The sequence below is a fragment of the Ensifer sp. Root127 genome (assembly GCF_001425225.1).
Classification (GTDB): domain Bacteria; phylum Pseudomonadota; class Alphaproteobacteria; order Rhizobiales; family Rhizobiaceae; genus Ensifer; species Ensifer canadensis.
In genome coordinates, this window is the sequence record NZ_LMDX01000016.1 from 1 (window position 1) to 55,243 (window position 55,243).

61 protein-coding genes and 3 pseudogenes (1 of these 64 cut by a window edge) are annotated in these 55,243 nt (G+C 60.8%); 36 read left to right on the forward strand and 28 right to left on the reverse strand.

Annotated elements, in window-relative coordinates; all coding sequences use genetic code 11:
* A pseudogene (locus ASD03_RS18300) lies at window positions 1-335 on the reverse strand (molybdate ABC transporter permease subunit); the annotation flags it as partial.
* 42 nt (window positions 336-377) lie between these two features.
* Between ASD03_RS18300 and ASD03_RS18305 the strand changes: the two are divergent.
* The 3 genes from ASD03_RS18305 to ASD03_RS18315 all read left to right on the forward strand — a co-directional run bounded on the left by ASD03_RS18305 (window position 378) and on the right by ASD03_RS18315 (window position 3,244).
* The gene (locus ASD03_RS18305) at window positions 378-620 is read left to right on the forward strand and encodes a hypothetical protein (protein WP_057208070.1); all 243 of its coding nucleotides are present in this window, start codon (window positions 378-380) and stop codon (window positions 618-620) included.
* Window positions 621-884: 264 nt separating this feature from the next.
* Window positions 885-1,493, forward strand: coding sequence for an alpha/beta hydrolase (locus ASD03_RS18310; protein WP_057214690.1), 609 nt, complete (start codon window positions 885-887; stop codon window positions 1,491-1,493).
* A 344-nt stretch (window positions 1,494-1,837) separates the two neighbouring features.
* A complete protein-coding gene (locus tag ASD03_RS18315) occupies window positions 1,838-3,244 on the forward strand; it encodes an FAD/NAD(P)-binding protein (RefSeq protein ID WP_057214693.1) in 1,407 nt (468 codons plus the stop codon).
* Between the two features lie 19 nt (window positions 3,245-3,263).
* On the opposite strand, the gene ASD03_RS18320 is transcribed toward ASD03_RS18315, so the two are convergent.
* The 4 genes from ASD03_RS18320 to ASD03_RS18335 form a co-directional block, all read right to left on the reverse strand.
* A complete protein-coding gene (locus tag ASD03_RS18320) occupies window positions 3,264-4,100 on the reverse strand; it encodes an ABC transporter permease subunit (RefSeq protein ID WP_057214696.1) in 837 nt (278 codons plus the stop codon).
* Window positions 4,097-4,894, reverse strand: a complete 798-nt coding sequence (locus ASD03_RS18325; RefSeq protein ID WP_057214858.1) for an ATP-binding cassette domain-containing protein — start codon at window positions 4,892-4,894, stop codon at window positions 4,097-4,099. Before ASD03_RS18325 ends, ASD03_RS18320 begins: the two co-directional genes overlap by 4 nt.
* Window positions 4,895-4,993: 99 nt before the next feature.
* The gene (gene tauA, locus ASD03_RS18330) at window positions 4,994-6,001 is read right to left on the reverse strand and encodes a taurine ABC transporter substrate-binding protein (protein WP_057208062.1); all 1,008 of its coding nucleotides are present in this window, start codon (window positions 5,999-6,001) and stop codon (window positions 4,994-4,996) included.
* A 177-nt stretch (window positions 6,002-6,178) separates the two neighbouring features.
* Entirely contained in the window at window positions 6,179-6,727 is a 549-nt protein-coding gene (locus ASD03_RS18335) for a flavin reductase family protein (protein WP_057208060.1), read from the reverse strand.
* 185 nt (window positions 6,728-6,912) lie between these two features.
* Between ASD03_RS18335 and ssuD the strand changes: the two genes are divergently transcribed.
* Window positions 6,913-8,082, forward strand: coding sequence for an FMNH2-dependent alkanesulfonate monooxygenase (ssuD, locus tag ASD03_RS18345; RefSeq protein WP_057214699.1), 1,170 nt, complete (start codon window positions 6,913-6,915; stop codon window positions 8,080-8,082).
* Entirely contained in the window at window positions 8,079-9,512 is a 1,434-nt protein-coding gene (locus ASD03_RS18350; protein ID WP_244494254.1) for an FAD/NAD(P)-binding protein, read from the forward strand. Before ssuD ends, ASD03_RS18350 begins: the two co-directional genes overlap by 4 nt.
* 49 nt (window positions 9,513-9,561) lie before the next feature.
* Here ASD03_RS18350 and ASD03_RS18355 read toward each other — a convergent pair whose 3' ends face one another.
* The 6 genes and pseudogenes from ASD03_RS18355 to ASD03_RS18375 form a co-directional block, all read right to left on the reverse strand.
* Window positions 9,562-10,272: an MOSC domain-containing protein gene (locus tag ASD03_RS18355; protein WP_057208052.1), complete on the reverse strand. Its 711-nt coding sequence runs from the start codon at window positions 10,270-10,272 to the stop codon at window positions 9,562-9,564.
* The gene (locus ASD03_RS18360) at window positions 10,262-10,969 is read right to left on the reverse strand and encodes a glutamine amidotransferase (protein ID WP_198956849.1); all 708 of its coding nucleotides are present in this window, start codon (window positions 10,967-10,969) and stop codon (window positions 10,262-10,264) included. The genes ASD03_RS18355 and ASD03_RS18360 overlap by 11 nt, the downstream gene beginning before the upstream one ends.
* Window positions 10,970-11,067: 98 nt before the next feature.
* A pseudogene (locus ASD03_RS18365) lies at window positions 11,068-11,541 on the reverse strand (redoxin domain-containing protein); the annotation flags it as partial.
* A 53-nt stretch (window positions 11,542-11,594) separates the two neighbouring features.
* A complete protein-coding gene (locus tag ASD03_RS18370; RefSeq protein WP_057208047.1) occupies window positions 11,595-12,143 on the reverse strand; it encodes a peroxidase-related enzyme in 549 nt (182 codons plus the stop codon).
* A complete protein-coding gene (locus ASD03_RS39040; protein ID WP_156407982.1) occupies window positions 12,130-12,366 on the reverse strand; it encodes a hypothetical protein in 237 nt (78 codons plus the stop codon). The genes ASD03_RS18370 and ASD03_RS39040 overlap by 14 nt, the downstream gene beginning before the upstream one ends.
* 15 nt (window positions 12,367-12,381) lie before the next feature.
* Window positions 12,382-12,963: a MarR family winged helix-turn-helix transcriptional regulator gene (locus ASD03_RS18375; protein WP_234907940.1), complete on the reverse strand. Its 582-nt coding sequence runs from the start codon at window positions 12,961-12,963 to the stop codon at window positions 12,382-12,384.
* 264 nt (window positions 12,964-13,227) lie between these two features.
* Here ASD03_RS18375 and ASD03_RS18380 point away from each other — a divergent pair, with 264 nt between their 5' ends.
* From ASD03_RS18380 to ASD03_RS18400, 5 genes are all read left to right on the forward strand, one after another.
* The gene (locus ASD03_RS18380) at window positions 13,228-13,638 is read left to right on the forward strand and encodes a pseudoazurin (RefSeq protein ID WP_113567729.1); all 411 of its coding nucleotides are present in this window, start codon (window positions 13,228-13,230) and stop codon (window positions 13,636-13,638) included.
* A 115-nt stretch (window positions 13,639-13,753) separates the two neighbouring features.
* Entirely contained in the window at window positions 13,754-14,305 is a 552-nt protein-coding gene (locus ASD03_RS18385) for an MgtC/SapB family protein (protein ID WP_025428731.1), read from the forward strand.
* Window positions 14,306-14,577: 272 nt separating this feature from the next.
* On the forward strand, window positions 14,578-15,129 hold the full coding sequence (locus ASD03_RS18390) for a MaoC family dehydratase (protein WP_025428732.1): 552 nt from the start codon (window positions 14,578-14,580) through the stop codon (window positions 15,127-15,129).
* Between the two features lie 8 nt (window positions 15,130-15,137).
* A complete protein-coding gene (locus tag ASD03_RS18395) occupies window positions 15,138-16,298 on the forward strand; it encodes a CaiB/BaiF CoA-transferase family protein (protein WP_025428733.1) in 1,161 nt (386 codons plus the stop codon).
* Window positions 16,295-17,431: an ABC transporter substrate-binding protein gene (locus ASD03_RS18400; RefSeq protein WP_057214708.1), complete on the forward strand. Its 1,137-nt coding sequence runs from the start codon at window positions 16,295-16,297 to the stop codon at window positions 17,429-17,431. Before ASD03_RS18395 ends, ASD03_RS18400 begins: the two co-directional genes overlap by 4 nt.
* A 118-nt stretch (window positions 17,432-17,549) precedes the next feature.
* Here ASD03_RS18400 and ASD03_RS18405 read toward each other — a convergent pair whose 3' ends face one another.
* Window positions 17,550-18,386, reverse strand: coding sequence for an amidohydrolase (locus tag ASD03_RS18405; RefSeq protein WP_057214711.1), 837 nt, complete (start codon window positions 18,384-18,386; stop codon window positions 17,550-17,552).
* A gap of 117 nt (window positions 18,387-18,503) precedes the next feature.
* Entirely contained in the window at window positions 18,504-19,292 is a 789-nt protein-coding gene (locus tag ASD03_RS18410) for an IclR family transcriptional regulator (protein ID WP_025428736.1), read from the reverse strand.
* Window positions 19,293-19,498: 206 nt separating this feature from the next.
* Between ASD03_RS18410 and ASD03_RS18415 the strand changes: the two genes are divergently transcribed.
* From ASD03_RS18415 to ASD03_RS18480, 14 genes are all read left to right on the forward strand, one after another.
* Window positions 19,499-20,779, forward strand: a complete 1,281-nt coding sequence (locus tag ASD03_RS18415) for a sugar ABC transporter substrate-binding protein (RefSeq protein ID WP_225906524.1) — start codon at window positions 19,499-19,501, stop codon at window positions 20,777-20,779.
* Window positions 20,780-20,959: 180 nt separating this feature from the next.
* Window positions 20,960-21,856 (forward strand): sugar ABC transporter permease, encoded by an 897-nt coding sequence (locus tag ASD03_RS18420; protein ID WP_025428738.1) that lies wholly within the window; start codon window positions 20,960-20,962, stop codon window positions 21,854-21,856.
* The gene (locus ASD03_RS18425; protein WP_025428739.1) at window positions 21,856-22,722 is read left to right on the forward strand and encodes a carbohydrate ABC transporter permease; all 867 of its coding nucleotides are present in this window, start codon (window positions 21,856-21,858) and stop codon (window positions 22,720-22,722) included. The genes ASD03_RS18420 and ASD03_RS18425 overlap by 1 nt, the downstream gene beginning before the upstream one ends.
* A 5-nt stretch (window positions 22,723-22,727) precedes the next feature.
* Window positions 22,728-23,825: a sn-glycerol-3-phosphate ABC transporter ATP-binding protein UgpC gene (ugpC, locus tag ASD03_RS18430; RefSeq protein WP_025428740.1), complete on the forward strand. Its 1,098-nt coding sequence runs from the start codon at window positions 22,728-22,730 to the stop codon at window positions 23,823-23,825.
* 1 nt (window position 23,826) lies between these two features.
* A complete protein-coding gene (locus ASD03_RS18435; RefSeq protein ID WP_025428741.1) occupies window positions 23,827-24,939 on the forward strand; it encodes a mandelate racemase/muconate lactonizing enzyme family protein in 1,113 nt (370 codons plus the stop codon).
* A 10-nt stretch (window positions 24,940-24,949) separates the two neighbouring features.
* Window positions 24,950-25,300: an L-rhamnose mutarotase gene (locus tag ASD03_RS18440; protein WP_057214714.1), complete on the forward strand. Its 351-nt coding sequence runs from the start codon at window positions 24,950-24,952 to the stop codon at window positions 25,298-25,300.
* Entirely contained in the window at window positions 25,293-26,372 is a 1,080-nt protein-coding gene (locus ASD03_RS18445) for a Gfo/Idh/MocA family oxidoreductase (RefSeq protein ID WP_057214719.1), read from the forward strand. Before ASD03_RS18440 ends, ASD03_RS18445 begins: the two co-directional genes overlap by 8 nt.
* 2 nt (window positions 26,373-26,374) lie before the next feature.
* Window positions 26,375-26,821, forward strand: a complete 447-nt coding sequence (locus ASD03_RS18450; protein ID WP_025428744.1) for a MaoC/PaaZ C-terminal domain-containing protein — start codon at window positions 26,375-26,377, stop codon at window positions 26,819-26,821.
* A 10-nt stretch (window positions 26,822-26,831) separates the two neighbouring features.
* Window positions 26,832-27,566: an SDR family oxidoreductase gene (locus tag ASD03_RS18455; RefSeq protein ID WP_057214722.1), complete on the forward strand. Its 735-nt coding sequence runs from the start codon at window positions 26,832-26,834 to the stop codon at window positions 27,564-27,566.
* Window positions 27,567-27,591: 25 nt separating this feature from the next.
* On the forward strand, window positions 27,592-28,437 hold the full coding sequence (locus ASD03_RS18460) for a fumarylacetoacetate hydrolase family protein (protein ID WP_057214725.1): 846 nt from the start codon (window positions 27,592-27,594) through the stop codon (window positions 28,435-28,437).
* 21 nt (window positions 28,438-28,458) lie between these two features.
* Window positions 28,459-29,736: an L-fuconate dehydratase gene (locus tag ASD03_RS18465; protein ID WP_025428747.1), complete on the forward strand. Its 1,278-nt coding sequence runs from the start codon at window positions 28,459-28,461 to the stop codon at window positions 29,734-29,736.
* A gap of 247 nt (window positions 29,737-29,983) precedes the next feature.
* Complete coding sequence (locus ASD03_RS18470; RefSeq protein ID WP_057214728.1) at window positions 29,984-30,961, forward strand: C4-dicarboxylate TRAP transporter substrate-binding protein; 978 nt, start codon at window positions 29,984-29,986, stop codon at window positions 30,959-30,961.
* A 155-nt stretch (window positions 30,962-31,116) separates the two neighbouring features.
* Window positions 31,117-31,629 carry a TRAP transporter small permease gene (locus ASD03_RS18475; protein WP_057214731.1) on the forward strand — a complete coding sequence of 171 codons (513 nt, stop codon included), beginning with the start codon at window positions 31,117-31,119 and terminating at the stop codon, window positions 31,627-31,629.
* Window positions 31,626-32,939, forward strand: a complete 1,314-nt coding sequence (locus ASD03_RS18480; RefSeq protein WP_057214733.1) for a TRAP transporter large permease — start codon at window positions 31,626-31,628, stop codon at window positions 32,937-32,939. The genes ASD03_RS18475 and ASD03_RS18480 overlap by 4 nt, the downstream gene beginning before the upstream one ends.
* A gap of 48 nt (window positions 32,940-32,987) precedes the next feature.
* Here ASD03_RS18480 and ASD03_RS18485 read toward each other — a convergent pair whose 3' ends face one another.
* Together ASD03_RS18485 and ASD03_RS18490 are read right to left on the reverse strand one after the other, a co-directional pair.
* Entirely contained in the window at window positions 32,988-34,283 is a 1,296-nt protein-coding gene (locus ASD03_RS18485) for an MFS transporter (RefSeq protein ID WP_057214736.1), read from the reverse strand.
* 38 nt (window positions 34,284-34,321) lie between these two features.
* Window positions 34,322-34,717, reverse strand: coding sequence for a MarR family winged helix-turn-helix transcriptional regulator (locus tag ASD03_RS18490; RefSeq protein ID WP_057214739.1), 396 nt, complete (start codon window positions 34,715-34,717; stop codon window positions 34,322-34,324).
* A gap of 238 nt (window positions 34,718-34,955) precedes the next feature.
* On the opposite strand from ASD03_RS18490, the gene ASD03_RS18495 reads away from it, so the two are divergent.
* Window positions 34,956-35,192, forward strand: coding sequence for a DUF6500 family protein (locus ASD03_RS18495; protein ID WP_057208094.1), 237 nt, complete (start codon window positions 34,956-34,958; stop codon window positions 35,190-35,192).
* A 127-nt stretch (window positions 35,193-35,319) separates the two neighbouring features.
* Here the strand turns inward: ASD03_RS18495 and ASD03_RS18500 are convergent, their stop codons facing one another.
* The 8 genes from ASD03_RS18500 to ASD03_RS40560 form a co-directional block, all read right to left on the reverse strand.
* Complete coding sequence (locus tag ASD03_RS18500) at window positions 35,320-36,306, reverse strand: TerC family protein (protein WP_057214742.1); 987 nt, start codon at window positions 36,304-36,306, stop codon at window positions 35,320-35,322.
* A 326-nt stretch (window positions 36,307-36,632) separates the two neighbouring features.
* A complete protein-coding gene (locus tag ASD03_RS18505; RefSeq protein ID WP_057214745.1) occupies window positions 36,633-37,526 on the reverse strand; it encodes an SDR family NAD(P)-dependent oxidoreductase in 894 nt (297 codons plus the stop codon).
* Complete coding sequence (locus ASD03_RS18510) at window positions 37,523-38,308, reverse strand: hypothetical protein (protein ID WP_057214863.1); 786 nt, start codon at window positions 38,306-38,308, stop codon at window positions 37,523-37,525. Before ASD03_RS18510 ends, ASD03_RS18505 begins: the two co-directional genes overlap by 4 nt.
* Window positions 38,309-38,318: 10 nt before the next feature.
* Window positions 38,319-38,906, reverse strand: a complete 588-nt coding sequence (locus ASD03_RS18515) for a protein-S-isoprenylcysteine O-methyltransferase (protein ID WP_057214866.1) — start codon at window positions 38,904-38,906, stop codon at window positions 38,319-38,321.
* A 72-nt stretch (window positions 38,907-38,978) separates the two neighbouring features.
* Window positions 38,979-39,563: a hypothetical protein gene (locus ASD03_RS18520; RefSeq protein ID WP_057214748.1), complete on the reverse strand. Its 585-nt coding sequence runs from the start codon at window positions 39,561-39,563 to the stop codon at window positions 38,979-38,981.
* 117 nt (window positions 39,564-39,680) lie between these two features.
* A complete protein-coding gene (locus tag ASD03_RS18525) occupies window positions 39,681-39,815 on the reverse strand; it encodes a hypothetical protein (RefSeq protein ID WP_025428759.1) in 135 nt (44 codons plus the stop codon).
* Between the two features lie 122 nt (window positions 39,816-39,937).
* Window positions 39,938-40,528: a L,D-transpeptidase gene (locus ASD03_RS18530; RefSeq protein WP_025428760.1), complete on the reverse strand. Its 591-nt coding sequence runs from the start codon at window positions 40,526-40,528 to the stop codon at window positions 39,938-39,940.
* A 6-nt stretch (window positions 40,529-40,534) separates the two neighbouring features.
* Window positions 40,535-40,897, reverse strand: a complete 363-nt coding sequence (locus tag ASD03_RS40560) for a hypothetical protein (protein WP_244494256.1) — start codon at window positions 40,895-40,897, stop codon at window positions 40,535-40,537.
* Here ASD03_RS40560 and ASD03_RS18535 point away from each other — a divergent pair.
* A complete protein-coding gene (locus ASD03_RS18535; protein ID WP_244494255.1) occupies window positions 40,817-41,518 on the forward strand; it encodes an SDR family oxidoreductase in 702 nt (233 codons plus the stop codon). The two genes, ASD03_RS40560 and ASD03_RS18535, sit on opposite strands and share 81 nt — an antisense overlap.
* A 175-nt stretch (window positions 41,519-41,693) precedes the next feature.
* On the opposite strand, the gene ASD03_RS18540 is transcribed toward ASD03_RS18535, so the two are convergent.
* On the reverse strand, window positions 41,694-42,866 hold the full coding sequence (locus ASD03_RS18540; protein WP_057214869.1) for an MFS transporter: 1,173 nt from the start codon (window positions 42,864-42,866) through the stop codon (window positions 41,694-41,696).
* Between the two features lie 48 nt (window positions 42,867-42,914).
* Here ASD03_RS18540 and ASD03_RS18545 point away from each other — a divergent pair, with 48 nt between their 5' ends.
* On the forward strand, window positions 42,915-43,487 hold the full coding sequence (locus ASD03_RS18545; protein WP_057214751.1) for an Lrp/AsnC family transcriptional regulator: 573 nt from the start codon (window positions 42,915-42,917) through the stop codon (window positions 43,485-43,487).
* Between the two features lie 336 nt (window positions 43,488-43,823).
* Window positions 43,824-44,246: a DUF4168 domain-containing protein gene (locus ASD03_RS18550; RefSeq protein WP_025428764.1), complete on the forward strand. Its 423-nt coding sequence runs from the start codon at window positions 43,824-43,826 to the stop codon at window positions 44,244-44,246.
* A 228-nt stretch (window positions 44,247-44,474) separates the two neighbouring features.
* On the opposite strand, the pseudogene ASD03_RS37815 reads toward ASD03_RS18550, so the two are convergent.
* A pseudogene (locus ASD03_RS37815) lies at window positions 44,475-44,890 on the reverse strand (SDR family oxidoreductase); the annotation flags it as partial.
* 122 nt (window positions 44,891-45,012) lie between these two features.
* Window positions 45,013-45,966 carry a LysR family transcriptional regulator gene (locus ASD03_RS18560; RefSeq protein ID WP_057214759.1) on the reverse strand — a complete coding sequence of 318 codons (954 nt, stop codon included), beginning with the start codon at window positions 45,964-45,966 and terminating at the stop codon, window positions 45,013-45,015.
* Window positions 45,967-46,071: 105 nt separating this feature from the next.
* On the opposite strand from ASD03_RS18560, the gene ASD03_RS18565 reads away from it, so the two are divergent.
* Window positions 46,072-47,283 carry a cytochrome P450 gene (locus ASD03_RS18565; protein WP_057214763.1) on the forward strand — a complete coding sequence of 404 codons (1,212 nt, stop codon included), beginning with the start codon at window positions 46,072-46,074 and terminating at the stop codon, window positions 47,281-47,283.
* Between the two features lie 57 nt (window positions 47,284-47,340).
* On the opposite strand, the gene ASD03_RS18570 is transcribed toward ASD03_RS18565, so the two are convergent.
* On the reverse strand, window positions 47,341-48,120 hold the full coding sequence (locus tag ASD03_RS18570) for an FkbM family methyltransferase (protein ID WP_057214765.1): 780 nt from the start codon (window positions 48,118-48,120) through the stop codon (window positions 47,341-47,343).
* 744 nt (window positions 48,121-48,864) lie between these two features.
* Here ASD03_RS18570 and ASD03_RS18580 point away from each other — a divergent pair.
* From ASD03_RS18580 to ASD03_RS18610, 7 genes are all read left to right on the forward strand, one after another.
* A complete protein-coding gene (locus ASD03_RS18580; protein ID WP_057214771.1) occupies window positions 48,865-49,365 on the forward strand; it encodes an invasion associated locus B family protein in 501 nt (166 codons plus the stop codon).
* 37 nt (window positions 49,366-49,402) lie between these two features.
* Window positions 49,403-49,738, forward strand: a complete 336-nt coding sequence (locus ASD03_RS18585) for an SH3 domain-containing protein (RefSeq protein ID WP_082555586.1) — start codon at window positions 49,403-49,405, stop codon at window positions 49,736-49,738.
* A 441-nt stretch (window positions 49,739-50,179) separates the two neighbouring features.
* Entirely contained in the window at window positions 50,180-51,412 is a 1,233-nt protein-coding gene (gene proV, locus ASD03_RS18590; protein WP_057214777.1) for a glycine betaine/L-proline ABC transporter ATP-binding protein ProV, read from the forward strand.
* Window positions 51,413-51,438: 26 nt separating this feature from the next.
* Entirely contained in the window at window positions 51,439-52,317 is an 879-nt protein-coding gene (locus ASD03_RS18595) for a proline/glycine betaine ABC transporter permease (RefSeq protein ID WP_057207997.1), read from the forward strand.
* Between the two features lie 65 nt (window positions 52,318-52,382).
* Window positions 52,383-53,249: a glycine betaine ABC transporter substrate-binding protein gene (locus ASD03_RS18600; RefSeq protein WP_057214780.1), complete on the forward strand. Its 867-nt coding sequence runs from the start codon at window positions 52,383-52,385 to the stop codon at window positions 53,247-53,249.
* A gap of 84 nt (window positions 53,250-53,333) precedes the next feature.
* A complete protein-coding gene (locus ASD03_RS18605; protein ID WP_057214783.1) occupies window positions 53,334-53,588 on the forward strand; it encodes a transcriptional regulator in 255 nt (84 codons plus the stop codon).
* Window positions 53,589-53,723: 135 nt separating this feature from the next.
* On the forward strand, window positions 53,724-54,614 hold the full coding sequence (locus tag ASD03_RS18610) for an aldo/keto reductase (RefSeq protein ID WP_057214786.1): 891 nt from the start codon (window positions 53,724-53,726) through the stop codon (window positions 54,612-54,614).
* Between the two features lie 40 nt (window positions 54,615-54,654).
* On the opposite strand, the gene ASD03_RS18615 is transcribed toward ASD03_RS18610, so the two are convergent.
* Window positions 54,655-55,243, reverse strand: the 3' portion of a protein-coding gene (locus tag ASD03_RS18615; protein ID WP_057214872.1) for a glutathione S-transferase. The gene runs 137 nt beyond the window's last position; the window shows 589 of its 726 coding nt (coding positions 138-726); its start codon lies beyond the right edge, outside the window — the gene reads right to left on this strand; its stop codon occupies window positions 54,655-54,657.

Below are 55,243 nucleotides of genomic sequence, written 5' to 3' on the forward strand. Positions count from 1 at the left end.
AGGTCGACCATGGCGTCGATCACCCGCTTGCCGGGGAAACGATAGCGCACCAGCACCCAGGCGAGGATGACGCCGAAGATCAGATTGACGATGGCGGCGACAAAGGCCGTGCCGAAACTGATCCTGAGTGCATTGAGCGTGCGGGTATCGAGCGCCAGCGTCATGAACTGCGACCAGCCGAGGCCGCTCGAGCGCCAGATCAGGCCCGACAGCGGAATGAGGATGATCAAAACCAGCCAGAATAGCGTGACGCCGAGCGCCAGACCGAACCCCGGAAGCACGCTCGGCTGACGAAACCGCCAGCGCCTGTTGTGGCCATGCTCTCTCAAATCCAACTCACCTCTCATGCCCAAGGCAAAAAACCCAAGCGGTCCTCAATGATCGACCCGGCCGTTTCCAACCAGGCGATCGCCATTCCGATCAAGCTCAAACAAACCCGACGCCTTAGCACCGCCGGTCGGGCAAAACCTATCTGGTCCGCCGCCAACCTTGCTGTTCTTTCGCCCGGCTTGTCGAGTTGGCCGAACACAGCACCACTCCTCAAAACTTCGATTGCGCTTGCCGCCGAAGTCCTCGCGTCAAACTATCAATTTCGCAGGCACCAACAACGCAATTTTTGACTGCCGGGGGCCTCAAAACGAAACTGATTTCGCTGAGAAGCGCGACAAAAGAAACACTCTGCCTCAAGCATTGTTCCACAGCCGATACGGCAATTTCAGTGGGCTGAATCAAAGTCGAAGAAAGTTATGCTATAGAGTTTATGGATAAAGGGTATTCCTTGCTTACTTCGTGCCAGTTGCCTTCGCATAATCGCCCCATGAATTGTTTGATAGGAAGACGATCGGCGCACCGTCACTTGGCCCGTGTCGCAAGAGGCTGATACCATGGCAAAAACCTTGATCATCCCCGGTCTTTTCGGCTCGGGCGCGGGGCACTGGCAGCGTCACTGGCTGGACGACCAGCCGCGGGCGACGCTCGTCGAGCAAGATGACTGGGACCATCCGGTGCTCGAGCGGTGGCGTGACGCGCTGGAGCGCGCCATTCTCCGTCACGGTGTTGTGGACGTTGTTGCCCACAGCCTGGGCTGCATCCTCGTTGCCAGCCTGGCGCGAAGACCGCTGGCACGGCAGATCAGAAGCGCGCTTCTGGTGGCACCCTGCGATCTAGACGTGACGGGGCGGCTGCATCCCGGCTCGATCGCGTTCGGCGCCATGCCCGAGCATCCGTTCCCGTTTCCGAGCCTGATCGTCGGCAGCCTCAACGACCCCTATATGTCGTTTGATCGATTGCGGCATATCTCGACCCGCTGGGGCAGCCGGCTCGTCGATCTCGGTCATGCCGGGCACATCAATGTCGCCAGCGGTTTCGGCCGGTGGTCGCGCGGCTATGACCTGCTGACAGTCCTGAATGGCATCGCACGGCGCGAACAGCCCCCGGCGAGCGCTGCACAAATCGCTGAAAACCGGGAGGGTCGCGTCGTCGCTGGCCGATAGATACCGGCGCGGTTTCACCTTCTACGTGCGGTCTCGAAACACAGTGGCGACACAAAGGGCTTGATGTCCGCTGGAAATCGCGTTCTAATAGCGCATAAACTTTATAGAGTATGCCGTATAGGGATGACCATGTGCCGAGGTGCCAGGCCAGCCAGAACAACGGATACCTACTCGCCGGCCCATGCGGCTGGCGGCACCATCCCCGACACTGCAGATTTGAGCCCCGTCAGCGGCCGATCTCGGTGCTGGGCGATACCCCAAGGTCCGATCCGTGTTCGGGATCGGAACAGCCATGCGTTTCAAACTTTGCCGGCTGACCGCAGTCGGGCCACAAGGGAGCTCACATGACTGTCCACGGATTGTTTGCCAAGATTTCGCCCGACAGTGACAGCCCTCGGGAAAAGCCGCGCATTGCCATCATTGGCCGCGGCTTCTCGGGGATCATGATGGCGATCGCGCTGATGAAGTCGGTGCGAACAGCATTTCATGTTCATCTCTTTGACCCGCAACCAACCATCAGTGGCGGGCAGGTCATGGCCGCCGCCCAGAGCGGCGAAATCCTCAATAGCCGCGTGCGCGATCTGTCGGTGGCCGCCGGACAGCCGGAGGATTTCAACGAGTGGCTTTGTGCCAACCAGGATTTTCGCTCCGCCGTCTCTGCCGCCATTCCAGGCTTCCAGCAGATCTTCGTGCCGAAGAGTATCTTCAGCGACTATGTCTACCAGCGCTTTTCCGAAGCGTTGACGCGGCGACCGGATATCTCCATGCAGCTCTCCTGCCAGGCGGTGCTGGGCCTGCGAAAGCTGCCATCCGGGCGTTTTTTGGTTGTGCAGGAAGAAGGCTCGATCGAATGCGACGTTGCGGCACTCGCCACCGGATTCGGTATCCGCACGCTTGAAATGGAGGTTGCGGACGATGAGCGTCCCCTGGTGAGAGCGCGGCGTCTGGTGGTGCCGCGCCATGCGGTGCTGCTCGGCAGCGGGGTGCGTGTCGTCGATCGCCTGCTGCAAATGCGCGACAACGGCTATGCCGGCGAGATCACCATCATTTCGCGGCATGGGTTTCTGCCGCAATCGCACACGCGGCTTTCAGCAGCGCCGACTTTCCCGGTGGATCCGATGCCGACGAGGCTACGCGACATCGTCCGCTTCGTCAGGCAAGCCTGCGCCGAGGCAGAGGCCAACGGTCTGAGCTGGCAGGCCGCCATGAACGGGCTCCGGCGCCGCGCGCGTTCTCTGTGGCAAGCTCTGCCAGAACAGGAGAAGCGTCAGTTCAACCGTCATCTGCGCTCGATCTACGACAGCCATCGCAACCGCCTGCCGGCGCCAATGCACCTGCGACTGCAGCAGGAACTGGCCGACGGCCGCACCGTGGTACGCAAGGGCTGGGCCGGGCGGCGCCGGCCCGACGGGCTCATGGTTCGCTGGGCAGGAGCGCCGCAGGAAGATCTGCTGGTGGCAGATCAGGTCATCGACTGTCGCTGCTCTGCGCCTGACCTCAAGGCCCCGGTCATTCAGAACCTCTTTGCCGGCGGTCTGGCGCAGCCGGACGAGCTCGGGCTCGGCCTCGCCGTCAGCCCGGCCGGCGAGGTGCTTTCGGACAGCCATCCAACGGCCAACCTCTACGCGATCGGCCCCCTGGGTCTCGGCAGCCTGCCCGATATCGATCTGGTGCCCGAGATCGTCACGCAAACCTATGCTGCCGCCCGATTGATCGCCACGCGCCGCCGGGTGACGCAGAAGTCTGCATAGGAAGAGCCGTGGTTGCCCGTCAGCGGTGGTGCGACCACGGCACCAGCCGTCGCTCGATCCGTCGTGCAACGACTTCAAACAGGAAGGCGACGGCAGCGATCACCACGATGCCGGCTATGACGATGTCGGTGACCAGGAACTGGGCCGCCGATTGGATCATGAAACCGAGGCCGCGTGTCGCCGCCACGAGCTCGGCGGCAACTAGGGTCGACCAACCGGCGCCGAGCGCAATGCGTGTGCCGGTGAGAATGGATGGCAGCGCGCCCGGCAGGATCACATGCAGCAGCAATTGCCGTCGCGATGCGCCGAAGGCGCGCGCGGCATTGATGTGGTCGGGCGACGCGGATTTCACGCCCGCAGCCGTCGAGAGAATGATCGGCGGCAGCATTGCGAGCGCAATCACGGCAATCTTCGATGCCTCGCCGATACCAAGCCAGATGATGACGAGGGGCAGATAGGCGAGCGGCGGCAGCGGACGCAGAAACTCGACGATCGGATCGAGGATGCCCTTGCCCCAGCGGCTGGTGCCGATCGCCAGGCCTGCAGGCACGCCGAGGATGAGTGCCACGCCGAGCGCACCGAAGATGCGCGAAAGGCTGGCGGCGATATGCTGGACGAGCGTCGCGTCGACAAAGCCCGTAAGCGTCAGGCCGCTCAGCGCCCGAAGGACGGCGAGCGGCGATGGCAGGAACAGCGGCGGCACCAGGCCATAGGCTGAGACGAGGCTCCAAAGGCCGACCAGCGCGGCGACCGTTGCCGCTGAAATCCAAAGAACGGGCAGCGTGCGTGGCGGCTTGACCTCGATTTCGCCGCTTGGATCGGGGCGGGTGGACGTCGCTTCCAGGGAAAGGGTCATGCTGCCACACCTTCGTCTTCGGAATGAATGAGACCGGTCAAATCATCGTGCAACCGCTTGAATTCGGCAGCGGCGCGCAGCTCGTTTTGAGGTATTCCGGAGAGATAGTCCCGACCGAAGCTGACCGGAATGATCTTGGCGATCCGACCCGGGTTCGCGGTCAAGACGACGATGCGCGTCGCTAGCATCAAGGCTTCATCGATGCTGTGTGTGATGAGCAGTGCACCGGCCCGGCTGGCCCGCCACATGTCCAGGAGAAAGCCTTGCATGCGCACACGCGTCAGCGCATCCAATGCGCCGAGCGGCTCGTCCATCAGCAGGAACCGTGGCTGCGAAGCCAGGGCTCTGGCAATGCCGACACGCTGGCGCATGCCGCCGGAAAGCTCCCAGACCTTGCGCTCTGCCGCATCCGGCAAACCGACGCGCTCCAGCAGCGACTGGGCTTCCTTCAATCGTTGGCCCTTGCCGACACCCCGCAGGCGCAAAGGGAATGCAACATTGTCGATCGCGCTCAGCCATGGGTAAAGCGCATCATCCTGAAAGACGACGGCGCGGCCGGAACCGGGGCCGGACAGCGACCGGCCATCAAGCGAGATCCGGCCGCTGCTTGGCGTCAAGAAGCCGGCCGCCAGATTGAGCAGGCTCGTCTTGCCCGAACCGGATCTGCCGATGACCACGACGAAATCGTCGCCGGCAATCTCCAGATTGATCCGATCCAGAACCAGCGGCGCTTGCGATCGCCCTTCGCCAGGCGCGTATCGTAAAGAGATATTCTCGAGCGCAAGCACGGACATTTTGTCGTCCCCATGATCCATGAAGTGGGCCGGAGGATGGGCTAGCGTTTCACGCCCTCAGTCGTGTCGCCAACCGTTCCCGCGGCAATCCCGCCTTGCTCAGAACGAGAGCTTGGCGGCTTCCTGCGCCCAGCGCGCCGAAACGTAAGGGCCATAATCGGTCAGAACTGCCGGGATCTTTTGCTGCTCGAGCAGGAAGGCCGACGTTTCTGCAATGGCCTTGGCCGTTGCGCCGCCGAGAAGATCGGATGTTGCCTGCTCCTCCAATGATGGGAAGTAATATCCCTTGAGCAGGGCGGGCACGTCCTCCGGCTTGGCGCCGGTCAGGCGGGCGATCTTTTCGGCCTGCTCCGATGTGGCATTCCATGTCTCCGGCTTGGCCCGGTAGTCGGCATAGGCATCACCGGTCACCTTGACGAACCCGGTGACGATATCCGGATGTTCTTCGGCGAATTTCTTGCTGACGATCCAGGCATCGAAGGTCGGGCCACCCCACTGGGCAACGTCGGCAGAGGTGGCCAAGACGGTCGATGTCTTCTTGATCTCGGACAGCACCGGATCCCAGACATAGGCGCCGTCGATGTCGCCACGCTGCCAGGCCGCCGCAATTTCCGGCGGGCGCAGGTTGAGGATCTCCACCGATTTAGGATCGATGTTCCAGTGCTTCAGCGCCGTCAGCAGGCTGTAGTGAGCCGTCGACACGAAGGGTGTTGCGATCTTCTTGCCGGCGAGTTCTTCGGGCTTGCTTACGCCCTTGACGGCCAGGGCTTCCGCGTCGCTGATCAGGCCGACGACGAAGATGGTTTCGAACGGCAGTTCCCGGCTTGCCGCAGCCGCCAGCGGCGACGAGCCGACATAGCCGATATCGATCGAGCCGGATGCAAGCGCAGCGATGACATCGGCGCCGCCGTCGAACTTCTGCCAGTTGATTTTCGCGCCGGTCACCTTCTCATACGTGCCATCGGCCTGCGGCACGCGCGACGGCTCGACGATCGGCTGATAACCGATGGTCAGTGTGGTGTCCGCGGCCTGAGCCGCAAGCAGTCCCTGCGTCGCCAACACCAGCGCTGCGGTTGATACCAGAAGGGTACGTCTTGCTATTGTCATTGCCTGCTCCTCAACGGTTTGCCGATGGCCCCGTCGTGGAGCCTGTATTGATAATCTCAAAACCCATGGATTTTATAGAGATAAAAAATACCCCGTTTGTGCGACGGGGTATGAAGCCATTCCAAACTTCGGTCGATTGGGCATCATCTTTGCCCGCTCGAACGTGGTCCCCTCCAGTTACGGCAGGAAACTGCCGTAACGGCCGCTGTGGTAGAGGACGGGTTCGCCTGAGCCTGCCGCAATCGCCAGGACCCGTCCCAGGATGATGGCGTGGCTATGACGCTCGATGATCTCCTCGACTTCGCAATCGATCGCGGCAAGTGCCCCATTCAGGGCGGAAGCGCCGCTGACGAGGGTCCGCCAGTCTGCGCCGCCGTAGCGTGCCGCGCCTTTGAGACCACCAAAGCCCGCGAAGCGCTCGGCCACGTGCTGCTGCTGGCTTGCGAGAATGTTGACGCAGAAATGCTGGTAACGCTCGATCACCGGCCAGGTGGATGACGTCCGGTTGATGTTGACGATCATCGTCGGTGGATCGACCGAAAGCGCCGTTGCCGACGTTACCGTCGCGCCTGTGCGATCGTCGCCGATACCGGCGGTGATGACCGAGACGCCGCCCGACAGGTTGCGCATGGCGGATTTCAGTTCCGATGGCGTGATGGGGTTAGGGCGATCGATCGCATGACTTGATGTCGTGAATGCACTGGAAGCGGCGAGAGCGATGTTCATGGCAAAATCCTCGAAAAATTTGACCTGCTTCCCGGTCGTGAAGCCGCGATCCGGGAAAAAATTTTTCCTCTACTCAAAAATGATCGCCGGATTTTTCATTGTCAATAAATTTTATAGAGTTTATCTTTTTTGGACTGCCGGCCCTGTCTGGCGCCTGCCGTCGATCGTGTCCGAGGAGAATTCGCATGAGCAACACGCCTGACAAAGTCAACGTTCTCTGGTTCCTGCCCACTCACGGCGACAGCCGCTATCTCGGCACATCACGGGGAGGGCGCAATGTCGACCTCAACTATCTGAAACAGGTCGCCCAGGCTGCCGATGCGCTGGGCTACTACGGTGTGTTGATCCCCACTGGCCGCAGTTGCGAGGACAGCTGGGTGGTGGCGTCAGCCCTGGCACCCTTGACCGAGAAGCTGCGCTTCCTGATTGCGGTGCGGCCTGGACTGCTTTCACCGATGCTGGCAGCCCGGATGACGGCAACGCTCGACCGGCTTTCCGAGGGACGGCTGCTGATCAACGTGGTGACGGGCGGCGACCCGACGGAAAACAAGGGCGATGGCATCCACCTGTCGCATGGCGAGCGCTACGAAGCAACCGAGGAGTTTCTCAACGTCTACAAATCAGTCCTTCGCGGCGAAGACGTTACTTTCAAGGGAAAACATTTCGATATCGAAGGCGGCAAGCTGCTGTTCCAGTCGGTGCAGACGCCGCATCCGCCGCTCTATTTCGGCGGTTCCTCGGGCAAGGGCCAGGAGGTGGCGGCCAGAACGATCGACAAATATCTGACCTGGGGTGAGCCACCGGAAGATGTCGCCAGAAAGATTGCCGAAGTGCGCGCACTGGCTGAGGCCGAGGGCCGGGAAGTTACATTTGGCATCCGGCTGCATGTGATCGTGCGCGAGACCGCAAAGGAAGCATGGCGGGCGGCCGACGACCTGATACAATATGTCGATGACGAGACGATCGCCGCGGCACAAAAGGTGTTCGAGCGTATGGATTCGGTAGGTCAAAGTCGTATGAGCCGGTTGCATGGCGGCCGGCGCGACAAGCTCGAGGTGGCGCCCAACCTCTGGGCCGGCGTCGGGCTTGTGCGCGGCGGTGCGGGCACCGCCCTTGTCGGTGATCCGGATCAGGTCAAGGCGCGGATGGAAGAGTACCGCGAGATCGGCATCGATACGTTCATCATGTCTGGCTACCCGCACCTGGAGGAGGCCTATCGCTTCGGCGAGCTCGTGCTGCCAAACCTGCCGCTTGGTCACGCGGTTCCCGCGCGCGAAACATCGATCAATACCGGTCCGTTCGGCGAGACCATTGCCGGCGACCACAGGCCCAAGCTCAAGGTGTCGCAATCGTGAAGCGTCGACCCCGCCGACCGGTTGTCGCAATCATCGGCGGTGGCTTCACCGGGGCGGCGGTTGCCGCCAACCTAGCCAAGAACACGACCGGTCAGGCGGTCGATATCATCGTCTTCGAGCCTCGGGGGCGCCTGGGTGCCGGTCTTGCCTACGACACCTCCGATCCGGCGCATCGCATCAACGTACCGGCGGCGCGCATGAGCCTGATACCGGATGAGCCGGACGATTTTCTGCACTGGCTGGCCGCTGAAGGTGAGCCGCGCGACGACCAGGATGCGCTGACCGAAGACGGGAATCTCTACCCTCGGCGCGCGGTCTTCGGCCGCTATGTCGGCGACTTCATCGCACCTTTTCTTCGGAGCGGTCAGGTCCAGCACTGTCACGAACGGGTGGCCCAGATCGTCAGGACGGGCGAGCAATGGCGGATCGCGGCCGATGGAGGAACTGATATCCTGGCCGACATCGCCATCGTTGCCACGACCCACCCGGCACCGTGTGCACCCCGGCACATTGCCAAGGCGCTCGCCAGCCATCCACGTTTCGTCGCCGACTCGACATTGTCAGGCGCCCTATCCGTAATCCGCGGGGAGGATCGCGTCCTCCTGATCGGCAACGGACTGACTTCGGCCGATGTCATCGCCTCGCTCAGACGAAACGGCCACCGAGGGCCGATCACCGCCCTTTCCCGCCGGGGGCTTCGGTCGAGGGGACACGCGACAACGGCGCAGGAGCCATTTGGCGATTTCGTCACCGATCCTTCGCGAACCGCTCGTTCGCTGTTGCGTAGGATACGCCAGGCAGTTCAGGAGGCGCCGACGGCGGGTCATAGCTGGCACGCGGTTTTCGACGCGTTGCGCGCCCAGGGCGGCGAAATCTGGGGAGCCCTACCTATCCCGGAGCGAAAACGACTTGTTCGCCACCTGAGGCCCTATTGGGATGTGCATCGCTTCCGGGTCGCACCACAGATAGATGCGGTCATCGGCCAAGGGCTTGACCACGGCGATGTGAGGGTTCTTGGCGGATCGGTGAAAGAGATAGCCCGGGCCGGCGAGACCATCACCGCCGAGGTTAGACACCGTCATACCGGCAAGTGCGAGCAGATGACATTTGACGCCTGCGTCGTGACCACCGGCCCGGCGCACACGGCTATCCTCAGGAGCCAGGGTTGGCTGGCCGATATGGCCGATGCTGGCCATTTGCAACTGGATGGGGTGGGCCTCGGCCTTGCCTGCGATGAACAAAGCCGCGCAGCCGACCGCGACGGAAAAAGCGACGACGCGCTTTTCATCGCCGGCCCGCTTGCCCGCGGCACATTCGGCGAGTTGATGGGGCTGCCGCAGGTGAATGATCATGCGATCTTCGTCGCTCATCAGGTCGCGCAGCGTCTCGCAAGCCAGTCCCGGTCGAGGCCTGCGGTGCAAATCGCCTGACACAGAGCAGGCTTTCTACGTTTGCCGGGCAAGCAAGCCGGGGCCACATCTACCCTTCGTGCTGGCCCTCAAGACGCCGCGTCCAGTCCTCGACCTTGCGGGTCGCCAGCCGCTTGATCGCGTAGTCGCGCCAGTTCGTCGGCAAGATATCGAGGTTGGCAATCTCCTGAAGGGCGTCCCGGTTCATCGTGTCGACGTAGAGGTAATGCCAGAGTCGCCTGATGGTCCAAGTCGGGTATCGGCGCTCGACCAGAGCGAGGGCGTCTTCCGCGCAAACGCGCCCTTCCTCGATCACGCGGTAGTACCATCCGGTGCGACCGGATTGCTGGACACGGCGGGCCATGTCGCTTTGACCGAAGCGCTTGTTCAGTTTCCAGCACGGCTGCCGGCCCTGGCTGACTTCGAGCAGGGCACGGCCCAGGCGAAACCGATCTCCGACGGCCACATCATCTTCCGTCAGTCCGGATGTCGACAGGTTTTCGCCGAACGCTCCAGGGTGATCGAGAACCGCTGCCGGGCCGATCTCCGACCGCCAGAGCCGGTAATGATCGCCGGGGTAGTGGTGCACAGCCTTCTCGATGCCGCCGTGTCGTTTAAGGTCGCCCTGGTGATCGCCAACGAAGCCGGTCGGCGACAGGTGCAACGCCCCGGCGACCGGCTTCTTGTCGATACCGCTTTGCGTCCCGCGTTCATCGATGGCGGTCAGTGAACCCACCAGCAATGCATTGAGGGCAATCGGCTTTATTTGCTCAGGCCGCATGCAACTGCTCCAACCATGCCGTCATCATCGAGTCGGCGGCCGTCGCTAGTGTGGCCCCGTATTGCGTCGCATCGTCGCGAAGTTTTCCGATGTCGATCTTTGCCGCCACCAGCTCGCAGGCGTGACCGACCAGCCACCGCTCAAACGCCACTCCCGCATCCGCCTCGGGGTGAAACTGAAGCCCGAGAATATTGTTGCCGATGGAAAACGCCTGCTGCACGGTCTTTGGGGTCGACGCCAGCAAAGTGGCGCCGGCGGGAAGATCGTAGGTATCGCCGTGCCAATGCAGCATCGGCACGCCATCCAGATGACGAAGCGGAGAAGCACGGCCGGCCTCGCTAAGGCTGATCGGGTCGAAACCGATCTCCTTGATCCCCAATGGAAAGACCCGCGCGCCGCTTGCGCGCGCAATCAGTTGCGCGCCAAGGCAGATGCCGAGGGTCGGCCGACCGGTCTTCAGTCGTGCTGCTAGCACCTCGACCTCCCGCTGCAGAAACGGGTAGGTCCGGTCCTCGTAGGCGCCGATCGGTCCGCCGAGTACAACGACAAGGTCGGGGGCGTCCGGCGCGAAATCCAGAAAATCGGCGGTTCCGACATCGCGGTATTCTATCCCGTAGTCAGCGCGAAGGGGAGCGGCAAAGGTGCCGAGATCCTCGAAATGAACATGCCTGATCACCAGGGCCGATTTCAGTGTCATCGCTTTCCTGTCTCTATTCGACGTGAAATCTCATCGGGAATTGCGCAGCCGTCAGTCGTGCAGCCGGCGATGTCCACCGGCACAGTCGTTGCCGGCAGCGGTTCTGCAAGTGCTGTCGCCAGCCAAGCTCCGACGAGCAGATCGTCCTCGATCCCGAATCGATGGTGGCGGACCTTGCCGTCGCGGCCAATGATGATGGTCGTGGGCGTGCCACGCATGCCGTAGCCCTGCATCGTGCGCGGTATCGGCGTATCGGGTGATGCCGCGTCGACGCCGATCGGAAAGCTTAGACGGTATTCGTGGATGAACGCCTTGAGGGCCTCCGGACCCATCGCCGTATGATGTTCGAAAACCGTGTGCAGGCCGATCACTTGGAGATCGGTGTCGCGAAACAGCCGCTGCACGCGCTGGGTCTGCGGCAATCCGTACGATACGCAGGCGGGGCAAAGCATCTGAAAGGCGTGGATGAAGACGACGCGTCCGCGCAGCATGCCGAGGCTCAGCGGCGTTGCGGTGTTGAACCAGTTGCTCACGTCCAGTTCCGGCGCCTGATTTGAGAGATCAGCGATCATGAGGCCATTCCTTTTGGGAGGGGCCGGGCAGGCAGGACCTGCCCGGCGGGATGTCAGGCCGCTTCGCGCACGAGCTTGACGCCGGGGAAATCGACCGGCACGGCGAGGGCCACGTTGATGTAGTTGGTGAAGAGATTGAGCGCCACGTGCGCGATGATCTCGACAATGTCCTGATCGTCGAAGCCGGCATTGCGCAACGCCTTGACGTCAGCATCCGAGACCTGACCGCGTTCGTCGACCAGGATGCGGACGAATGAAAGCACCGCCGCGGTCTTCGGATCAGCGGAGTGGCCGCGTTGGGCGTCAGCCATGTCCTGCGCTGTCGCGCCGGCCTTGCGGCCGAGAGCCGTATGCGCCGCCAGGCAATAGTGGCAATCATTGCGGTCAGCGACGGCGACGGCAATCTGCTCGCCGAGTTTGGCGCCGAGCCGGCCATTGCCAAGCGCGCCGAACGAACCCCACATGCTGGCAAGTGCCGCCGGGGAATTGGCCACCGCCTTGAACATGTTCGGTGTCGCGCCGAAGGCCGCGTGGATGCTGCCCAGCAGTTCTGCACTGGCACCGGTTGCCGTCTTGGGGTCAACTAGATTAATTCTGCTCATGGTTTTCTCTTTCTATTTGCGTGGAGGGAGAAAATGCCGGTCCGCCGATGGCAGTCGACGGGCCGGCGCCGACATCATCGGGGCCGAAAGCGCGCTTGAATGCGGTGAAATCCTTTGGTCCCGAGGGTGAAGCGGTTTGTCCTGGTGCCGACGTCAGCACGCTGGGGCGTGGCAGCGCCGGTCCATTGGTCGAAACAAATGATGGGTCGGTGGTGTACTTCATTGCATCTGCCCCACCTCAGGCCGCGCCACGGTTGAATATCTTCCAGGCGGCGGCCTGGCTTGAGGCGTCTGCCGTTTCGTATTCGCCGCAATCGATGCGCAAATCCGCTTGGCCAAACGGTGCGTTGACGAAGGCGCAATGGTGCGGCTCTTTCGAACCCGGATAGGCATTGGGCTGGAAGTATCGGCAGTTCACACACATGCGTTGTTCCGGGATGGCGCCGGACGCCTGCAGCGTGCGGATGATCTTGACCAGATGAAGCAGCAGATCTTCCTGTTCGAGCGTCGATAGCGACGCAAAGGCAGCGTCTGTCGCCGAGGCAATCATGCCGGCGCGGCGCACGGCGGCCTCGCCTTCGGCCGTCGCGGCCACCGCTACGGCCCGCGCATCCGAAGGGTCCGCCAGCTTCTCGACAAAACCCTTGCGCGTCAGTGCATTGATCGAATCCGTCGCAGTCGGTTGGCTGACGCCGAGATGGGCTGCGATCTGTTTGACGCGCATGCCAGCTTTGCCACGGCCCACCAGAAAGATCAGGATCTGCAGTTGTGTCGGGTTCAACCCGATCACGTCGGCTGCCGTCCATGCTTCGGTCCGCATCGCCGTCGCTATCCGTGCGAACCCGTCGCCTATGCGGTCGATAATTGCAGGCGGTGTTGTCGTGTTCTTTGCCATTCCTGATATATATAGGAGTCCTATTTAGTGTCAATTCACCGTCGCCGGGAATCCGCATCCAATTTGACGCGCATCAAATTAGGTGCACGGCCTTCGGACTAATACTGCGGCGAACAACCCAAGCACGGGCTGCTCGGTCAAACGGAGAAGACGATGTTGAAAGCAATCAAGAGCGGATTGGGCCTCGCAATGGCGGTCATGCTTATCGCTGCGCCCGCAACCGCCGCGGATTTCGAAGTGCACATGCTCAACAAGGGCAAGGAAGGCGCGATGGTGTTTGAACCTGCGTCGCTGAAGGTTGCGGCCGGCGACACGGTGACGTTCATCCCGACCGACAAGGGCCACAACGTCGAAACGATCAAGGGCATGATCCCGGATGGCGCAGAGGCATTCAAGAGCAAAATCAACGAAAACTACAAGGTGACCTTCACTGCACCCGGCATCTACGGCGTGAAATGCACGCCGCACTACGGCATGGGCATGGTCGGCCTGGTTCAGGTCGGCGACAGCCCGGCCAACCTCGCAGCGGCGAAGGGCGCCAAGAACCCGAAGAAGGCGCAGGAACGGCTGGACGCCGCATTCACAGCACTCGGCAACTAAAGCAAAGCCACACTGAAACGAGCGGGCGGGGACGGGCCGCTCGACGGCGCCGCCCACCGGGCGGAAGGCGGCGCCATCATGCGGAACCAATGCGAAGCACTCGCGTTGGTTCCGCATGGAGCAAATCGTAGCAGACATGTTTCCGCCGTCGCAGATTCCCTATCCGGTCATCTTCGCGCGCATTCTCGGGGCCTTGCTGATGGGCTCGATCATTGGCTTCGAGCGTGAAGCCAAAGCCCGCCCGGCCGGTCTCAAGACGCACATGCTCGTGTGCCTCGCCGCCTGCACCTTTGCAGTCATCTCGCTTGAAAGCGTCTATATGAAGGGCTTCATAGACGAGCGGGTCCGGATCGATCCCTTGCGCGTCGTTGAAGCGGTCACCGCGGGCGTCGCCTTTCTTGCGGCGGGCACCATCGTACTGTCGCGCGGACAGGTCCAGGGCCTGACGACCGGCGGTAGTCTGTGGTTGGCGGGCGCCATTGGCCTCGCTCTCGGCTTCGGCCACTGGATCATCGCTGCCTTTGCGACAGGATCCGCCTTTCTTGTTCTTTCCGTCGTCGGCAGGCTCGAAGCGGTAGTTGAGGAGGAAGAGCAACCCGGCCCTCAACCTCAGGCATCCAAGCCTCGCGACGAGAAGGTGAGCCGCATCCGCAAGACCACCCGATAGATTTCGCATCCTGCGCCGCTTGGGACGGCACCATTTTTCACTCACCGGCTCTGCAGCGTTTCTTTCGATCCATGGCTTTCTTGGCCGGCAGATCAGGCCGGGCGCAATGGTCATTTGCATCTTGCAAAAGGCCTCCATATGTGAACAGTATCTTTACATAAGAAAATTCATGGAGGAGATAATGCCCAACCAGCACAGCCGCGCCCATATGATAAGCGCGACCACTCGCTGCCAGCTGCCAATGCGGATACGAGCCAGCGCAGGGTTTTCTCATGAATGAATTCTCGCCAACCGTTGGCGTGTCTACGACACGCCCCACCGACATGCCGGAGGATCACGCTGCCCTTCCGGTGTGGAATGCCGAAAACTGGTTTTACGAGGATTGGCCGGTCGGCCAGCGCATCCGCTCGTTGCGCCGGACGATCTCCGAGAGCGACAGCCACCTGTTCAACACGCTGGTCGTCGACATCCACCCTTATGTCCAGGATCAGATGTTCGCGGAACGGGAAGGCATCTTCGGCCGCCGACTGGTGGCTGGCGCCTTCGTTTTTTCGGCCGGCCTCGGCCTCGTCGCTACCAACTGCGTCAACGCTTTTTCCTACGGCTATGACAAGCTGCGCTTCATCAAGCCGGTCTTTCTGGGCGACACGATCTACACGATCCGCACCAACATGGACAAAACACCGCGCTACAAGGAGCTGGGCCTGATCCGGGCCAGTTATCAGGTCTTCAAGAACGAGGGTGAGCTGGTGCTCTACTGCGAGCATCTGCAGACGGTGAAGTACAACAATCCGGCTGACTTCGTCGGCAAGACAGAGAAATAAGAACAGCGATGCACGAGGAAAACGAACTGCCTTTGGCCGGCCTTGTCGTCGTCGACATGAGCCAGTTTCTCTCCGGTCCCTATTGCTCTCTACGGCTGATGGACCTGGGCGCGCGCGTCATCAAGATCGAGCGCCCGGATGGCGGCGATCTATCGCGCCGCCTCTATCTCAGCGACACCGAGATCGGTGGCGATTCCACCATCTTCCATGCGATCAATCGCGCTAAGGAAAGTCTGGCAATCGATCTCAAGGACGAATCCGATGTCGCGGCGCTGAAGGCGCTGCTCGCCAAGGCCGACGTCCTGATCCAGAACTTCCGACCTGGCGTCATTCAACGGCTGGGCTTGGACTACGAGGCCGTTCGGGCGATCAACCCGCGCATCGTCTACGCTTCGATCAGTGGTTATGGAGAGGAGGGTCCCTGGGTCAAGCGGCCTGGTCAGGACCTGCTGGCGCAGGCGCGTTCCGGCGTGATGTGGCTGAATGGCGACGAAGCGCAAGGGCCGGTCCCCTTCGGTCTTGCCATTGGCGATATGCTTGCCGGCGCTGCAGCGGCCCAGGGCATTCTTGCCGGCCTCGTCCGCCGCGGCATCTCCGGCAAGGGCAGCCTGATTGAAACCAGCTTGCTCGAAGCACTGGTCGACTTCCAGTTCGAGGTGCTGACGACCCATCTCAACGACGGCAGGCGGCTGCCGAAGCGCTCGGATTTCCGCAGCGCACACGCCTATCTGTCGGCGCCCTACGGGGTCTACCCCGCCAAGGACGGCTACCTCGCCATCGCGATGACGCCGATCTCGAAACTTGCCGACCTCCTGGAGATGCCGCAGCTCGCACCCTATTGCGACGACCCGTCTTCATGGTTTTCCGCAAGGGACGAGATTAAGGCCCTGATCGCCGAGCGCATCGGCGAAAACACGGTGGACCATTGGCTGGCCGTGCTCGAGCCGGCCGACATCTGGTGCGCTCGCGTGCTCAACTGGAACGAACTGCTGGAAAGCGACGGCTTCCGCACCCTCGACATGCTGCAGACGGTCAACCGCGAAGACGACGTGTCGATCCTGACCACGCGTTCGCCGCTGCGGGTCAACGGTCGGCGCGCCCAGGTCGATCGCGCTGCCCCGAGAATCGGCGAACACAGTGCATCGATCCGGAAGGAGTTCGGCCTATGACCGTCACCCTCAAGGGAATGACGTGGAGCCATCCACGCGGTTACGACCCTATGGTGGCCTGTTCGAGGCTCTGGCAGGAAAAGACCGGGGTTGCCATCCATTGGGAGAAGCGCTCGCTGCAGGATTTCGAGACCTATCCGGTCGAGGAGCTCGCCAAGGCATACGATCTGATCGTCATCGATCACCCGCATGTCGGGCAGATCACCAATGAAGGGTGCCTTGCGCCTCTTGATGTGGCCGGTCGAGAAGCGGAACGTTCCGTGCTTGCAGCCGGGTCGGTCGGGCAATCCTATCCGAGCTATGGCTGGAATGGGCGTCAATGGGCCTTTCCGATCGATGCCGCGGCACAGGTCCAGGCCTGGCGCCCTGATCTCGGAGAGCGTGTTTCGAGCTGGTCCGGCATGTTGGACCTCGCGCGCAAGGGTGCGGTGCTGCTGCCGCTGCGACCGCCGCATTCGCTGATGAGCTTCTACACGCTCTGCGGCAATCTCGGTCACCCCTGCGCAGTGAGCGGACAAGCGGACCTGGTGGACCGTGACGGAGGCGTTGCCGCCTTCGAGATGCTCTCCGAGCTTGTATCGCTGATCGACCCCGCCTGCTTCGCGATGGATCCGATCGCGGTGCTGGAGGCGATGTCGGCCCCGGAGGCAAAAGCCGCCTGCGCGCCGTTAATCTACGGCTACGTCAGCTACTCGGTTGCCGGTTTCCGGCCGTCGCTCATCCGGTTTGGCGACATTCCGGTCGCGGGCCAGCATGGCCCAAGCGGTTCGGCGCTTGGCGGAACGGGCATTGCCGTCTCCGGCTTCTCGTCGTCCATCGACGCCGCGACCGACTTTGCCTATTGGGTTGCAAGCGGTGCGGTCCAGCGCCAGGCCTACGCCTTTGGCGGCGGACAGCCGGGACACGGCGACGCCTGGGACGACGATGCGGTGAACGCGGCGACATCAAACTTTTATCGCGCGACCCGTGCGACGCTCGAAACCGCCTGGGTGCGTCCCCGACACGATGGTTACATGCCGTTCCAGCAGGCGGCCTCGGATCGCATCAATGACGGGCTATTGCGCAAGGAGAAGGCGCGACAGGTCGTTGACGATCTCAACCGGCTTTTCACCGAAAGCTTCGCGGCGGCGTAAAGAGAAACACCGGAGATAAGCGATCGGCTCATCTCCGGTGTTCAGCAAAAAAAGGCCGACCTAACGGTTTCAGGCTTTGTCGTGCGGGTGGGTGGCCACAATGGGCCGCGTTGCTTCCTTACGCGAGATTCCAGATTCGACGTGCGTTTGCCGACAGCAGCTTTGTCCGCTCGTCCGGACTGCAGTGCTCCAGCAACGCGTGAGTGGTCGCAACCCAGGTTGAAAGGTTGGCGCCGAGCGTGCAGACGGGCCAATCGCTGCCCCAGACGACGCGGTCCCAGCCGAAGGTGCCGATTGTATGCTCGACGTAAGGTCGTAGCGTCTCGACATTCCAGCTTTCATCCGCATAGGCGACGACGCCGGATATCTTGGCAACCACGTTCGGCCGCTTTGCGATCTCGCGCATATGGTCACGCCAGGGATGTTCGGCGCCGCTGCGGATATCGGGAACGCCGCAATGGTCGAGCACGAACTGCAGATCGGGCACGAGATCGGCAAGCGCAATCGCTTTGGGGATCTGGTGCGGCAGGACGCAGAGATCGAAGGTAAAACGGTTACCGCCAAGCCGCCTGATGTTCTCGCGGAAGAGGGCGCCGTCCGACAGATCGTCCGGGACCACATGCAGGACACGGCGAAACCCCTTGACGAGGGGATCGTCCTGTTGCCGTTCGAGATAGGCGGCAAAGCCGTCCTCTTCCGGCCGGCACGCGGCAATTGCCCCCTTGAGCAGACTGCCCGCTCTTTGCGAGAGTTGCCGAACTTCTGACGTCTCCAATTCCATTTCGCCTGGGTCGACATCGACTTCCATGTGCAACGCCGTCTCGATGCCGACACGCCGAGCCTCCGCCTCATAGGTCGAATAGAGGAAATCGCGATCCAGCGCCGGGACGCCCGTCAGCCAGGGATAGGTCAACGCGGACTTGTTGATGAGATGCAGATGGGTGTCGACGATCACGATGCGGTATCCTCCGTACGCCTCACACTCTCACACGAGAAGAGATCATTCAAATAAGAAATTGACAGTATGCAGCGATCGCGGACGTCGTGTGCCGACCGTAGATCCGGCACCTGCTCATTCCGACGATTGCGCCACATCCGATCCCGCGAGCACCGAGAGCTGTGTCGCCGCGCTGCGCAGGAGCGAGATCGTCTCGGTGATATCAGGCGCAGATGGCGCATTGACCAGCGCAATATAGGGAATGGTCAAGGCCGCGATGCCACGGCCGTCGGGGCCGAGAATGGGGGCCGAGAGGTTGTAGACGCCGGCCGTCTGGGCGCTTGCCATCATTTCGTAGCCACGCTCGCGGATCTGGTCGAGCCGTGCATAGAATTCCGGACCAAGCGAAATCTCGTCCTTGCTGCGCGCGTGCTCGGCGATCATCATTTCCCGTTCCTCCGGCGTGCGGAAGGCGAGCAGGATGTGACCGGAGCCGGTATCGAACAGGCTGATATGTGAGCCGACCCTGATTGAGATACCCCAGTAATCAGGCGCTTCCTGCTGGGCGATGACCACGGCCGAGCCGCGATCGAACACGGCCAACTGGTTGGCCTGCTTCGATCGCTGGGCAAGATCGCGCATCAGTGGCGTCGCATAGGAGGCCAGCCGCCGCACCGGTGCGTGAAGCTGGGCCAGGCCGAAAAGCTTCAACGTCAGGGAATAGCGATCGCCATCGATTCGCGTGACGTAGCCGCGGCGCACGAGCCGGTCGAGCATCCGGTAGAATTCGTTCGGGCTCCGATTGAGCCTTTTCGATATTTCCGCCTGCGTCAGGCCTCCATCGACGCTCGCCAGCAGTTCGAGAATATCAAGTCCCTTGTCCAGCGCGGGGGCGCGGTAGCGATCGGACTCTTCGGTGTCCATGGGCGTCCTCCTTAGTGAATATCGATATCCATATACGCAGAGAAAGCCGCCGACAAAAGAAAGTTCACCCTTGACGAGCGATAAAATTGTTGTTTGTATATGAATTAGTTTCTCACAAATGAGAAATGCGGGCCGGGATGAGGGCGCGCTACAGTGGAGGAGAGGTTATGAACAGGCTGCTTTCCGGCGTCTCGGCCGGAGTCATCATGCTTGCCTGCGCAGTGGGAGCGGCCAGCGCCGCGGAACTGCCCGGCAAGTTCGAAGGCGTCACCATCGACGCCAAGCTGATCGGCGGACAGCAATACGAAAAGCTCTATGAGCGCATCGCCGAATGGGAGAAGGCGACCGGCGCCAAGGTCAATATCCTGTCGAAGAAGAATCACTTCGAACTCGACAAGGAGATCAAGTCGGATATCGCCACGGGCGGTATCAGCTGGTGCGTCGGTTCCAACCACTCTTCCTTCGCCCCGCAATACCCCGACATCTATACCGATCTCCTGGCACTGCTTCCGCCGGAAGAAATCGCAAAGTTCGTGCCGGCTGTCATCGACGCCTCGACGCTCGGCGGCAAGCTCGTCATGCTTCCACGCGCGCAGTTCGACGTGTCGGCGCTCTACTATCAAAAGAGCCTCTACCAGGACGATGCCAAGAAGGCCGCCTTCAAGGAAAAATACGGCTACGACCTCACGCCGCCGGATACCTGGGCGCAGGTCAGCGACCAGGCAGAATTCTTCGCGGCCCCGCCGAACTTCTACGGTACGCAGTTTGCCGGCAAGGAAGAGGCCATCAATGGCCGCTTCTATGAAATGCTGGTCGCCGAAGGTGGCGAATACCTCGACAAGGATGGACGTCCGGCCTTCAATTCCGAAGCCGGCATCCGGGCGCTCGACTGGTTCGTCAAGCTCTACAAGGACAAGGCCGTTCCTCCGGGCACGACCAACTACCTCTGGGACGATCTCGGCCAGGGCTTTGCTTCCGGCTCGATCGCCGTCAATCTCGATTGGCCTGGCTGGGCGAGCTTCTTCAACGATCCGAAGTCGTCGAAGGTTGCCGGCAATGTCGGCGTCAAGGTTCAGCCGGCAGGTTCCTCGGGCAAGCGCACGGGCTGGTCCGGGCACCACGGCTTCTCGGTCACCGAGGACTGCGCCAACAAGGAAGCGGCAGCTTCGCTCGTCTGGTGGTTGACCAACGAGGATAGCCAGAAGCTGGAATCGGCGACCGGTCCGCTGCCGACGCGCACCGCCGTCTGGGAATACAACATCAAGGCCGCCGAGGGCGATGCCTACAAGACCGAGGTGTTGCAGGCTTTCCAGGAAGCGGCAAAGCATGCATTCCCGGTTCCGCAGACTGCAGAATGGATCGAAATCTCCAACGCCGTCTATCCTGAACTCCAGGCCGCCATCCTCGGCGACAAGACGTCGAAGGAAGCGCTCGACACTGCCGCCGAAAAGGCGACCGGCATCCTGGAAGACGCCGGAAAGCTGTAAGTAGAGACAAGGAAGGCGGCGCCGATACCAAGGTGTCGGCGCCGCCTTCGTCATTTACTGCGTAACTCCCTGGATCGGAAATGGTCAGGAAGGATTATGCAGCAAGTTTAATGCCTTGCAGCGTCTTTTTCGCGTCATATCTGACGCGCGGCACTGTGATGTCACCCTCAGGAATGCCTGATGAAGCTCAAGAAACTGTCCGCACCGGTCCTTCTGCTGCTACCGGCCTTTGTCGTGCTGGCAGCGGTCATCGTGGTGCCGTTGCTCTTCTCCTTCTATTCGAGCTTCACGCCGTTCCGGCTGACCAAGCCTGAATCGCTCTGGATCTTCGTCGGTCTGCGCAACTACATCACGGTGCTGAGCAACTGGGATTTCTGGGTCGCTTTCGGCCGCACCGTCCTTCTGCTCACCGTCGCACTGAACACGGAGATGCTGCTTGGCCTCGGCCTCGCGCTCCTTGTCAACAAGGCCACCCACGGCCAGCGGCTGCTGCGGACGATCATGATGTTCCCGATGATGTTTTCACCGGTGCTCGTCGGCTTCCAGTTCAAATTCATGTTCAACGACAACATCGGTTTCGTGAACAATGCGCTGCAATCGCTCGGGCTGACGGACCGCGCCATCCCCTGGCTGATCGACGGCAACCTGGCGCTGATCTCGATCATCATCGCCGAGGTCTGGTCGTCGACCGCAGTCTTCGCGATCCTCATTCTTGCCGGTCTTCTGGCGATGCCGAAGGACCCGGTCGAGGCGGCGCATGTCGATGGCTGCACGCCATGGCAGACATTCCGCTACGTCACCTGGCCCTATCTCATGCCGTTTGCCTTCATCGCCATGACGATCCGTTCGCTCGATGTTGCCCGCGCCTATGACATCGTGAAAATCATGACCGATGGCGGGCCGGCCAAACGAACCGAACTGCTGTGGACCCTGATCGGCCGCACGGCCTATGCCGACGCCCGCATGGGGATGGCCAACGCCATGGCCTATGTCGCCATCCTTCTGTCGATCGTCTTCACCGTCTATTTCTTCCGCAAGCTCGCCGCCGCGCGCCAGCAGATCGGAGCCGAGTGGTAATGGATATCAATTCGTCACATCGCCTGCGCCGGCGCCTCCTGAAGACGGCGCATCTGATCGGGCTGTTTCTCGCAATGGCCGTAATCTGCCTGCCGGGCCTCTGGATCGTGCTGTCGTCGCTGCGCCCGACCGTCGAGATCATGGCCAAGCCGCCAGTCTGGATCCCCGAAAGCATCTCGCTTGATGCCTACCGCGCGATGTTCGCCGGCGCCGGGCAGGGTGGGGTTCCCGTCTGGGACTATTTCCGCAACTCGCTGATCATCTCCGTCACCTCGACGGTGATCGCTCTCGCGATTGGCATGGCCGGCGGTTATGCCTTTGCCCGCTACCGCTTCAAGGCGAAGTCGGCAATCTTCCTCGGCTTCATGCTGACGCGTGCTGTTCCCGGCATCGCGTTGTCGCTCCCGCTCTTCATGATCTATGCCCGCACCGGCATCATCGACACGCATTTCTCGCTGATCCTGACCTATGTCGCGCTGAACGTGCCCTTCACTATCTGGCTGATCGACGGCTTCTTCCGTCAGGTACCGAAGGATCTGGCGGAAGCAGCCCAGATCGACGGCTGCACACCCTGGCAGGCATTCTGGCAGGTGGAGTTTCCGCTTGCTGGCCCCGGCATTGCCTCCGCGGGCATCTTCGCCTTCCTCACGTCCTGGAACGAATATGCTCTGGCCTCGCAGATTACCCGCTCGGTCAACTCGAAAACTCTGCCCGTCGGCCTGCTCGACTACACCGCTGAGTTCACGATCGACTGGCGCGGTATGTGCGCGCTCGCCGTGGTCATGATCGTCCCGGCGCTCACGCTCACCTTCATCATTCAAAAGCACCTCGTTTCGGGCCTCACCTTCGGCGCGGTGAAAGGATAACATTCATGGCTCCTGTCACCCTCAGGAAACTGGTCAAACGCTATGGCGCGCTCGAAGTCGTTCACGGCATCGATCTCGAGGTGAAGGACCGCGAGTTCATCGCCCTGGTCGGCCCGTCCGGTTGCGGCAAATCGACGACGCTGCGCATGATCGCCGGCCTCGAGGATGTCAGCGGCGGAGCCATCGAGATCGGTGGCCGCAAGGTCAACGACCTGCCGCCGCGCGCCCGCAACATCTCGATGGTCTTCCAGTCCTACGCGCTCTATCCGCATATGACGGTCGCCGAGAACATGGGTTTCTCGCTGAAGATCGCCGGCCGCTCCACTGACGACATCAAGGCGCGCGTCGATGAGGCTGCGACCATTCTCGATCTCGGCCATCTGCTGGAGCGTCGCCCGTCGCAACTTTCCGGCGGTCAGCGCCAGCGCGTGGCGATGGGCCGCGCGATCGTGCGCCAGCCCGACGTCTTCCTGTTCGACGAGCCGCTGTCCAACCTCGACGCCAAGCTGCGCACCCAGGTGCGCACCGAAATCAAGAAGCTGCATGCCCGCATGCAGGCGACGATGATCTATGTGACGCATGACCAGGTCGAGGCGATGACGCTTTCCGATCGTATCGTCATCATGCGCGATGGCCATATCGAGCAGGTCGGGACGCCGGAGGAAGTGTTCCAGAAGCCCGCGACGAAGTTTGTTGCCGGCTTCATCGGCTCGCCGCCGATGAACATGGACGAGGCCGTGGTCGACCATGGCCAGTTGGTGTTTGCGACCGGCGTCCGTCTGCCCATCCCGCCGCGGTTTGTCGGCGCGCTCCGCGCCGGCCAGAAGGTCACATTCGGCCTGCGCCCCGATGATATCTACCCCACGGGCCACGGCCTCCATGCCGGCGATGCCGCTGCCGTGCACGAGGTTGAGCTGCCCGTCACCATCACGGAGCCGCTCGGCAACGAGACGCTGGTGTTCATCCAATTCAATGGCCGCGACTGGGTTTCGCGCATGCTCAATCCGCGTCCGCTTCGCTCAGGCGAAAGCGTGCGCATGAGCTTCGATCTCTCTCGCGCCCATCTCTTCGACATCGAGACAGGAAAGGCTCTGGAAGGCTGACATGGCAAGGATCGAGAAAATTGAACTGCGTATGGTCGATCTGCAGCCGAAGGTGAAGCGGACCGACGCGATCCAGAGCTTCGTCAGCCAGGAAACGCCGATCGTCACGATCACCGATTCCGACGGCGCGACCGGGACGGGCTACAGCTACACGATCGGCACGGGCGGATCCTCCGTCATGCGCCTGCTGTCCGACCACCTCGTTCCGATCCTGATCGGCGAGGACGCCGATTGCATCGAAGCCATCTGGCACAAGATGGAATTTGCCACCCATGCGACGACGATCGGCCCGATAACGGCGCTGGCACTCGCTGCCGTCGACACCGCCCTTTGGGACCTGCGCGCACGGAAACAGAAGCTGCCGCTCTGGAAGCTCGCCGGTGGCGCCAAGGACAGTTGCCCGCTCTACACCACCGAAGGCGGTTGGCTGCATATCGAAAAGGAAGCCCTCGTCGAGGATGCGCTTCAGGCCAAGGCCAAGGGTTTTTCCGGCTCCAAGGTCAAGATCGGCAAGCCGCACGGCTCCGAGGACTATGATCGCCTCTCGGCGATGCGCAAAGCGCTCGGCGATGGCTTCGAGATCATGACCGACTGTAACCAGGGTTTTACCGTTGACGAGGCGATCCGCCGGGCCGCTCGGCTGAAGGAGCTGGATCTCGCCTGGATCGAGGAGCCGCTGCCGGCCGACGATCTCGACGGCCACATCCGCCTGACACGCTCGACCCCGACCCCGATCGCCGTCGGCGAATCCATGTATTCGATCCGGCATTTCCGTGAGTACATGCAGAAGGGGGCCTGCTCGATCGTCCAGGTCGACGTCGCCCGCATCGGCGGCATCACGCCTTGGTTGAAGGTCGCGCACGCTGCTGAGGCTTTCGATATTCCGGTCTGCCCGCATTTCCTGATGGAACTGCATGTCAGCCTTGTCTGCGCCGTGCCGAACGGCAAATATGTCGAATATATTCCGCAACTCGATGAACTGACGACCAAGGGCATGGAGATCCGTAACGGACGCGCCATCGCGCCGTCTGAAGCCGGCATCGGCATTGCCTGGGACTGGGATGCCGTGAAAGCGCGCTCGATCAACGAGTTCACCCGGGAATTCGTGAAGTAGGGAGGCCGCCATGCAACGAATGGGAATGGTGATCGGTCTTCAGCCCGACAAGATCGCCGAATACAAGACGCTGCACGCTGCCGTCTGGCCGGAGATCCTCACGCTGATCTCCGAATGCAACGTCACGAATTACTCCATCTTCCTCAAGGAGCCGGAAAACCTGCTGTTCGGCTACTGGGAATATGTCGGCGAGGATTTCGCAGCCGACATGACAAAAATGGCCGCGCACCCGAAGAACCAGGAATGGTGGTCGGTGTGCATGCCATGCCAGAAGCCGCTCGAAACGCGCGGGGATGGCGAGTGGTGGGCGATGATGGAGGAAGTCTTCCACCACGACGGAAAGGTCTTGCATCGTGACTGACCAGTTCGATCCCACGTCGCTGCAGCAATCTTGGCCTTCGCCCGAAAAACCGCGCCCGATCGTCATCTTCGGCGCCGGCAGCATTGTCGGTGATGCGCATCTTCCGGCCTATCGCAAGGCAGGCCTTCCCGTCGCCGGCATCTTCGATCCCGATGTCAAGAAGGCGGCGTCGCTTGCTGCCGAATGGGGCATCCGAGCGTTTGCGACCGAGACCGAGGCGCTGGCAATCCCAGATGCGATCTTCGATCTGGCGACGCCGCCGGCAGCGCATGCTGCAATCCTGTCGAAACTGCCAGTAGGATCGGGCGCCCTGATCCAGAAGCCGATGGGCGCAGATCTGGCAGCAGCCACGGAGATCCTCAACATCTGCCGTGACCGGCAATTGCAGGCGGCAGTCAATTTCCAGCTTCGCTTTGCCCCGATGATGCTGGCGCTGCGCGACGCGATCGAAAAAGGCTATCTCGGCCAGATCGTCGACTTCGATGCGTGGCTTGCACTTGCCACGCCCTGGGGTCTCTGGCCGTTCCTCAAAGGTTTGCCGCGGATCGAGATCGCCATGCACTCGATCCATTATCTCGACCTGATCCGCGGACTGCTCGGCAATCCCGACGGTGTGCACGCCAAGACGATCGGCCATCCCAATCATGAGGTGGCGCAGACCCGCACGGCCGCCATTCTCGACTACGGCGACCAGGTGCGCTGCGTGCTTTCGGTCAATCACGACCATGATTTCGGCCGCAAGTTCCAGGCCTGCGAGTTCCGTATCTCGGGAACCGAGGGGGCGGCATACGTCAAGCTGGGCGTCAATCTCGACTATCCGCGCGGCGAGCCCGACGAACTGTGGATCCGGCCAGCCGGTGGCACGGAATGGATGGAGGTGCCGCTCAACGGCGCCTGGTTCCCAGACGCTTTTGCCAATCGCATGGCCAACCTGCAACGCTTCGTTAGTGGCGAGGACGAGCAGCTGATCGGCGCAGTCGACGACGCCTGGCAGACGATGGCGCTGGTCGAGGCCGCCTACCAATCCAGCGCGCGGCCTGCAACCGCGATCGCGCCACTTCCCGGACGTTGACGATGTTGGAACAGACAATCCATTTCGAAGACTATGAACTCGGCCATGTCAGGTTGAGCACAGGCCGTACGATCACCGAGACCGACTTCGTGGTCCATGCCGGGCATACGGGCGACTTCTTCCCGCACCACATGGACGCGGAATTCGCCAAAACCTTGCCCGGCGGCCAGCGGATCGCCCATGGCACCATGATCTTTTCCATCGGCGTCGGCCTGACGGCGTCGCTGATCAATCCCGTCGCCTTTTCTTATGGCTATGATCGGTTACGGTTCGTGCGTCCGGTTCATATCGGCGACACCATCCGCACCCGCGTGACGATCTCCGCCAAGGAGGACGATCCGAAGCGGCCGAAGGCGGGACGTGTCGTCGAACGGTGCGAAGTTATCAACCAGCGTGGCGAGGTCGTCCTCGCCGCCGATCATATCCTGGTCGTCGAACGCAAAGCATGAGGGGTCAACAATGACAACGGGTCTTTCGGGTAAGGTCGTCCTTATCACCGCCGCAGCCCAGGGCATCGGCCGCGCCACCGCGCTTGCCTTTGCCAAGGCCGGCGCCAAGGTGCATGCCACCGACATCAACACCGAGGCACTCGCAGCGCTGGCCGCAGAAGCCTCTGTTGAAACCCATCGGCTCGACGTTCTCGACCCAGGCGCTGTCGAGGCGCTGGTTGCCAAGATCGGTCAGGTCGACGTGCTCTTCAATTGCGCCGGTTTCGTGCATGCCGGCTCGATCCTCGACATGAAGGATGCCGACCTTGAATTCGCCTTCGACCTCAACGTCAAGGCGATGATCCGCACCATCCGGGCCGTGTTGCCGGGCATGCTTTCGCGCAAGGACGGCTCGATCATCAACATGGCTTCGGTTGCGTCCAGCATCAAGGGCGTGCCGAACCGCTTTGCCTATGGCGTGACCAAGGCGGCCGTCATCGGCCTGACCAAATCCGTTGCCGCCGACTATGTCGCCGACGGCATCCGCTGCAATGCCATCTGCCCTGGTACGGTCGAAAGCCCATCGCTGCAGGATCGCATGCGGGCACAGGGCGATTACGACGCGGCGCGGGCCGCCTTCATCGCCCGTCAGCCGATGGGCCGGATCGGCACGCCGGAAGAGATCGCCGATCTCGCCCTTTACCTCGCCAGCGCGACCTATACCTCCGGGCAGGCCTATGCCATCGATGGCGGCTGGACCATCTGAGCACTCAAATCAGGGATATGACACCATGAAACTTCTTCGTTATGGCGAACCGGGACAGGAAAAGCCTGGAATCATCGACTCGAGCGGCACGCTTCGCGATCTTTCCAGCCATGTCGCCGACTTCTCCGGTGCAGCGCTTGACCCCGACGCGCTTGCAGCGCTGGCCAAGCTCGATCTTGCCGGCCTTCCGGCCGTAGCCGGCAGCCCCCGCCTCGGCCCTTGCGTCGCGGGCACCGGCAAATTCGTCTGCATCGGCCTCAACTATTCCGACCATGCAGCCGAAACGGGTGCGACCGTTCCCTCCGAGCCGATCATTTTCATGAAGGCAACGTCGGCCATCGTCGGTCCGAACGATGACCTCGTCATTCCGCGCGGCTCCGAGAAGACCGACTGGGAAGTCGAACTCGGCGTCGTCATCGGCCGCAAGGCGAAGTATGTCAGCGAAGCCGAAGCCCTCGACTATGTCGCCGGCTATTGCACGGTCCACGACGTGTCTGAGCGCGCGTTCCAGATCGAGCGCCAGGGACAGTGGACCAAGGGCAAGTCCTGCGACACCTTCGGCCCGACCGGCCCATGGCTGGTGACGAAGGAGGAAATCCCGGATCCGCAGAACCTGCCGATGTGGCTCAAGGTCAACGGCGAGACGATGCAGAACGGCTCATCCAAGACCATGGTCTATGGTGTCGCATATCTCGTCTCCTACCTGTCGCAGTTCATGTCGCTGCAGCCGGGCGACATCATTTCGACCGGTACGCCGCCGGGTGTCGGCATGGGCATGAAGCCGCCGCGTTACCTCAAGGCCGGCGATGTCGTCGAACTCGGCATCGAAGGTCTCGGCACCCAGAAGCAGTCCGTACGCGCGGACGACTGATCTATTCTCATTGGAGCAAACATGACCCGCATCACCGATCTGCGCGTCTTCGATCTGCGCTTTCCCACATCGCAGAGCCTCGACGGTTCCGATGCCATGAACCCGGACCCTGACTATTCCGCGGCCTATGTCATCCTCGACACCGATAGCCCCGGATTGGCGGGCCATGGCCTGACGTTCACGATCGGGCGGGGCAACGACATCTGCTGCATGGCGATCAAAGCCATGCAGCATCTCGTCGTCGGCAGCGATACGGCGGAGATACTCGCCAATCCAGGCCGCTTTTGGCGACATCTGACCAGCGACAGCCAGCTGCGCTGGATCGGCCCGGAGAAGGGGGCCATTCATCTGGCCACCGGTGCCATCGTCAACGCGATCTGGGATCTGCTCGCCAAGGAAGCCGGCAAGCCGGTCTGGCAACTCGTCGCCGACATGTCGCCGGAGGAGATCGCCGACATCGTCGACTACCGTTACATGACCGATGTGCTGACCCGCGACGAAGCCGTGGCGATCCTGAAGCGTGCCGAAGCCGGCAAGGCGGAGCGTATCGCGACGCTGAAGAGCGAAGGTTACGCCTGCTATACGACGTCTGCCGGTTGGCTCGGCTATGACGACGACAAGCTTCGCCGGCTGGCGCAGGAGGCAATCGACCAGGGCTTCAATCACGTCAAGATGAAGGTCGGGCGTGATCTCGCCGACGACATCAGGCGTTTGACCATTGCCCGCGAAGTCATCGGCCCGGATCGCTACCTGATGATCGATGCCAACCAGGTCTGGGAGGTCGGTGAAGCCATCGACTGGGTCAAGCAACTGGCCTTTGCCAAGCCGTTCTTCATTGAGGAACCGACAAGTCCCGATGATGTCGCAGGCCACCGCAAGATCCGCGAGGCGATCGGTCCGGTGAAAGTTGCGACCGGAGAGATGTGCCAGAACCGGATCATGTTCAAGCAGTTCATCGCCGAAGGCGCGATCGACGTGGTGCAGATCGATTCCTGCCGCATGGGCGGCCTGAACGAAGTGCTGGCGGTTCTGCTGGTGGCGGCGAAGTATGAGCTTCCGGTCTGGCCGCATGCCGGCGGGGTAGGGCTCTGCGAATACGTCCAGCATCTGTCGATGATCGACTACATCGCCGTGTCGGGGACGAAGGATGGCCGGGTGATCGAGTATGTCGACCATTTGCACGAGCACTTCCTCGAGCCGTGCATCATCCACAACGCCGCCTACATGCCGCCGGAACGTCCAGGCTTTTCGATCGAGATGAAGCCGCAGTCCATCAAGGATTACACGTTCAAGGGCTAGTAGCGCCGATTATCCCTGAGAGGGTATTCATATATAAGTTGTGAATTCAAACGCGTTGCTTGAAGCCGCTGCAGGATCTCTGCGGCGGCTTTTGCTTTTTCCGCCAACGGGACGCGGAATGGGGCTCTCGCCTTCGAACAGCCGCGGCACCGAGACATTCCACTTGACGCTTGTGACTCATTCGTAAATAACTTATTCATTCGCTTATGAATGAATTCCGGAGGGGAGTCCGGAACAGGAGGATCCAATGAAGAAGTTCGTGCTCGCGGCTGCCATCGCCGCTCTGTCCTATTGCGGTAGCGCCAATGCGCAGGAATACAGCCTGCGTTTTTCGACCTCGCAGGTGAATCCCAACGAGCCGATCGTCAAGGCGATGAAGACCTTCTCCGAGCGCGTCGAGAAGCGTTCTGACGGCCGAATCGCGATTACCGTGATGACCGGCGACCAGCTCGGCGCGCAGAAGAAGGTCAATGAGATGGTGATGAGCGGCGCCAGCCTGCTCAGCGCCACCGACTACGGCCAGCTCGGTCAGTTCGTGCCCGATATGTCGATCCTGGCCGGCCCCTACGTCTATCCGAGTCTTGAGGCCACGGACCGGCTGTTTGCATCGGACCTCTACAAGGAACTGTCGGGCAAGCTCGAGGCGCAGGGCATCAAGATCATCATGCCCAACGGCCTCTTCGGCTACCGCCACATCATCTCCAACAAGCCCGTCCGCACCCCGGCCGATCTTGCCGGCGTGACGATCCGCGTGCCGTCCTCGCCGATCATGATGGCGACCTTCGGCAGCTACGGCGCACGCCCGACGGAACTTCCCTGGGGCGATGTCTACAACGCGCTGCAGACCGGCGTCGTCGATGCCGCTGAAGGGCCATTCGGTTCGATCGCCGGTGCGAAGCTGAACGAGACCCGCAAGGTCGTCTCCAAGACCGGCCACCAGATCATGTTCACCGCCTGGGTCGCATCCAGCCAGTTCTTCAACAGCCTGCCGGAAGATCTGCAGAATATCCTTCTGGAGGAGGGGCAGACGATCGCCAAGGAACTGACTGAGATGACGCTCGAAACCGACGACGCCTATGCCAAGCAGCTTGCCGACTCCGGTGTCGAGATCGTTACAGACGTCGACGTTCCGGCTTTCGTCGAGGCATCGCGCGTCGCCTACGACAAGGTGCCGAACATTACCCCGGGCATCTACGATCGCGTTCAGAAGGCGATGGCCGAGTAGGCGGACACGCTCCCGCCGCCAACCCGGCGTCGGCTCGACGGTCGACGCCAATCGGCAGATTTTCTCGCAGGGAATGTGAGATTGGCACAGCCGAACTGAAAATGGGTGGCGCAACACGCCACCCATATCCTTCTCTTCAAATGACCGAGGCCGCTATGGAAACCTCACACCTTCAAGAAGAGACAATACCTCTTCTCAGTTTTCGCCGCGCCGACGAGGCGATCGGCGTTGTCGCGCTCATCGTCATCGTCTTTTCGATCCTCTGGGGTGTCGTCAGTCGCTATATCTTCCCGCAGCCGGCCGCCTGGACCTACGAACTGGCGATCATGGCCTTTGCCTATCTGGTGTTTTTCGGCGCCGTTGCCGGTGTTCGGTTGGGGACGCATGCGGCGATCGATGTGCTGGTCACGGCCTTCCCCGCGAGCTGGCAGAAGGCGATTGCCTGGTTCAATTACCTGTTGCTCGCCGTCTTCTTCCTGGTGATGACGGTGCTGTTTGCCTGGCAGGCATGGACGTCGCGCCAGGTCCACACCATCGCGCTCGACCTGTCGCGCAGCCTCTCCTATGGCCCGCTCGCCCTCGCGTCCGCCGGCATGTTCGTTCAGCACCTGATCGTCGAAAGACCGTGGACTGCGCGGGTGCATCGCAATGTGGAATCGCTGATATGACCTTCTTTCATCTTGCCGGTCCGTCGCTATTGGTCGTCGTGCTCTTCCTTTTGTCCACCCCGATCACCTGGGCGATGGCGATTGGAGCGTTGGCGTTCTTCCTCATCAACATAGACATGATCCCGCTTGCCAATTTCGCCCAGGAAATGGCCGAAGGTAGCCAGTCCGTGTCGCTGCTGGCGCTGCCGCTGTTCGTACTCGCCGGCTGCATCATGAACGCCTCGGGCATCACCCGCCGGCTGCTCAACCTTGCTGACGTCCTCGTCGGCCATATGACCGGCGCGCTTGCCCAGATGTGCACGGTTCTCGGCACGCTGCTTGGCGGCCTGACTGCATCCGCCAACGCCGATGCGGCGATGCTTGCCAAGACGCTGGGCGTCGAAATGTCGGAGAGGGGATATAGCCGCGCCTTCGCCGCCGTCATCACGTCGTCGGCCGCCATCATCACCAGCCTGATCCCGCCGTCGATCGGTCTTATCGTCTATGGCTTCCTTGCCGAAACCTCGATCGGCCGGCTGTTTGCGGCTGGCGTCGTGCCCGGCCTTGTGCTTGCCGGCGGCCTGATGATCACCACCTACTTCATTGCCAAGAAGCGTGGCTACAAGCCGCTGCGCAAGGAGCGGGCGACCCGCGCCGAAGCGATGAAGGCGCTGATCGACGGTCTCTGGGCGCTGTCGATACCCATCGTCATCTTCGCCGGAACTCGCTATGGGCTGTTCACCACCACCGAAGCCGGTGCGGTCGTCGTCGTCTACGTGCTGTTCGTTGCCGTCTTCGGCTACCGCGAGTTCACCATCCGCCAGATCCCGGAAGTGCTCGCCGAGTCGGTGCGCGACTCAGCTGTCGTCATGATCATGATCTGCGCGGCCGCCGCCTTCGGCTTCTATCTCGCCTGGGAACAGGTGCCGCAGGCGATGTCCGGCTGGCTGGGTGCAGCAACCGACAACCCGCTGTTGATGTTGTTGCTGATCAACGTGCTGTTGATCGTCATCGGCACGGCGATCGAAGGGTCGGCAGCGCTGATCATACTCACGCCGATGCTGATCCCGATCATCGACGGCGTCGGTATCGATCGCGTGCATTTCGGGGTCGTCTTTATCACCAACCTGACCATTGCCGGCATTACGCCGCCGGTCGGTGGGCTGATGTACATCTCGTCGATGGTGCTGAAGGTTCCGATGATGGCCTATGCACGCGAAGTGCTGCCCTATCTCGCGATGATGATGGTGCTGTTGCTGATGCTCAGCATGTTCCCGCAGCTTTCGCTCTGGCTGCCGAACCTCGTCTACGGGACCGCGGCTGTTCAATAGGTCAGCGCCGGTCGCGGTGGAGAACCGCGACCGGCAAACGCTTGCCGTTTACCCCGCCTGCGGCACCAGGTTTGCCGGTGCGCGCTGACCGATGGTCAGGACCAGCAGTGCGGCGACGATGCACAGCAAGCCGGCGGCAATAAGCGCTGGCGTATAGGTCTCGAGCGACGTCCTGCTCGCGCCGGCGAGGAATGCGGCGCTCGCCGCGCCGAGCTGGTGTCCGGTAAACACCCAGCCGAAGACCAGCGCCGCCCGCTCTGCACCAAAGCGTTCCGCCGAAAGCTTCACGGTCGGCGGGACGGTCGCGACCCAGTCGAGGCCATAGAAGATGGCGAAGATCGACAGCGTGTAGAGGTTGAAGCCGCTGAAGGGAAGGAACAGCAGCGACAGGCCGCGAAGGCCGTAGAACCAGAAGAGCAGCCAACGATTGTCATAACGGTCGGAAAGCCAGCCGGAAAAGACCGTACCGACGAGGTCGAATACGCCGATCAGCGCCAGGAAACCGGCCGCACCGACGGCAGCGATGCCTACATCGCCGCAGATCGACACCCAATGCATCTGGATCAGGCCATTGGTACTGAAGCCACAGACGAAGAAGGTCGCAAACAGCACCCAGAACGTGTTTGAACGGGACGCTTCCTGCAGCGCCTTCAATGGCGAAAGTAACAGGGTGCGCAGATTATGCTTCTGTGCTGGAGCCGGCACGATCGCCCGGCCGCCATAGGGCGCCAAGCCGACGTCAGCAGGCCGATCCTGCATGAACAGGAGCACGAGGAGGAAGGCAAAGGACAGGACCGCGATGACGACGGTGAGGGCGGTGCGCCAGCCTATCGCCTCGGTGAGAGAGGCGAGGAGGGGCAGGAACACCAACTGCCCGGTGGCATTGCTGGCCGTCATCAGGCCGACAACGAGGCCGCGCCTTTTGTCGAACCAGCGCGTGGCGACGGTGGCACCGAGCACTAGCGCGGTCATGCCCGTGCCGACGCCGAGAACGACACCCCAAAGCGCTACCATCTGCCACAACTGCGTCATGAAGAACGACGCAATGATGCCGGTAACGATGAGAACCAGCGCCGCGGACACGACCTTCCTGACGCCGAAGTGGTTCATGAAGGCTGCCGCGAACGGCCCAAGCAGACCGAAGAGCACGAGGCGAATGGCGAGCGCAAACGATATCTCGGCAGTCGACCATCCGAACTCTGTTTCGAGTGGCTTGATCAGAACGCCCGCGGACCCCATCGCACCGGCCGTCGCCAGCATGACGAGGAATGTAACGGCCGCGACAGCCCAGCCATAATGGATGTCGCGTTTGGCGAGATACCGCGCAAGCACCGGTCCGAACATCGGCCATTTCCTTCCATCGATCGATTGTGTTGATTTGACTAGAGAGCCTGCAGCAGGGCCGTCAGTTGGGCCGACGCTTCATCCCCGAGCTTGGCTTCGATTGCCGTCTGAACGCCGTCCCAGAGAGGAGCCCCGTCACGCAGGACCTGCCGCCCCTTGGCGGACAATTCGACAGCAGATTCCCTTTGATCCTGCCCGCTCACCATTACGACCAGCTCCATTTTTTCAAGGACCTTGACGTTCCGGCTGACCGTCGAACGGTCGAGTTCCGTGCGCTGGCCGAGATCCGTCAGAGAGATGGGCTCGGCCCGCTGGATATTTCGCAGCAGACTGAACTGCGCGAGATTGACGCCAATAGGCGCAAGCGCGTCGTCATAGAGCGACGTCACTCGTCTCGAGGCTTTGCGCAGGAGGATGCAATAACAATAGGACATATTGCGTGTATATACACGCAATATTCTGACGTCAAGCCCTGCGTGCGATGGCACGCCCAAGGGTGCGGCAACGGCCGGTCAATCAGACAATCACCCGATGAATCGTGACCGCCCTTTCAAGGATTGCGCAGCCCGACCGGCTGCGGCTAAGACCTCGTCTTGAAAAGAGCCCTTCGAGCGGGCAGGGCGAAGCCAACCCTTCACCAGAGACAATCAGCAAACGCATTGGAGCCGGATCATGAGAACCGCCTTGCAACGGAAGATATTGGAAGTTTGCGATCGGAAGATCGCTGAAAAAGGGCCGGGCGTCGGCCTCTCGTTCTACGCCTTCTTTGCCAACAAAAACGAAGACCCAGAGCTTTTGATGGAGGCGGCCGAATGGTGGATCAGGACCCATCGGCTCGACCATTTCGAGAAAGCCGTGAAGATCCGCGCGATGGTCGCCGCTTTGGGCGAGCAGACGCCGATCCGATAAACGCGAACCGCGGGCGTTCTTTCGAGCACCCGCGGCTTAGCTGATTGTCACTGAAATGGATTGGCTGCCCTCTTGGGCAGCCTCCGGGCGTATCGCCTCGTCTTGACGGAGGTCGCTTTGCCGAGACTTACTCGGCCGGTATCGCCTCCCCGCGCGTCTTGACCAGGCTCCAGATCACGCCGCTTGCGATGATCGCAAAGGTGATGCCAAGCGACAGCGCCGCCGGGAATTTCTCCAGGCCCAGCAGATCGGCAACGAAGATCTTCGAACCGATGAAGATCAGAACCACGGCCAGAGCCGGCTTCAGATAGCGGAAGCGGTGGATCATCGCTGCCAGTGCGAAGTAGAGCGCCCGCAGGCCGAGAATGGCGAAGATGTTGGACGTATAGACCAGGAACGGATCGGTGGTGATGGCGAAGATCGCCGGTACCGAATCGACGGCGAAGATAACGTCAGCCACTTCGATAAGCACGAGGGCCATGAACAGTGGCGTGATGAACCAGATCAGCTTGCCGCTCTTCGGATCTGCCCGCTTGACGAAGAAATGTTCGCCGTGATGGGTCTCCGTTACATTGAAACGGTTCCGCATGAAGCGCACCAACGCGTTGTTGGAGATGTCGGGCTCGGCTTCTTTCATGAACAGCATCTTCAAGCCGGTAACGACGAGGAAGGCAGCGAAGATGTAGAGTAGCCACGAGAATTCAGCGACAAGCGTCGCACCGACGCCGATCATGATGGCGCGCAGGACGATGACGCCGAGGATGCCCCAGAACAGCACCCGATGCTGGTAGAGACGCGGGACGGCAAAGAATGAGAAAATGAGGGCGATGACGAACACGTTGTCGAGCGCGAGCGTCTTTTCGACGACGAAGCCGGTCATGTAGGCAAGGCCGGCGTCGGCGCCCAGATACCACCAGACCCAGCCGCCGAAAGCGAGGCCAAGCGAGATGTAGAGCGCTGAGAGCTTGATGCTCTCGCCGACCTCGATTTCCTTGTTTTCCTTGTGCAGCACGCCCAGGTCGAAGGACAGGATAGCGATGACCAGCGTGATGAAGCTGAGCCACATCAAGATTGGCTTACCCAGCCAATCGATAAACAAAAGGGAAGTATCCACGGAATAGAGCTCCGCCGGCGCAGATGTCGGATAAGGTCCGACATCGCAAGAGCGCCGGAAGCTCTCGCCAGAGGGGCCCGGACCAGCGGGTTGCTGGATAGTTGGGAGGGCGCCGGCCGGCCTTCAAGTGTCTGACACCGCTTTTTTGATACACGCGTCGACGGCATCCTCCGACATCGCCGGTCACTCTGCCATCATCAACCACATCCAATTCTTGAGGCGTTTGACGCAGGTGCCATGGAGCGCATTCGCAAACGGCACCCCTCACATTGGTTGCCGTATCCGGAGGCGATCCGAAGGCGCATTTTTCGACGGTGTCAAACCGATCAGCGGTTTAGAGGGGTGTTTTGCCGCAAGCCATCCCGACGCGAACGGGTGCCACAGCAATCCTTGAATTTTATGCCGGAGCCGCAAGGGCAGGGATCATTGCTGCGGCGTTGCAATCGGCCGATCAATGGCAACATAACTGCGGATGGCAGCCACGCTGCGGCAAACGCCGCAAGTTTGGCGGAGATTCCCGGCACGACGAGACGCCGCCCCGACTTGAACCCGCGCCAAGCGCGCTCGGCGACATAGTCGGCATCAAGCTTCGGCAGGACCTTGAAAAGCGGCACGCGATCGGCGCCGGATCGCTGCAGGAATTCGGTCGATACCGGACCGGGAGCAACGCATGTCACCGTGACGCCGGTACGGCGTAATTCCTGGTGAAGGGCCTCGGAAAAGGAGCGCACGTAGCTCTTGCTTGCGTAGTAAAGCGCCATGTTAGGGCCGGGCATGAAGCCGGCAATGGAGCCTAGGTTGAGGACGCCGCCGCGACCGCGCGCCACCATCCCCGGCAGGAAATGAAGAGACAAGTCGGTAAGCGCGCGGATGTTGAGGTCGATGATCCCCAACTGATCCTGGACGGGGAGTGTCGTTGCCGCCCCCCGCAAACCGTAGCCGGCACTGTTGACCAGGACGTCGCAGCAAAGGTTGTTTGCCGTGAGGAAATCCCCCAGGCGCGCCGCCGCATCGGCCGAGAACAGGTCGAGGTCCAGCACGAATGCTTCGCCGCCGGCCTCCCCAATCTCGCTCGCCACTGCGACCAGATCGTCGTGGGATCTCGCTACAAGTACGACGGGTGCTTTTTCTCGCGCGGCAACTTTGGCGATCGCCCGACCAATACCGCGCGAGGCTCCAATGACCACGACCGCCGGTCGCAATTCGGCCTGTACCATCATGTGGTCTTCCGCGACAGCAAGGGCGTGCGAACGGCTTCGTCTTGAGAAAGACCCAACACTTCCTGGGCAACATCACCGTTCAGGATCGCTTCGAAGCGCTCCAGCGCGCGCGCGACGTTGGCACCATCCATGACCCTGTGATCGTAGTGGATGCGTACGGTGACCGTGCCGTCCGCGGCGATGGGGCCGTAATTGAAGAGGGTGGTGAGGGGGGTCAGGGGATTGAGCGATTCCGCCCCGAGGCCCGAATAGACCGACAGTTGGAAGGTGCCGAAGTAGTGGGCGCGCCGCGCGCCGAGATTGAGTCCCAGCCACATGAGCAGCCAACGGAATGGGCCCGGCATGCGGGCAATCTTCAGCGCGCGCCGAAACTCCTTTATCTCCGCCACCGGGCGCGACCGCGCCGCATCGATCAGGGCGGCCAGTTCAGGGATCGGGAGGCGCTCCGGAGACTTGATCTTGCTGAGCAGGACCACCCGCTCGCCGTCATGCTCGCGTTCATGCGCAATGGACGCCACGCTTTCCGGGTATTCATAAAGCTGAGGTCGGGGGAGCTTGACGTATGCACGCCGGAATTCCGGCGTCTCCCGACAAAGAAGCGCGTATCCCTTCAAGAACAGCACGGTCCAAGACGGCCTGCTGGTCTGGGCGATTCTCGCCCTTTGCAGCGGGTCGAGGTTCATTTGCCGCTGAACGGTAACGCGCGGCACCCCGATCGAAAACCGCATCAGGTCGCAGACAAGGCGCCGTGGCACCGAAAGCTTGATGGCTCGGCCTCGCATCATGTCACCTTTAATAGAGATACGGGACGATTCGCTTGGTCCGCTGCATGTAGTCACGGTACTGCGGCCCGAAAATCTCCAGCATCATACGCTCTTCCTTGTCCACCCTTAGAAAAAAAAGCACCGCGAACCCGAGCAAGCCCGCCAGCCCTGCCACCCAATTGGACAGCAGAAAGGCCTGACCGAGACCCATCAGCATGAAGGACGTATACATCGGGTGGCGAACAAAGGCGTACGGTCCGCCGGAGATCAGCTCGTGCTTGTCACGAATCTCCAACGTGATCGACCAGTTCCGACCGAGCTCCTTATGTGTCCGGCGAAAAACCCACAGGGCAAAGAAAAAAATGACTGCGCCTAGCACGATGGCCCACGGACGGGCCGAATAGTCGGCGGAACCCGGCATTCCGGTGGCAACGTAGAAAGCTGGGATGATCGCCAGGCCAAGGAGGCCGGACGCAAGCCCGAACATGTCAACCGGCGAGCGGCGGGTGCTGACGACCTGCACGCGCTTTGCCCGGCGTTCGAACGGCACACGAATAAAGTACCAGGCGATGATGCCGACTACCCACACGATTTTGCCCAGAGCGGCGATCGATATGATCACTTCAAGTCACCGAAGCCTTTCTGCGATATACGATCGATTGGGCGCGAAACGCCGGACCGATCGCCTTTAGCCCGCGTTCATCTGCCGGAGTTTTGTAACGAACTGCTGCGGCCTTAGCCAGATGCTGGGCGTCTGATATCCCATGGAACGTGCGATATCTGCGACGAACGCATTGCAGTTGTAAACCGACGCCTGCCAGAGGCGCGATTTGGCTTTAAGCTGCCTGATGTAGGCAACGGTCTTGTTGTATTCCGCTTCGGTCAGCATGACGCGCCAGCTTGCTGACCTGTATGCCTCCTCAAGATCACCGTCGCTGGCACCGGTTTCGGCCGGTACGGGCAAAAAGTGACCGAGGACATAGGGAGTTGTGCTGGTACCGGCCGGTGCAAGACCCGCGACTTCGGGATCAATCATCGCACCCGCCTTATCCGTGCGCCCGAAAATCACATAGGTATGGCCGTAGCTTAGGGCGTATCGGGATCTGAATTCGATAAAGTAACCGGCTTCCCGGGCAACGCCTGCGCTCACGGCAGGTGCGCCACTGGTACTCGAGACAAAACGCGGTTCGGGTTTTTTATCAGTTGATTCGCAGGCAGCCGTCGCAAACGCGAGCATTGCCACGAGTGTTAGTCGGCCAATCATATGCGGCATCACTGTGGAATATCTCCTGAACTCCGATGAGCACAGCCCGGCGAGCCTTGCAGCTTTACGGCCGGTTGGGATGACGTGGGGAGGGCGCTAGCCCTCCCCACCCATCAGAAGTTCAAATTACTTATAGACTGGTGCCGGTTCGGCCGACTCGACCGGCGGCGGGGCTTTACCCTTGCCTTTACCGATAGTATCGCAGCCGCTCAGGCCGACGACGGAAAGCAAGGTAACGATCATGATTAGATTTCTGCTCATCAAGAAGTCCTCTCCTCTATGCGGAATGGGAATCAAAGGCAACGCTTATATTAATAGGGCGTTCTTCGCTCTCGCCTAGTGCAAAAAGAACACAATTTGCGTCGGCGAGCATAAAAGCTTGATCAGATGACCAGAACCTTGGCCCCAACGGGAGTTCGGTTGTACAGATCGACGATATCCTCATTGGTCAAGCGGACGCATCCGCTCGATACTGCCTGGCCTATCGTCCAGGGCTCGTTTGTTCCATGCAGCCGGAACATGGTATCCTGCCCGCCGCGATAGAGATAAAGAGCGGCTGCGCCAAGTGGATTATGGTTCCCACCGCTGACGCCTCCGGCATATTGCCGTAAATGCGGCTTGCGCTCCATCATGCTTTCGGTCGGCGTCCAGGACGGCCATTCGGCCTTGCGCCCGATTGACGCCGGGCCCTTGAGCGTGCGTCCATCTTCGCCGACAGCGACGCCGTAGCGGATGGCCCGACCACCGCCTTCAACCAGGTATAGGTAGCGTTCCGTGGTGTCGACGACGATCGTCCCAGGGGGCTCACCTCCGTCATAAGCCACATCTCGACGCCGATAGCGGGAAGACGGGCCACCTCCGAAAGCAGAAAAGATGGGCTCGCCCAATCGTTGTGCCGTTGATGTGCATCCAGATGCCGTTAAAGCCAAACTGCCGAGCAGGATCGCCCGCCGGGTAACGCGGTTACTGTTCATATCCACCTACGAGTAATCGGTGAGCACTGTTTCGTCTTTAACACTCAAGCGTTCGTTGGCCAAGTCGCTATTCTTCGCTTTTCCGAGGAGAAAACTAGTAGTGCAGGAAGAGTAAAGACCATTGCACTTCGCGTTTCGCAGGTGCAGGCTGACAAAGCACGCCACAATTGATGAAACTGCTTGCAGCTTGCGTCCGTCCCTGGTCGATTGGGCTCTTGAATAAGGATACACAGAATGGAGCTTGGCTTCGCCGGCAAAGTCGCGCTTGTAACCGGCGCAGGGTCTGGGATAGGTGCCGCGGTTGCCCGCCAGCTTGGCGCAGAAAGGGCGAAAGTCGTCGTAGCGGATATCAATCCCGATGCGGCGCAAGCGGTCGCCAACGAGATCTGTTCCTCTGGCGGGACGGCCTTCCCCGTGGAGGTCGATGTCGCCAAAGCCGGCGACGTGGCGAAGCTGGTCGAAACCGTTGTCCAGACACACGGGGGGCTGCATCTGGCGGTCAACAATGCCGGAATCGACGGCATTCGAAGGGCGACGGCTGATTACCCGGTAGACGAGTGGGAAAGGTTGATCAGCGTCAATCTCAACGGCGTGTTCTATTGCATGAAGTACGAGATCGCCGCCATGGCGGCGCAGGGTGGTGGATCCATCGTCAACATGTCGTCGATTCTGGGCTCCGTCGGCCTGCCGACCGCATCGGCATACACCGCAGCCAAGCACGGGGTTGTCGGCCTGACGAAGGTCGCCGCGATCGAGTATGCAAAAAGGGGCGTACGAATCAATGCGGTCGGGCCTGGCATGATCGAAACGCCACTGCTATCCGAGCAGTCCGAGTTGACAAGCAACCGACGCTTGGAGGCGCTTCAGCCCATGGGCCGACGCGGCACGCCGGACGAAGTTGCAGCTCTTGTGTGTTTTCTCCTGTCCGAACGAGCGAGCTTCATCTCCGGTAGCTACCATCTGGTGGATGGCGCCTACACCGCGCATTAGACCAGGCGCCTCGGCAACCCATCCCGCTTATACGCTGATCGGCGTTCCAACTGGTCGAACGACGATGGCCGCTAAAGCGCGTCGCGATCTCTCGGATTCGCTTGCTGCGCTCTAAGCTCTTGTTTTTGCGCATGTCTTCATCGCAAAACCGCTGTGCACTTTTGCGCGACATGCTCTAGCGCGGTGCAAGAGCCGCGCAAAGCGCTGCCGCAAGCATCAGACCGCCGGCGGCAACAGGGAGAGCAAAAAAGCTCGCCGCAGAATAGAGGTTGCCAAAGGCAAGTGTGCCGGCGAACAGGGCAAGATAGGTGACGCCACTGTTTAGTCCCATGATGGCGCCGCGCCGGGTGGGGCTGAGCGCCGTCAGCCGCATGATGAGCACATTGAGTCCGAGGTGGTTGGCAAGTCCCCAGAAGAAGACGACCGCCAGCATGGCTTTGTAGGAACCGCTGGCTGCTGCCATCGCAACGTAGACTGCGGCGACAACGAGAAAAATGAGCGGCAGTAATTTTCCGGCACCGAGGCGATCGATCAGACGGTCGAGGAAGGCGGCACTTCCAAAACCGACTCCATAGAAGGCCGCGATGAAGCCGTTGGCGCTGAGGGGCAGTTCCAAGGCGGCATGGAGATGATCGCCGATATAGGCATAGACGCCATAGAAGGCGGCCATGAAAGCGGCGCAGGCGGAAAGAAGCGGCACGGCCCCACGAACGCCGAGCGCCGTCAACGGCGACGAAGCCGCCGCTTGAGGCGCATCCCGGACGACAGCCATCCGCACCGCAGCACATACGATAAGGGCGGCCGCGGCGACGACAAGGAAGGTCACGCGCCAGCCGGCGAAATCGGCAATAGCCGCCGACAACGGCACACCTGCGACCATGCTCAGCGTCCAGCCCGTCAACACCAGGCCGATGGTCTCGCTCTCGCGTCCCGCCGGCGCGACAATGGCTGCCAGCGTGTAGATAGCCGGCAGCGCGATGCCGGCGGCAATCCCCACCAGCAGCTGGGCTGTCACAAGGAAGGGGAGCGCCGGTGCGGCCGCGCTGGCGCCAAGCCCGATCACAAGCAGAAGCAATGCGAGCACAAGCATTCGGCTCGGGCCGTAGCGATCAATGAAACGTCCAAGGAAGATGGCGCTCGCCGCCGTACCGAGACCGAAAACCGCCGATGCCGTCATGACGGCCGGAGCGCCCACGTCAAGACTGCGTGCAACTTCTGGCGCAATCGGCCCCAGCGCCAGCGAGTTCGACCCGATGACGCCGATGCAGGTCGTTAACACGAAGGCAAACGGAGGGATGCGGGAGCGCTCGACAGGTTTAGTGGAAATATGTTGATCTGTATTCGTCATATAGCGATAATTGCAGAATGTCATTCTGCCACAAGAGGGAACATCAGAATGGACCAAAATACAGAAGAGGTTCGGCGCAAGCGTCATCCCGAACGTGATCTGGATGCGATGGACCGAAAGCTATTAGGCGCCTTGGTCGAGGACGCGACCATGAGCTACGCCGAACTCGGGGACCGTGTCGGACTATCGCCACCGGCCGCGCACGAGCGGGTCAAGCGCCTGAGGCGCTCTGGCGCAATTCGTCGCGTGGCGGCGCTCATCGATCCCGAGGCCGTCGGCAAGACGCTGCTTGCCTTCGTTCATGTCGACACCACCGGCTGGGGCAAGACGCCAGCATTGCTTGCTATTGAAGAACATCCCGAAGTGGAGGAGGTGCATTCGGTGGCGGGGGACACCTGCATGCTCCTCAAGGTGCGCACGGAGAGCACGCATGCGCTGGAAGGACTGCTGGCGCGCCTGTATGACACGCCTGGCGTCAAGGCGACCCGGAGCTATGTCGTGCTTTCGACCTATCTGGAACGGCCGGTGCAGCCGGGCGTGACGAGCGAATGGCCGGCGCTTGCCAAGAACGTCGAATTCGGCACCGCTGCGTTCAACGACCATCGCGGACGCGGCAGATGAGGCTATTCGACCTTGGCGCCCGCAAACGGTGCGCTTTGGACATTAGATATCCGCAGCGTACCGGCTCGCCAACAAAGGCGGCGGCCGACGATCGCATTGCAGTTAAGAGCCAGTCGCGTAGCAAGGTTTCTGCAAGGCGACCGGGCCGCACTGGCGTTTTCGGTGCTCGGTGAAAGCCACAAAGCTGCCGTTCAATGGTCAGCAAATTGCCCTGACGCTGCCCCACCTGGCCCTTTCGAGGGTTTCATTGTCCAGACCACGCCCCGCATTCATCCGGTTTGGGGGCGAATGAGCAAGGCGCTGTATTGCTGCCTGGCACGTTATAGAGGAATGGACATGATCAATCGTTACGCACTCATTGCATCGCTGACCGCCACACTCGTCAGTTTCACGGCCTTCAGTCCGGCGTCCGCCTTGGAAATGGCCCAGGCACAAGAGACGCAGCCAACCCAGGGCCAGGCCGGCAAGGGCACGGATGCCGCCATCAGCGATCAGAAGATCCAGGCATTTGCAGTCGCTTACCTTCAGGTCGACAAGGTCCGGCAGGCGTATTCCGCGAAGATAGAAGCAACAACGGACGCAGCGGCAAAGGAGAAGCTGCAGACTGAAGCCAGCAAGCAGATGGTGGAGGCTGTGGAATCCTCGTCCGCTATTTCGGTGGAGGAATACTCTTCTATCCTGACAGCCGCCCAAAACGACCCGGCTCTGGCCAAGAAGGTTCAGGAAAAAATTCAAACCACGCCCCCAGCCCAACAGTAAGCTGAGCGCGCCGGGCGTAAGATCGCGTGAGATTGCCGCTGCTGCGAACCGTCGAAATTCGGTCTTGCTGCCTATGGGCAAAAGATGTCAGTGCCCGCCGGTCGGCGGGGACTGCCGTCCGTCGATCCGGCAAGCGGCGATTGGCAAGGAACAGGTCGCCATGGCTCCAAGGCCACGGCAGCTCGATGCGATTGACCGTACGGAGAGCCCGGTCTCAATCCTGTTGTCTCAATCCAGTTCCTGCACGCCATCACCCGAGACGGTAACAATCTGACCACTGATCCGGCTGGTGAACACAAGAACGAGGCGGCGTTTGCCATGTCCTGGGGTTCGCCCGGTCGGCGGATGGGCGTGTGCGCCGGCATCCTTTCCTCGATGTCATCATTCAGCATGGATCCAAGTGCATCCGTCCGCGTGGCGCCCGGTGCGATGCCGTTGACGCGGATGTTTTTGGAGCCGAGGTCGAAGGCGATATTGCGGATCAGGTGATTTGCGGCTGCCTTCGACGATCCGTAGGACGCCATGCGCTTGTTCTTGTCGTTACCCGCCATCGATGCGATAGCGAGTATGGCGCCACCACCGGCCTTTTCCATCTCCGGCGTTGCGATCTGCGCGAGCCGGAATAGCGAAACCACATTGAATGCATCAGGAAGTGGCCGCCCGCTGCGAAGGTGTCTTGTGCTGTCACCAGCTTTTTCCGCAATGCTAAGCTGGACCGTCTACAGCCTCACGTCCTTGTATAGGACCTGCCCAACCGGATTGTGTCTTACGAAGACTCAAGTCTCCCGCTCTGTGGTTGCAGGTCAGCCTTGCCCGTGAAACTGGGAGATGGTCGCAGAAGTTCCAGCAGACGAAGCGTGGCGGGGCTGAGATAACCGCCACGACGCGTGACCGTGTAAATTGGGTTTGCGACGATCAGGTCTGCAACCCCGACCGTGGCGAGTGAACCTGCGCGCCTTTCCTCATCGATCGCGCTTTCCGGCAGTAACGCAATGCCGAGGCCGGCCTCGACCAGGCGTTTCATCGCATTGAGGCTGTCTATGGCCGACCAGCGGATTTCGCCGACGCCGCGCGCCTGAAACTGGGCAAAGATGTTGTCGGCGAACGTTTCGCGCTGATCGTAAGAATTGCGGAAAGCGAACCAGGTCTCATGGCGCAGCTCAGTCAGAGATTTGATTTCCTTGCCCGCCAGGGGATGGTCGGCGTGACAGATGACGGCCATGGGTTCCGAGGCGACATGCTCGCAGATGAGATCCGGTGCGATGTCGAGGAGATAGCGCAGACCAATCGCCGCTTCACCCCGCCGAACCAGCTCGCTGACTTCGGCGCTGGTTGCGGTGCTGATCGCAAGTTCGATCCCGGGATGCTCGGCCGTGAAGTGTTTGAGAACCACGGTCAGGTTCGTGCCGGCGAGTGTGCCAACAGCGACGATCGCGACACGCCCCACGACGTTCGTTTGCATGGCTTTGATTGCACTCGAGGCATCGCCGAGCGCAGCAAGTACGCGCTCTGCATGTGGGAGCAGGGTGCGGCCCGCTTCGCTCAACACAATGCCACCGGCGGCACGCTCGAAAACCGGCACGCCCAGTTCCTCTTCGAGCAGGGCAATGCGCCGGCTGATGGCGGGCTGGGAGCGGCCGAGAATGTCAGCGGCGCGCGAGAACCCGTTGGCCTGGTGGATGGTCACGAATGTGAGCAGTGCTTCGCTGTCCATGGCCATGCATAAAGCTGATCGGTATCAGAAATACTATAACTTGGACAAATGCAAAGGCAAGGGACATTAAGGGACAAGGCGGCTCATTGGCCCGAACGCAGGAGTATTGCCATGAACACAATCATACTTTCCCCCGACGAACCCGCGCATGTTCGTGCTGCGCCATCTCATCGCGACCCTTCCGCCTATTATAGCCGTCTGGCACAAGAGCAGCCTTTCTTTCATGACGAGGCAAATGGCTGGTGGGTGGCTGCGAGCGCGGCTGCAGTCAAGGAGGTTCTGACCAGTAAGATCTGTCTCACGCGCCCCTTGAGCGAACCGATCCCCGAGGCCTTGCTGGGTGGTGCGGCCGGCCAGATATTCGGGCGCTTGGTGCGTCTGCGCGATGACGACGTCGGCGACACGTTGAGGGGGGCGGTCGCAAGCGTCTTGCGTGGCGTCGATCTCGGGCAGCTCGCTGTCGTTGCGCACCGGCGTGCCATGGAACTCGACAGTGACGCACAAGAGATGTTCAGCGTGGATAGAACGATGACGTTCATGTTTGCGTTGCCGGTGCAGGTTGTCGCGCAACTGCTTGGCATCCCCAAGGCCAGCTTCGGCGATGTCATGGCGTGGCTCGGCGATTATGGCGCCGCCGCTGCGGCCGCGGCAACCGGGATCCCCGCATTGACTGCAGAACTGCTCGCACGGGGCCACCACGGCGCCCAGGCGCTGTTCGAGCTAGTCATGAAGATCAGGCGCGACAGTCAACAGTGCGGTCCGTTGCTTCACGCCCTGGCAAACGAGGCAAGGCGGGTCGGGTGCGATGATGAAACTGATGTCGTCGTCAACGCCATCGGCTACCTGGTTCAGGGCTATGTGGCGATGGCGTCTCTGATCGGATCGACGCTCCTGGCGCTGGCGCGCCAACCGGCGCTGCGCACGCAGGTCGTCGCGGATCCGACATTGCTGCGACCGCTCATTCAGGAGGTTTTGCGGTGTGATCCCGTCACCAACAGCACTTTTCGCTTCATGGCGCGTGACGGGAAGATCGCAGGCCATAGGGTGCGGCAGGGCGAGATGATCATCGTATTGCTGGCGGCGGCCAACCGGGACCCGGCGTTAAATCCGGATCCGGATCGTTTCGATATCACACGGGCGGACAGAAAGTTTCTTGAGTTCGGTGCCGGCGTGCATGCCTGTCCCGCAGAGAAATTCGCACCGCTGATCGTCGAGGTCGCTGTCGCTCATCTGCTCCGTCGCGGCTTGCCGTTCGAGCAACTCGAATCCTCGCTCACATACGCTGCTTCGGGGCACGTTCGCACACCCTTGTTCAAACGCTGAGTACGGAGTGGCGGTACCAATGAGGACCGCTACTCCTGGGATGCTGTGGATGTCAGCTTAAGCCGTGAGATCGCGGCGCGGCCCGACCGTCGAACTGATGCCGACCGGAGCGAAGCGCAATTCGATATCGGGGAGGCGTGACGTGTTTGCCGGCAGTTCGGGGCGTGTCTCGCCTGGTGCTGCCGGGTCCAGCAGATCATTCCTCACAAGGCACATTTCGATAACCAATGGATCGCCCTGATCGTCCGTGCCGCTAAAATTGTTCGGGTGAAGGAAAACGATCGAGAAATTCGACATTCCCTCCACAAACCTGCGGATTCGATCTTTGTGTATGTCGATATCGTGGAGTTCGATGACGACGCTGGTAAAGCGGTCCGAATATTTCACGATATCGTCCAGTATCCGGTACTCAGATCCCTCAATATCGATCTTGAGGAAAATATTGTCTTCGGAGAATTCCTTGAGCAGCCCCTTGACGCTAACTTCCCCCGGTTGATCATAGCCGATTCTGATGGGCTGGTGCTCGACGCCTGGCCGGCTGAAGAACCATCGATAATCCAGATATCGCGCCAGTCTGCCCCAGCGAAGCCGCAGAACCTGCTCGACATAATACCGCAGCCAGAACTTCCAAGTGACGGAATGGTCGAAGCAGACGATGCCAACGCCTGCGAGCTGCCGAAATTCCTTCTCGAACTGCCAATCGTCGTTCAGTCCCATGCTGATCAAGCGCTTTGAGGCAAGCACGGCGCGCTTCGGAACGACATAACCGCCGTCGCGTGCGGATCCCAGCCGGATCAGGCCACCGGATTCAATCGGCTTCCATGGTGCAGGCAGCATGACAGCTCTCCCTTTTCAACCCAGGAGTGCTAACATCACCGGCTTTCGATCGCGTTAATTCCAGGCGTTTGACGGCCATGTATGGCCGCACCCTTGCTGCGGAATGAACCTGCCGGGTGTCGTGATCAGCGCTAATCGTCGGGCGCAAGATGCCGTGACCGATCCCGACGGTCACGTTTTCAAAGGTAACGGTCAATGTGCTACGCAAAGCCGGTTTCTGACGGGTGAACCGGTAACTTCAGCAGCTATCTTCTGGGCCGCATCGCGCATCCGGACGGATGACACCACCCCATCCAGGTAGATGACACCGTGTTCGTGCGTTACCGAAATGTCGACGTCCGTCAACACGTCAGAGTAGGCGATGGTAGTCCTGACCGCCACGACCCCAGCAATGTCAATGGGTTGCAAAGAGAATTGTGAAGCGAACGTTAGGCCGAACATGGGCGCCCGTTCCAAACTTTGATCAAATATCTGTTCATCTCCCGTTCATGTTCGCGACTAACCGACCACATGTCGACCCCTCAAGTGAACACAATCCGGTCACGATATTTTTATCGAGGTCGCACGTCTCAGTCAGGCGAGGCACAAGCAGTGCATTGCGCGGGACTTGCGCCTGGTCGGCGGCAATGGGCATTTTTTCGGGTGCTTTTCGTTAACACTTTGACAACGATTGCGACCGCGAATGGCGCATCTTGTGTGCGGTCGAAACGCACTGCCTGATCCGTCCATGCCAAAGGAAACAAGATGAAATCCAGAGTTATTGCTGCTTGCGCTATCGTCCTTACCACCTACGCTTCAGCGCAGGCGCAACCCGTAAAGCTCAACTCCTTCGGCGCCTGGGGCGTGTATTCCTACAAAAATGACGGGCGCGACACCTGCTACATTCTCTCGATCCCAACGACGATGAAACCTGATCACGTCGACCACGGCGACAACTTCTTCCTTGTCGCGCCGTCGCCGCGGCCGGCCACCGGATATGTGCCACAAGCCATCATGGGCTATGATCTCGAGGCCGGTTCCACCCTGACTGCCACGGTGGGCGACAAGGCTTTCACGCTGGCACCGCAGGGCAGGGCCGCATGGACGCGACGCGAGGCCCGTGATGCCGAGCTCGTAGCCGCCATGAAGGCGGGCGCCACAATGACGCTGAATGCGCGCTCACGCCGCGGCACGGAAACGACCTATTCGTTTTCACTGAAAGGCATGACGGCAGCCCTCAAAGGTGCTGCCCGCTGCACACGATGAGTCCAGCGCCAGATGGCCTCGCTGATCATCTGGCTTTATGTCACGCCCGGTTTGCCGCTCGAGGGTTGTGGAAGAGTCCGGCAACTGGCGAATGCTTCGCGACGCGGACGGCGCTATCGGCTGGATGTCGGCAGCGCTGCTCTCCGGTCAACGGATGGCCACCGTCGGAAACTGGCTGGATTCGAACGCAGCACTGAGAAGCGCGCCTGCAGCGACAGCCACGGAGCGCGCCAGCTTGCAAGGCGGCGTGCTCCTCAGGCTTGATCGTTGTGATGGAACCTGGTGCGAAGTGACGGTCAGGCGACACGGTCTCATTGGATATGTCAGGCAGGTGGACCTATGGGGCGTCTACTGCAATGAGGTCGCCGGCTAGCCGTCAGCGGTCCCTTGTCGATGTCGCACATCGCTCCGGAAAACCCTTTCAACCGGCGTCAAACCGAGCACGCGCATGCGCGCTTTTGCAGGGTGTTCGGGCGTCCACGGGACCTCGTTGAGTTGCTCAGGCGGACCATGATCGTCAAAAAAATAGAATTTTCAATGGACATCCGGAACTCTGCGTCGTAATAAAGGCAATCCTTTGCGCCTCGGCCATCATTCGCCATTGTAGAAACGACAGTTTCTCCGCGCTCATCAATGCAGCATGTATTATTATAATAATGCTCACCTGACGATTGCCGAGGATTAACTTCGCCATATTCCGCGCGATGGAATTGGTGCCTAAAGAAATCATTTCCTTGAGCGGTATTTGCTTGAGGAATGCTGAAGATCACAAACAAGGAGAGTGCGTCAGCTATTGAGCAGGCGGCAATTTTTTATGGCTTTTACGACGGAACACGAGAACGGCACGTCCGAGAGTTCGACCAAGATAAGATTGAAGGACGTCTACAAGATTTTCGGGGAATACCCGGAAGATGCTCTGGAGCTCATTCGCTCCGCCAAGAGCAAGGCAGACATTCACCGAGCAACCGGTTGCTCCATTGGCGTCAACGACGCCAGCTTCGATATCAAGGCAGGCGAGATCTTCGTGATCATGGGCCTGTCCGGTTCCGGCAAATCCACGCTTCTGCGCCTGCTCAACCGGCTCATCGAGCCGACATCCGGTTCCATCGAGATCGACGGCCAAGACATCACGAAGATGTCGCGCAAGGCGCTGATCGAGCTCCGTCGCCGAGACATCAGCATGGTGTTCCAGTCCTTCGCGCTTCTCCCAAACCGCAATGTTCTAAACAACGCCGCCTTCGGGCTGGAAGTGGCAGGCGTCGGCGAAGCCGAGCGCAAGGCGAAGGCCATGGTGGCGCTGAAAGCCGTCGGGCTTGACGGTTATAGCGAAAGCCGCACTGACGAACTCTCCGGCGGCATGAAGCAGCGCGTCGGCCTTGCCCGGGCATTGGCAAGCGAACCGTCGATCCTGCTTATGGACGAAGCGTTTTCGGCGCTTGATCCGCTCATCCGCACGGAAATGCAGGACGAACTGGTTCGGCTGCAGTCCGAACACAGCCGAACGATCGTCTTCGTCAGCCATGATCTCGACGAGGCGATGCGCATCGGTGACCGTATCTGCATCATGCAGAACGGAAACGTCGTCCAGGTCGGCACACCTGACGAAATCGTCGGCAATCCCGCCAACGACTATGTTCGGTCGTTCTTCCGCAATGTCGACGTCTCGCAGGTTTTCAAGGCCGGCGACGTCGCGCGAAAGACCCAGATCACCATCATAGAGCGTCAGGGTGTTTCCGCCGCTGCCGCGCTGGAGCAGATGAAGAGCCGCGACAGGGAGTTCGCGATCATCGTCGGCCGCGACATGAAATACCATGGCATGGTCAGCCAGGCGTCATTGATGGAGAAGATCCGCTCCAAGGCGGAAGATCCATATCGCAAGGCTTTCCTTGCCGACGCAGCGCCGATCCTTGCCAGCGAACAGCTCTCGAGTGTCCTTGGGCAAGTGGCTGCAAGCGCATGGCCGGTTCCTGTTGTCGACGACCAAGACCGTTACATCGGCGCCATCAGCAAGTCGACGCTGCTTGAGACGCTCGACCGCGCCAACTGAACCTCACCAGCCAATCGGATAAAATTATGAGCTTCGACATCGGAGACGGCATCGATTCGGCCGTCAATTACATCCTCGACAATTTTTCGCCCGCGCTCGACTTCATCGCTGCGTCGATCGGGTTCGTGACGAACGGATTGCAGAACGGTCTGCTCAGCATTCCCGCGCCGGTTGGTATAGCGATCTTCGCTCTTCTCGCCCTGTGGCGCGTCTCATTCGGCTTTGCGGTCTTTGCCGGATTGTCGCTTTCGCTGGTCGGGCAAATGGGACTGTGGGCAGCGATGATGGAGACGTTGTCTCTTGTCATTGCTTCGACTGTCATCGCGATGATCATCGGCTTGCCGCTCGGCGTCGCCATGGCGCGACGGGATTCCGTCGCCGCGGTCATCCGCCCGGGGCTCGATCTGATGCAGACGATGCCGGCCTTCGTCTACCTCATCCCGGCGGCGATGTTCTTTGGGCTCGGCGCGGTTCCTGGCACCATTGCGACCGTCATCTTTTCCATGCCCCCGGTCGTGCGTCTGACCAATCTCGGCATCCGGCAGGTGCATGTGGAGTTCGTCGAGGCAGGCAATGCCTTTGGCTGCACGCCGACCCAGCTTCTCCTCAAGGTCCAGCTACCCAACGCAATGCCGTCGATCATGGCGGGCATCAACCAGACGATCATGCTGTCGCTGTCGATGGTGGTCATCGCCTCGATGATCGGCGCGGGCGGCCTCGGTAACACGGTGCTGACGGGCATCCAGCGGCTCGATGTCGGCACCGGCTTCGAAGGCGGCCTGGCCGTGGTCATCCTCGCCGTCATTCTCGATCGCCTTACCCAGAGCCTTGGAAAGAAAGGCGCTTCCTGGCGCCTGCCGTTTGTGAAGTTCGCACAGCGCGAGCCCGAGGCCAAGACGGCCTGAGCGCAGCGTCTTCATCGGCGGGCGTTCCGCCCGCTGTCATTCGAAATGCATAGGAAGGATTGGATATGTTCAAGACAATCGCAACCATCGGCCTTGCGGCCATGTTTATTGGCGGGCCGGCAGGCGCAAGCTTCGCGCAGGAGACAAAGCCTGTGAAAATCGGCTGGGCAGCATGGTCGGATGCGGAATTCGTCACCAAGCTCGCGGCGAAAATCATCAAGGATGAACTCGGCCACGAGGTCGAGCTTGTCCAGACAGACGTCGCTCCGCTCTATCAAGGGGTCAGCCGTGGCGATCTCGATGCGATGATGATGGCATGGCTGCCGCAAACCCATGCCGATTACTACGGCAAGGTGAAGGACAAGGTCGAGACCCTCGGCACTGTCTATGAGGGCGCCAACCTCGGCTGGGTCGTCCCGGCCTACATTCCCGAAAGCGAACTCAACTCGATCGAGGATCTGCAGAAGCCCGAGATCAAGGAAAAGCTTACTTCGACGGTTCAGGGTATCGATCCGGGCGCCGGGCTGACGCGTCTCTCGGAAAAGGCGCTCAAGGATTATGGCCTCGACGGCTACAAGCTTCAGATCTCCAGCGAAGCCGGGATGCTGACGGCGTTGGATCGCGCAATCAGAACTGAAAAGTGGTTCGTCGCTACGTCCTGGAGCCCGCATTGGATGTTCGGCAAATACGAGCTTCGCTACATCGCCGATCCGAAGGGCTCGCTCGGTGAGGCCGAGCATGTCGACGTGCTGGCGCGCCAGGGGTTCAAGCAGGACAATCCTGATGTCGCCGCCTTCCTCTCCCGCATGAAACTGCCGATCGGCGATCTGGAGGCTGCGATGTTCCAGGCGCAGGAGACTTCCTATGAAGCTGCAGTCGAGAAATACATCGCTGATCACCCCGATCAGGTGAAGGCCTGGACCGGAAGGTAAGCCGGTCCACCCACGGGAGAAAGAGCCCGGCGTCAGCCAAATGCCGCCGGGCGACCGCTCACATCAGAATGGAAAGGGATACCGATGAACTTCAACAATTATGAAAACACGTTCTGCACCCAGGATGACACAATCGGCGGACGTATGTCGCTTGCGCGCGATGCGCTTGACGTTTCGGCACAAAAGGCCGCCAGGATCGTCGGCGTCGAGACGAGCACGTGGTTCAACTGGGAAAACGATCTGGATGCCCCACGTGCCAATCGCCTGGCGATGATCGCCGGCGTCTTGAGCGTAAGCCTCTCGTGGCTGTTGACGGGACGGGGGCAGGGGCCGCGCTGAAAACAAAATTTAGCGCGCTCACTGGCGCTGCACGGAGGAAATGCGGATCGTCGACATTTACCGCCGCTGCCAAGTTGCTGAAATCAGCAACAGATTATAGCTTCGCGACACAGTGAGCCGACATGGAGAGTAACGATGGAGCGGATTGGAATTGCGGGAGACGTGGAGCTTTCGCGGATTGTCTACGGCATGTGGCGGCTGGCAGACGATCAGGACACGTCGATCGCTCACATCCGCTCAAAGATTGAAGCGTGTCTCGATCAGGGCGTGACCACGATGGATCACGCCGACATCTACGGCGGCTATATGGTCGAAGAACTCTTCGGCAAAGCGTTGCGTGGCAGCGGACTTCGTCAGCGCATCGAGATCGTCACCAAATGCGGCATCGTCTACCCTGCCGGCAGGCACGGCGCCGCGAAGGTCAAGCATTACGACACAAGCGCCCGCCATATCACTGCCTCGGTCGACGAATCGCTCCGACTGATGGCCACGGACTACATCGATCTTCTTCTCATTCACCGGCCTGACCCGTTCATGAATCACGTCGAAACGGGTGCTGCGCTCGACGCACTGGTCAAGGATGGAAAGGTACGATCGGTCGGCGTCTCGAATTTTCGCCCATGGGATCAAAGCCTTTTACAGTCGGCGATGAGTACAAGGCTCGCGACCAACCAGATTGAACTCAGTCTGTTGGCAACGGCGCCCTTCACCAACGGGGATATTGCTCACCTCCAGCAAATGTCGACCCCGGCGATGGCCTGGTCCCCGCTTGCAGGGGGCCGGTTGATGACGGAGAGTGACGGTGTGCTCGCCGAGAAGCTCGACCGTCTCGGTGCCGAGGCTGGCGTCGACCGGGCCGCCGTCGCGATTGCTTGGCTGCTTGCCCACCCAGCCCGAATTCTGCCTGTGCTTGGCACAAACAGCATCGATCGGATCCGCCGTTTTTCAGAGGCGCTTGCGGTTCGCATCGACAGGCAAACCTGGTTCGACCTCTACGCTGCGGCGACCGGAAATGACGTCCCATAGTCGCTCTGCACGCGACCGCAGTGTTGAAGGGTCGCAGTGATCACGGATCGATATCGAGCGCGGGATATCTGCGGAAAATGCCGCTTTCGTTGAACGCCAATCGACGCGGCGACGCCAGATAGGAAGCAATAGCGGGACTGTCCTTCACCCGCTCGTGAAGCCGTGCGAGACCCGGATATCGGATGTCGTGGTGCTTCATTGCCTTGGGGAAGGCATAGACCAGCCCTTCGATCATCTGGAACATCGACAGGTCAACATAGGTAAGGCTGTCGCCGACAAGATGGCCGCCTTGTACCGGGTTTTGCTTCAACACGCGCTCGAAATAACCAAGGAATTTCGGCAGGCGGTTCATGACGAACTCCGACGCTCGCGCCTTTGCTTCTTCTTTCTGGTCTTCATAGTACTTGGAAGTCGCGATCGGGTGGTGCGTGTCGTGCACTTCGGCGACGAAATCAGTGATCGTCAATTGAAGTCCGTTGGCGAACCAGCGCGCGTCTTCGTCTCGCGGCGCAAGATCAAGCCGAGGGCCGAGATAGAGCAGGATGTTGGCAACATGGGAGACGAGCTGCCCGCCGTCATTGAGAAAAGGAGGCGCGAAGGGAATATGCGCCTCCGACGAACTATCGATG

Coding starts and splice junctions, on each gene's coding strand:
- ASD03_RS18305 (WP_057208070.1), top strand. CDS start 378: ATGATCGACCCGGCCGTTTCCAACCAGGCGATCGCCATTCCGATCAAG.
- ASD03_RS18310 (WP_057214690.1), top strand. CDS start 885: ATGGCAAAAACCTTGATCATCCCCGGTCTTTTCGGCTCGGGCGCGGGG.
- ASD03_RS18315 (WP_057214693.1), top strand. CDS start 1,838: ATGACTGTCCACGGATTGTTTGCCAAGATTTCGCCCGACAGTGACAGC.
- ASD03_RS18320 (WP_057214696.1), bottom strand. CDS start 4,100: ATGACCCTTTCCCTGGAAGCGACGTCCACCCGCCCCGATCCAAGCGGC.
- ASD03_RS18325 (WP_057214858.1), bottom strand. CDS start 4,894: ATGTCCGTGCTTGCGCTCGAGAATATCTCTTTACGATACGCGCCTGGC.
- tauA (WP_057208062.1), bottom strand. CDS start 6,001: ATGACAATAGCAAGACGTACCCTTCTGGTATCAACCGCAGCGCTGGTG.
- ASD03_RS18335 (WP_057208060.1), bottom strand. CDS start 6,727: ATGAACATCGCTCTCGCCGCTTCCAGTGCATTCACGACATCAAGTCAT.
- ssuD (WP_057214699.1), top strand. CDS start 6,913: ATGAGCAACACGCCTGACAAAGTCAACGTTCTCTGGTTCCTGCCCACT.
- ASD03_RS18355 (WP_057208052.1), bottom strand. CDS start 10,272: ATGCGGCCTGAGCAAATAAAGCCGATTGCCCTCAATGCATTGCTGGTG.
- ASD03_RS18360 (WP_198956849.1), bottom strand. CDS start 10,969: ATGACACTGAAATCGGCCCTGGTGATCAGGCATGTTCATTTCGAGGAT.
- ASD03_RS18370 (WP_057208047.1), bottom strand. CDS start 12,143: ATGAGCAGAATTAATCTAGTTGACCCCAAGACGGCAACCGGTGCCAGT.
- ASD03_RS39040 (WP_156407982.1), bottom strand. CDS start 12,366: ATGAAGTACACCACCGACCCATCATTTGTTTCGACCAATGGACCGGCG.
- ASD03_RS18375 (WP_234907940.1), bottom strand. CDS start 12,963: ATGCGGACCGAAGCATGGACGGCAGCCGACGTGATCGGGTTGAACCCG.
- ASD03_RS18380 (WP_113567729.1), top strand. CDS start 13,228: ATGGCGGTCATGCTTATCGCTGCGCCCGCAACCGCCGCGGATTTCGAA.
- ASD03_RS18385 (WP_025428731.1), top strand. CDS start 13,754: ATGGAGCAAATCGTAGCAGACATGTTTCCGCCGTCGCAGATTCCCTAT.
- ASD03_RS18390 (WP_025428732.1), top strand. CDS start 14,578: ATGAATGAATTCTCGCCAACCGTTGGCGTGTCTACGACACGCCCCACC.
- ASD03_RS18395 (WP_025428733.1), top strand. CDS start 15,138: ATGCACGAGGAAAACGAACTGCCTTTGGCCGGCCTTGTCGTCGTCGAC.
- ASD03_RS18400 (WP_057214708.1), top strand. CDS start 16,295: ATGACCGTCACCCTCAAGGGAATGACGTGGAGCCATCCACGCGGTTAC.
- ASD03_RS18410 (WP_025428736.1), bottom strand. CDS start 19,292: ATGGACACCGAAGAGTCCGATCGCTACCGCGCCCCCGCGCTGGACAAG.
- ASD03_RS18415 (WP_225906524.1), top strand. CDS start 19,499: ATGCTTGCCTGCGCAGTGGGAGCGGCCAGCGCCGCGGAACTGCCCGGC.
- ASD03_RS18420 (WP_025428738.1), top strand. CDS start 20,960: ATGAAGCTCAAGAAACTGTCCGCACCGGTCCTTCTGCTGCTACCGGCC.
- ASD03_RS18425 (WP_025428739.1), top strand. CDS start 21,856: ATGGATATCAATTCGTCACATCGCCTGCGCCGGCGCCTCCTGAAGACG.
- ugpC (WP_025428740.1), top strand. CDS start 22,728: ATGGCTCCTGTCACCCTCAGGAAACTGGTCAAACGCTATGGCGCGCTC.
- ASD03_RS18435 (WP_025428741.1), top strand. CDS start 23,827: ATGGCAAGGATCGAGAAAATTGAACTGCGTATGGTCGATCTGCAGCCG.
- ASD03_RS18440 (WP_057214714.1), top strand. CDS start 24,950: ATGCAACGAATGGGAATGGTGATCGGTCTTCAGCCCGACAAGATCGCC.
- ASD03_RS18450 (WP_025428744.1), top strand. CDS start 26,375: ATGTTGGAACAGACAATCCATTTCGAAGACTATGAACTCGGCCATGTC.
- ASD03_RS18455 (WP_057214722.1), top strand. CDS start 26,832: ATGACAACGGGTCTTTCGGGTAAGGTCGTCCTTATCACCGCCGCAGCC.
- ASD03_RS18460 (WP_057214725.1), top strand. CDS start 27,592: ATGAAACTTCTTCGTTATGGCGAACCGGGACAGGAAAAGCCTGGAATC.
- ASD03_RS18465 (WP_025428747.1), top strand. CDS start 28,459: ATGACCCGCATCACCGATCTGCGCGTCTTCGATCTGCGCTTTCCCACA.
- ASD03_RS18470 (WP_057214728.1), top strand. CDS start 29,984: ATGAAGAAGTTCGTGCTCGCGGCTGCCATCGCCGCTCTGTCCTATTGC.
- ASD03_RS18475 (WP_057214731.1), top strand. CDS start 31,117: ATGGAAACCTCACACCTTCAAGAAGAGACAATACCTCTTCTCAGTTTT.
- ASD03_RS18480 (WP_057214733.1), top strand. CDS start 31,626: ATGACCTTCTTTCATCTTGCCGGTCCGTCGCTATTGGTCGTCGTGCTC.
- ASD03_RS18485 (WP_057214736.1), bottom strand. CDS start 34,283: ATGTTCGGACCGGTGCTTGCGCGGTATCTCGCCAAACGCGACATCCAT.
- ASD03_RS18490 (WP_057214739.1), bottom strand. CDS start 34,717: ATGTCCTATTGTTATTGCATCCTCCTGCGCAAAGCCTCGAGACGAGTG.
- ASD03_RS18495 (WP_057208094.1), top strand. CDS start 34,956: ATGAGAACCGCCTTGCAACGGAAGATATTGGAAGTTTGCGATCGGAAG.
- ASD03_RS18505 (WP_057214745.1), bottom strand. CDS start 37,526: ATGATGGTACAGGCCGAATTGCGACCGGCGGTCGTGGTCATTGGAGCC.
- ASD03_RS18510 (WP_057214863.1), bottom strand. CDS start 38,308: ATGCGAGGCCGAGCCATCAAGCTTTCGGTGCCACGGCGCCTTGTCTGC.
- ASD03_RS18520 (WP_057214748.1), bottom strand. CDS start 39,563: ATGCCGCATATGATTGGCCGACTAACACTCGTGGCAATGCTCGCGTTT.
- ASD03_RS18525 (WP_025428759.1), bottom strand. CDS start 39,815: ATGAGCAGAAATCTAATCATGATCGTTACCTTGCTTTCCGTCGTCGGC.
- ASD03_RS18530 (WP_025428760.1), bottom strand. CDS start 40,528: ATGAACAGTAACCGCGTTACCCGGCGGGCGATCCTGCTCGGCAGTTTG.
- ASD03_RS18540 (WP_057214869.1), bottom strand. CDS start 42,866: ATGACGAATACAGATCAACATATTTCCACTAAACCTGTCGAGCGCTCC.
- ASD03_RS18545 (WP_057214751.1), top strand. CDS start 42,915: ATGGACCAAAATACAGAAGAGGTTCGGCGCAAGCGTCATCCCGAACGT.
- ASD03_RS18550 (WP_025428764.1), top strand. CDS start 43,824: ATGATCAATCGTTACGCACTCATTGCATCGCTGACCGCCACACTCGTC.
- ASD03_RS18560 (WP_057214759.1), bottom strand. CDS start 45,966: ATGGCCATGGACAGCGAAGCACTGCTCACATTCGTGACCATCCACCAG.
- ASD03_RS18565 (WP_057214763.1), top strand. CDS start 46,072: ATGAACACAATCATACTTTCCCCCGACGAACCCGCGCATGTTCGTGCT.
- ASD03_RS18570 (WP_057214765.1), bottom strand. CDS start 48,120: ATGCTGCCTGCACCATGGAAGCCGATTGAATCCGGTGGCCTGATCCGG.
- ASD03_RS18580 (WP_057214771.1), top strand. CDS start 48,865: ATGAAATCCAGAGTTATTGCTGCTTGCGCTATCGTCCTTACCACCTAC.
- ASD03_RS18585 (WP_082555586.1), top strand. CDS start 49,403: ATGTCACGCCCGGTTTGCCGCTCGAGGGTTGTGGAAGAGTCCGGCAAC.
- proV (WP_057214777.1), top strand. CDS start 50,180: ATGGCTTTTACGACGGAACACGAGAACGGCACGTCCGAGAGTTCGACC.
- ASD03_RS18595 (WP_057207997.1), top strand. CDS start 51,439: ATGAGCTTCGACATCGGAGACGGCATCGATTCGGCCGTCAATTACATC.
- ASD03_RS18600 (WP_057214780.1), top strand. CDS start 52,383: ATGTTCAAGACAATCGCAACCATCGGCCTTGCGGCCATGTTTATTGGC.
- ASD03_RS18605 (WP_057214783.1), top strand. CDS start 53,334: ATGAACTTCAACAATTATGAAAACACGTTCTGCACCCAGGATGACACA.
- ASD03_RS18610 (WP_057214786.1), top strand. CDS start 53,724: ATGGAGCGGATTGGAATTGCGGGAGACGTGGAGCTTTCGCGGATTGTC.